51 protein-coding genes and 3 pseudogenes (1 of these 54 running past the window's edge) are annotated in these 57,671 nt (G+C 67.3%); 29 read left to right on the top strand and 25 right to left on the bottom strand.

The window, feature by feature from the left end:
- A protein-coding gene (locus tag GOALK_RS21740; protein WP_006361002.1) for an adenylate/guanylate cyclase domain-containing protein crosses the window boundary here: on the bottom strand, positions 1-587 show its 5' end (the start). The gene continues 1,042 nt to the left of window position 1, outside the view; only the first 587 of its 1,629 coding nucleotides appear in the window; its start codon is at positions 585-587; its stop codon lies off the left edge, out of view.
- Between the two features lie 148 nt (positions 588-735).
- On the opposite strand from GOALK_RS21740, the gene GOALK_RS21735 reads away from it, so the two are divergent.
- Positions 736-2,232 carry a carotenoid oxygenase family protein gene (locus GOALK_RS21735; protein WP_006361001.1) on the top strand — a complete coding sequence of 499 codons (1,497 nt, stop codon included), beginning with the start codon at positions 736-738 and terminating at the stop codon, positions 2,230-2,232.
- A 218-nt stretch (positions 2,233-2,450) separates the two neighbouring features.
- Here the strand turns inward: GOALK_RS21735 and GOALK_RS21730 are convergent, their stop codons facing one another.
- Positions 2,451-3,737: an adenylosuccinate synthase gene (locus GOALK_RS21730; RefSeq protein ID WP_006361000.1), complete on the bottom strand. Its 1,287-nt coding sequence runs from the start codon at positions 3,735-3,737 to the stop codon at positions 2,451-2,453.
- Positions 3,738-3,828: 91 nt separating this feature from the next.
- Between GOALK_RS21730 and GOALK_RS21725 the strand changes: the two genes are divergently transcribed.
- Positions 3,829-4,485, top strand: coding sequence for an aldehyde dehydrogenase family protein (locus GOALK_RS21725; protein ID WP_006360999.1), 657 nt, complete (start codon positions 3,829-3,831; stop codon positions 4,483-4,485).
- 12 nt (positions 4,486-4,497) lie between these two features.
- On the opposite strand, the gene GOALK_RS21720 is transcribed toward GOALK_RS21725, so the two are convergent.
- The 5 genes from GOALK_RS21720 to GOALK_RS21700 all read right to left on the bottom strand — a co-directional run bounded on the left by GOALK_RS21720 (position 4,498) and on the right by GOALK_RS21700 (position 9,437).
- Positions 4,498-5,901 carry an MFS transporter gene (locus GOALK_RS21720; RefSeq protein ID WP_035754565.1) on the bottom strand — a complete coding sequence of 468 codons (1,404 nt, stop codon included), beginning with the start codon at positions 5,899-5,901 and terminating at the stop codon, positions 4,498-4,500.
- Between the two features lie 108 nt (positions 5,902-6,009).
- Positions 6,010-6,837: a polysaccharide deacetylase family protein gene (locus GOALK_RS21715; RefSeq protein ID WP_006360997.1), complete on the bottom strand. Its 828-nt coding sequence runs from the start codon at positions 6,835-6,837 to the stop codon at positions 6,010-6,012.
- A gap of 48 nt (positions 6,838-6,885) precedes the next feature.
- Entirely contained in the window at positions 6,886-7,797 is a 912-nt protein-coding gene (locus tag GOALK_RS21710; RefSeq protein ID WP_040004414.1) for a cation diffusion facilitator family transporter, read from the bottom strand.
- A 52-nt stretch (positions 7,798-7,849) separates the two neighbouring features.
- Positions 7,850-8,971, bottom strand: a complete 1,122-nt coding sequence (locus tag GOALK_RS21705) for an FUSC family protein (RefSeq protein WP_006360995.1) — start codon at positions 8,969-8,971, stop codon at positions 7,850-7,852.
- A gap of 19 nt (positions 8,972-8,990) precedes the next feature.
- Entirely contained in the window at positions 8,991-9,437 is a 447-nt protein-coding gene (locus GOALK_RS21700; RefSeq protein WP_006360994.1) for a DUF3151 domain-containing protein, read from the bottom strand.
- A gap of 510 nt (positions 9,438-9,947) precedes the next feature.
- On the opposite strand from GOALK_RS21700, the gene GOALK_RS21695 reads away from it, so the two are divergent.
- Both GOALK_RS21695 and GOALK_RS21690 read left to right on the top strand, forming a co-directional pair.
- Positions 9,948-11,708: an Rv0361 family membrane protein gene (locus GOALK_RS21695; RefSeq protein WP_232283201.1), complete on the top strand. Its 1,761-nt coding sequence runs from the start codon at positions 9,948-9,950 to the stop codon at positions 11,706-11,708.
- The gene (locus GOALK_RS21690; RefSeq protein WP_006360992.1) at positions 11,705-12,025 is read left to right on the top strand and encodes a hypothetical protein; all 321 of its coding nucleotides are present in this window, start codon (positions 11,705-11,707) and stop codon (positions 12,023-12,025) included. Before GOALK_RS21695 ends, GOALK_RS21690 begins: the two co-directional genes overlap by 4 nt.
- A 130-nt stretch (positions 12,026-12,155) precedes the next feature.
- Here GOALK_RS21690 and fbaA read toward each other — a convergent pair whose 3' ends face one another.
- Positions 12,156-13,193, bottom strand: a complete 1,038-nt coding sequence (gene fbaA / locus GOALK_RS21685) for a class II fructose-bisphosphate aldolase (protein ID WP_006360991.1) — start codon at positions 13,191-13,193, stop codon at positions 12,156-12,158.
- A 186-nt stretch (positions 13,194-13,379) separates the two neighbouring features.
- Here fbaA and GOALK_RS21680 point away from each other — a divergent pair, with 186 nt between their 5' ends.
- Entirely contained in the window at positions 13,380-14,360 is a 981-nt protein-coding gene (locus GOALK_RS21680; RefSeq protein WP_006360990.1) for a DUF368 domain-containing protein, read from the top strand.
- 76 nt (positions 14,361-14,436) lie between these two features.
- Positions 14,437-15,168, top strand: a complete 732-nt coding sequence (locus GOALK_RS21675) for a VTT domain-containing protein (protein WP_006360989.1) — start codon at positions 14,437-14,439, stop codon at positions 15,166-15,168.
- Positions 15,169-15,172: 4 nt separating this feature from the next.
- On the opposite strand, the gene GOALK_RS21670 is transcribed toward GOALK_RS21675, so the two are convergent.
- From GOALK_RS21670 to GOALK_RS21655, 4 genes are all read right to left on the bottom strand, one after another.
- Positions 15,173-15,859, bottom strand: coding sequence for a TrmH family RNA methyltransferase (locus tag GOALK_RS21670; RefSeq protein ID WP_006360988.1), 687 nt, complete (start codon positions 15,857-15,859; stop codon positions 15,173-15,175).
- Entirely contained in the window at positions 15,852-16,433 is a 582-nt protein-coding gene (gene pyrE / locus GOALK_RS21665; RefSeq protein ID WP_006360987.1) for an orotate phosphoribosyltransferase, read from the bottom strand. The genes GOALK_RS21670 and pyrE overlap by 8 nt, the downstream gene beginning before the upstream one ends.
- Positions 16,434-16,531: 98 nt before the next feature.
- Entirely contained in the window at positions 16,532-17,452 is a 921-nt protein-coding gene (locus GOALK_RS21660) for a TtfA family protein (RefSeq protein WP_006360986.1), read from the bottom strand.
- A 37-nt stretch (positions 17,453-17,489) separates the two neighbouring features.
- Complete coding sequence (locus tag GOALK_RS21655; protein WP_040004413.1) at positions 17,490-18,503, bottom strand: D-2-hydroxyacid dehydrogenase; 1,014 nt, start codon at positions 18,501-18,503, stop codon at positions 17,490-17,492.
- 87 nt (positions 18,504-18,590) lie between these two features.
- Here GOALK_RS21655 and GOALK_RS21650 point away from each other — a divergent pair, with 87 nt between their 5' ends.
- The 6 genes from GOALK_RS21650 (at position 18,591) to GOALK_RS21625 (ending at position 28,277) form a co-directional block, all read left to right on the top strand.
- Entirely contained in the window at positions 18,591-19,898 is a 1,308-nt protein-coding gene (locus tag GOALK_RS21650; protein ID WP_006360984.1) for an aspartate aminotransferase family protein, read from the top strand.
- Positions 19,882-22,965: an FAD-binding and (Fe-S)-binding domain-containing protein gene (locus GOALK_RS21645; RefSeq protein WP_006360983.1), complete on the top strand. Its 3,084-nt coding sequence runs from the start codon at positions 19,882-19,884 to the stop codon at positions 22,963-22,965. The genes GOALK_RS21650 and GOALK_RS21645 overlap by 17 nt, the downstream gene beginning before the upstream one ends.
- A complete protein-coding gene (locus GOALK_RS21640; protein WP_006360982.1) occupies positions 22,962-24,467 on the top strand; it encodes an NAD-dependent succinate-semialdehyde dehydrogenase in 1,506 nt (501 codons plus the stop codon). The genes GOALK_RS21645 and GOALK_RS21640 overlap by 4 nt, the downstream gene beginning before the upstream one ends.
- Before the next feature lie 56 nt (positions 24,468-24,523).
- Positions 24,524-25,717: a M24 family metallopeptidase gene (locus GOALK_RS21635; RefSeq protein WP_006360981.1), complete on the top strand. Its 1,194-nt coding sequence runs from the start codon at positions 24,524-24,526 to the stop codon at positions 25,715-25,717.
- Between the two features lie 107 nt (positions 25,718-25,824).
- On the top strand, positions 25,825-27,066 hold the full coding sequence (locus GOALK_RS21630) for an aminotransferase-like domain-containing protein (protein WP_005198194.1): 1,242 nt from the start codon (positions 25,825-25,827) through the stop codon (positions 27,064-27,066).
- A complete protein-coding gene (locus GOALK_RS21625) occupies positions 27,063-28,277 on the top strand; it encodes a M20 family metallopeptidase (protein ID WP_006360979.1) in 1,215 nt (404 codons plus the stop codon). The genes GOALK_RS21630 and GOALK_RS21625 overlap by 4 nt, the downstream gene beginning before the upstream one ends.
- Before the next feature lie 135 nt (positions 28,278-28,412).
- Here the strand turns inward: GOALK_RS21625 and GOALK_RS21620 are convergent, their stop codons facing one another.
- Together GOALK_RS21620 and GOALK_RS21615 are read right to left on the bottom strand one after the other, a co-directional pair.
- On the bottom strand, positions 28,413-29,234 hold the full coding sequence (locus tag GOALK_RS21620) for an SDR family oxidoreductase (protein ID WP_006360978.1): 822 nt from the start codon (positions 29,232-29,234) through the stop codon (positions 28,413-28,415).
- 9 nt (positions 29,235-29,243) lie between these two features.
- Positions 29,244-29,519: a DoxX-related protein gene (locus tag GOALK_RS21615; RefSeq protein ID WP_040004424.1), complete on the bottom strand. Its 276-nt coding sequence runs from the start codon at positions 29,517-29,519 to the stop codon at positions 29,244-29,246.
- A 193-nt stretch (positions 29,520-29,712) separates the two neighbouring features.
- Here GOALK_RS21615 and GOALK_RS21610 point away from each other — a divergent pair, with 193 nt between their 5' ends.
- From GOALK_RS21610 to GOALK_RS21585, 6 genes are all read left to right on the top strand, one after another.
- Positions 29,713-30,666 carry an oxidoreductase gene (locus tag GOALK_RS21610; protein WP_006360976.1) on the top strand — a complete coding sequence of 318 codons (954 nt, stop codon included), beginning with the start codon at positions 29,713-29,715 and terminating at the stop codon, positions 30,664-30,666.
- A 142-nt stretch (positions 30,667-30,808) separates the two neighbouring features.
- A complete protein-coding gene (locus tag GOALK_RS21605; protein ID WP_006360975.1) occupies positions 30,809-32,416 on the top strand; it encodes a flavin-containing monooxygenase in 1,608 nt (535 codons plus the stop codon).
- 81 nt (positions 32,417-32,497) lie between these two features.
- Positions 32,498-33,481: a diiron oxygenase gene (locus tag GOALK_RS21600; RefSeq protein ID WP_006360974.1), complete on the top strand. Its 984-nt coding sequence runs from the start codon at positions 32,498-32,500 to the stop codon at positions 33,479-33,481.
- A gap of 82 nt (positions 33,482-33,563) precedes the next feature.
- Complete coding sequence (locus GOALK_RS21595; RefSeq protein WP_006360973.1) at positions 33,564-34,568, top strand: AurF N-oxygenase family protein; 1,005 nt, start codon at positions 33,564-33,566, stop codon at positions 34,566-34,568.
- A 95-nt stretch (positions 34,569-34,663) separates the two neighbouring features.
- The gene (locus GOALK_RS21590; protein ID WP_040004421.1) at positions 34,664-35,668 is read left to right on the top strand and encodes a ferredoxin--NADP reductase; all 1,005 of its coding nucleotides are present in this window, start codon (positions 34,664-34,666) and stop codon (positions 35,666-35,668) included.
- 77 nt (positions 35,669-35,745) lie between these two features.
- On the top strand, positions 35,746-36,585 hold the full coding sequence (locus GOALK_RS21585) for a TIGR03620 family F420-dependent LLM class oxidoreductase (RefSeq protein ID WP_006360971.1): 840 nt from the start codon (positions 35,746-35,748) through the stop codon (positions 36,583-36,585).
- 35 nt (positions 36,586-36,620) lie between these two features.
- On the opposite strand, the gene GOALK_RS21580 is transcribed toward GOALK_RS21585, so the two are convergent.
- Both GOALK_RS21580 and GOALK_RS24510 read right to left on the bottom strand, forming a co-directional pair.
- Complete coding sequence (locus GOALK_RS21580) at positions 36,621-37,079, bottom strand: hypothetical protein (RefSeq protein ID WP_232283203.1); 459 nt, start codon at positions 37,077-37,079, stop codon at positions 36,621-36,623.
- Between the two features lie 57 nt (positions 37,080-37,136).
- Positions 37,137-37,319 (bottom strand): annotated as a pseudogene (locus GOALK_RS24510) (helix-turn-helix domain-containing protein); the annotation flags it as partial.
- Between the two features lie 55 nt (positions 37,320-37,374).
- On the opposite strand from GOALK_RS24510, the gene GOALK_RS21575 reads away from it, so the two are divergent.
- From GOALK_RS21575 to GOALK_RS21565, 3 genes are read left to right on the top strand one after another with little or no spacing between them, the layout of a single operon-like run.
- On the top strand, positions 37,375-38,250 hold the full coding sequence (locus GOALK_RS21575; RefSeq protein ID WP_081474375.1) for an acetoacetate decarboxylase family protein: 876 nt from the start codon (positions 37,375-37,377) through the stop codon (positions 38,248-38,250).
- A gap of 37 nt (positions 38,251-38,287) precedes the next feature.
- A complete protein-coding gene (locus GOALK_RS21570; protein ID WP_006360967.1) occupies positions 38,288-39,946 on the top strand; it encodes an acetolactate synthase large subunit in 1,659 nt (552 codons plus the stop codon).
- A gap of 34 nt (positions 39,947-39,980) precedes the next feature.
- A complete protein-coding gene (locus GOALK_RS21565; protein ID WP_006360966.1) occupies positions 39,981-40,370 on the top strand; it encodes a nitroreductase family deazaflavin-dependent oxidoreductase in 390 nt (129 codons plus the stop codon).
- Positions 40,371-40,393: 23 nt separating this feature from the next.
- Here the strand turns inward: GOALK_RS21565 and GOALK_RS21560 are convergent, their stop codons facing one another.
- The 8 genes and pseudogenes from GOALK_RS21560 to GOALK_RS21530 all read right to left on the bottom strand — a co-directional run bounded on the left by GOALK_RS21560 (position 40,394) and on the right by GOALK_RS21530 (position 50,591).
- Positions 40,394-42,187, bottom strand: coding sequence for an SDR family oxidoreductase (locus tag GOALK_RS21560; protein WP_373278726.1), 1,794 nt, complete (start codon positions 42,185-42,187; stop codon positions 40,394-40,396).
- A gap of 13 nt (positions 42,188-42,200) precedes the next feature.
- On the bottom strand, positions 42,201-43,808 hold the full coding sequence (locus GOALK_RS24410) for an AMP-binding protein (protein WP_040004419.1): 1,608 nt from the start codon (positions 43,806-43,808) through the stop codon (positions 42,201-42,203).
- A 120-nt stretch (positions 43,809-43,928) separates the two neighbouring features.
- A pseudogene (locus GOALK_RS24405) lies at positions 43,929-44,855 on the bottom strand (alpha/beta fold hydrolase); the annotation flags it as partial.
- Positions 44,852-45,940 (bottom strand): ferredoxin--NADP reductase, encoded by a 1,089-nt coding sequence (locus GOALK_RS21550; RefSeq protein ID WP_040004418.1) that lies wholly within the window; start codon positions 45,938-45,940, stop codon positions 44,852-44,854. The pseudogene GOALK_RS24405 and the gene GOALK_RS21550, both read right to left, overlap by 4 nt.
- A 51-nt stretch (positions 45,941-45,991) precedes the next feature.
- Entirely contained in the window at positions 45,992-46,831 is an 840-nt protein-coding gene (locus GOALK_RS21545; RefSeq protein ID WP_006360962.1) for an SDR family NAD(P)-dependent oxidoreductase, read from the bottom strand.
- A gap of 184 nt (positions 46,832-47,015) precedes the next feature.
- Complete coding sequence (locus tag GOALK_RS21540; RefSeq protein WP_006360961.1) at positions 47,016-48,077, bottom strand: AurF N-oxygenase family protein; 1,062 nt, start codon at positions 48,075-48,077, stop codon at positions 47,016-47,018.
- Between the two features lie 102 nt (positions 48,078-48,179).
- Positions 48,180-49,136: a diiron oxygenase gene (locus tag GOALK_RS21535; protein WP_081474373.1), complete on the bottom strand. Its 957-nt coding sequence runs from the start codon at positions 49,134-49,136 to the stop codon at positions 48,180-48,182.
- A 210-nt stretch (positions 49,137-49,346) separates the two neighbouring features.
- Entirely contained in the window at positions 49,347-50,591 is a 1,245-nt protein-coding gene (locus tag GOALK_RS21530) for a saccharopine dehydrogenase family protein (protein ID WP_006360959.1), read from the bottom strand.
- A gap of 155 nt (positions 50,592-50,746) precedes the next feature.
- Between GOALK_RS21530 and GOALK_RS21525 the strand changes: the two genes are divergently transcribed.
- From GOALK_RS21525 to GOALK_RS21495, 7 genes and pseudogenes are all read left to right on the top strand, one after another.
- On the top strand, positions 50,747-51,100 hold the full coding sequence (locus GOALK_RS21525; RefSeq protein WP_006360958.1) for a DUF4873 domain-containing protein: 354 nt from the start codon (positions 50,747-50,749) through the stop codon (positions 51,098-51,100).
- Positions 51,101-51,880: 780 nt separating this feature from the next.
- Complete coding sequence (locus GOALK_RS24400) at positions 51,881-52,837, top strand: hypothetical protein (RefSeq protein ID WP_232283200.1); 957 nt, start codon at positions 51,881-51,883, stop codon at positions 52,835-52,837.
- 373 nt (positions 52,838-53,210) lie between these two features.
- Complete coding sequence (locus GOALK_RS23185; protein ID WP_006360955.1) at positions 53,211-53,549, top strand: alcohol dehydrogenase catalytic domain-containing protein; 339 nt, start codon at positions 53,211-53,213, stop codon at positions 53,547-53,549.
- A gap of 192 nt (positions 53,550-53,741) precedes the next feature.
- Positions 53,742-54,026: pseudogene (locus GOALK_RS24690) on the top strand (zinc-binding dehydrogenase); the annotation flags it as partial.
- Positions 54,027-54,082: 56 nt separating this feature from the next.
- Positions 54,083-54,430, top strand: coding sequence for a VOC family protein (locus GOALK_RS23990; RefSeq protein WP_006360953.1), 348 nt, complete (start codon positions 54,083-54,085; stop codon positions 54,428-54,430).
- 31 nt (positions 54,431-54,461) lie between these two features.
- Positions 54,462-55,112, top strand: coding sequence for an NAD(P)-dependent oxidoreductase (locus GOALK_RS21500; protein ID WP_006360952.1), 651 nt, complete (start codon positions 54,462-54,464; stop codon positions 55,110-55,112).
- Position 55,113: 1 nt separating this feature from the next.
- Positions 55,114-55,905 (top strand): MBL fold metallo-hydrolase, encoded by a 792-nt coding sequence (locus GOALK_RS21495; RefSeq protein WP_006360951.1) that lies wholly within the window; start codon positions 55,114-55,116, stop codon positions 55,903-55,905.
- Here GOALK_RS21495 and GOALK_RS21490 read toward each other — a convergent pair.
- Positions 55,856-56,635 (bottom strand): TetR/AcrR family transcriptional regulator C-terminal domain-containing protein, encoded by a 780-nt coding sequence (locus GOALK_RS21490; protein ID WP_232283199.1) that lies wholly within the window; start codon positions 56,633-56,635, stop codon positions 55,856-55,858. The genes GOALK_RS21495 and GOALK_RS21490 overlap by 50 nt on opposite strands.
- A gap of 696 nt (positions 56,636-57,331) precedes the next feature.
- Between GOALK_RS21490 and GOALK_RS21485 the strand changes: the two genes are divergently transcribed.
- Positions 57,332-57,671, top strand: a 340-nt coding sequence (locus GOALK_RS21485) for an IS481 family transposase (RefSeq protein WP_006360949.1), incomplete at its 3' end; no start/stop codon positions are given.

Below are 57,671 nucleotides of genomic sequence, written 5' to 3'. Positions count from 1 at the left end.
GACTTCACACCGGTGCGCTTACGGCGGTGGAATCCGGCCGAGATCAGTTCGGCCACAATGGGCCGCAGGGTGAAGTCGATGAAGAGGTAGGAGATCCCCACCACCACGACGCCGCTCATGCCGACGACGAAGAGCGTCTTGGGGATCAGCTGCGGGTCGACGACGCCGTACATGATCGTCAGCATCACCGTGGCGCCCGCCCAGAGCAGGCCCTGCACCAGCGACAGCCGCCACGGCAGGCGCATCGTCCGGCGTGCGTCGCGCTTGGTCGGGGCCTCGTCCCGGATGGCCCACCGGAGGTTCCGGACGCCCACCAGGGTGCCCCAACCGATCCCGATCACGAACGCGCCGAGGATGTACACGGGTACGGCGATGTAGTTCACCCACCACAGTTCGGCGGTGAAGACCGTCGGTTGCGGGATGCCCACGGCGGCCAGGGCGGTCGCGACGACCGCGCCGAAGATGTTCGCCACCACGATCGAGGACGTCAGCAGCGTCTGGATACGGACACGCTGCTTGACCCCGCTCTCCTCGACCGAGCCGAGCAGAATCGACCCGTAGTCGCGGCTCCCCCGCCTCGAACGCATGCCCAAGCTAATCACGACGACCGCGTCGATCGCCCGTCTCTGGCCCCGCCGATTCGGGACGAACCGGACGATCGACGGACGCGACCTGCGTCAACGCCCTAACCTGAACCGAGATCATCGTCATCCACGGCTCGCCGAAAGCAGCGCCATGACCGCATCCGATGTCCCGACCCGCCCTGCTCCGGTCGACATGTCCCGCAACCCGTTCCTCACCGGCGTCTTCGCCCCGCAGCGCGACGAGGTGGACGCCGTCGACCTACCGGTGAGCGGCGAGATCCCGGCCGACCTGCGGGGCAGCTACCTGCGCAACGGGCCCAACATGCGCTTCGACCCGATCGGTTCGTATGTCTATCCGATCGACGGGGACGCGATGGTGCATCGCATCAGCCTCGACGGCGGCCGCGCGTCGTATCGCAACCGCTTCGTCCGCACCCCGATGGTGCTCACGGAAGAGGCTGCCGGACATGCCATCTGGTCGGGCATCACCGACGGTTACACACCGTCGGCGGCGGAGGTCGGCGACGAGCTGGCGGGGACGACCCGCGAGCTGCCCGACATCAACATCGTGCGGCACGGCGGGCGGCTGCTGGCGATGGCCGAGGCCGACCGGCCCTATCAGCTCGCTCCCGAGGATCTCGCGACGCTGGCCCGCACCGACTGTGACGGTGCGATGTTCGTCGGCAGCACCGCGCACCCGAAGATCGATCCGTCGACCGGGGAGATGGTGCTGTTCAACTACGTACTCGAGGCGCCGTACCTGACCTGGGCCGTCGTCGGCCCGGACGGCCGGGCGATCCGCACACCGACCCCGGTCGACGGCGTCGACGCCCCGATCATGATCCACGACATGGCACTGACCAGCCGATACGTCGTGCTGTTCGTGTGCCCGCTGATCTTCGATATCGAGTCGGTGATGAGCGGCGGGTCGTTGTTGTCGTGGCAACCCCGGCGCGGGACCCGCATCGCGCTGATCCCGCGGGACGGCACGGCGGTGCGCTGGATCGACGCCGACCCGTTCTGGGTCTGGCACTTCGCCAACGCCTTCGACAATCCCGACGGTTCGGTCACCGTCGACTACGTGGAATGGACCTACCCCGGCGGGTTCTCCGACCAGCCCACACCAGCGGCGTCGTCCCTGACGCGAGCGGTGATCCGTCCCGACGCCGGGATCACCAAGACCGTCCTGAACAGCTCCGAACCGGACATGGAGTTCCCGCGCATCGACGACCGGATGCTGACGCGGGAACATCACCGCATCGCCAGCGTCGCGAAGGGCCCCAGAGACAGCGGTGATCTCGACAGCCTGTGGTTCCACGACCTCGCAGCCGGGACGGAGACGGTCTGGACCCCGGGTGCCGCGATCGGTGAACCGATCTACATCCCGGGCGCCGAACGCGACTACTGGGGTGCCATCGGCACCGACCCGACCGATATGACCTCGCACTTCTACCTGCTCAGCGCCGACGCGCCGCAGGACGGCCCGATCGCCACCGTGGACCTACCGATCCGCGTTCCCGCCGGACTGCACGGGGCGTGGCTGCCGGACCCTTCGCGACGCCCCTTCGCAAGCTCCGGGGCTCCTCAGGGATCGGATGGGTTGCTTCCTGATCCCGAAAGAACGCGAGCACCCGGCTCCGCTACCTGACCCCCGAACCTCAACTCGACCGGCAGACGTCGATCGAAGTCTGCAGGTCGGGTTGACGTCGACCGGTGGTTGGGTGAGCGACGGTGTCTCACCGGGCCTTCGAGGCAGGTCGCTTGCGCTCCTCGCACCTCAGGCAGCGGGCCTGGGTGCGTCGCGCTCTTTCCCATCAGGCAGAGGAGCTGGGTGCGTTGCGCTCTTTCGGATCAGGAAGCGACAGGTCAGACGATCGCGCGACGCACGATCGTCTGCTCGCGCCCCGGACCGACGCCGATACACGAGATGTGGGCGCCGGAGAGCTCTTCGAGCCGAAGGATGTAGTTCTGCGCGTTCGGCGGCAGTTCCTCGAAGGTCTTGCACTGGGAGATGTCCTCCCACCAGCCGGGCATCTCCTCATAGATGGGCTTGGCGTGGTGGAACCCGGTCTGGGTCATCGGCATGTCCTCGATGCGCTCGCCGTCCACCTCGTAGGCGACGCAGATCGGGATCGTGTCGATGCTGGACAGCACGTCGAGCTTGGTGAGGAAGTAGTCGGTGATGCCGTTGACGCGGGTGGCGTAGCGGGCGATCACGGCGTCGAACCAGCCGCAACGGCGCGCGCGGCCGGTGGTGACGCCGACCTCGCCGCCGGTCTTCGCCAGGTAGGCACCCCACTCGTCGAACAGCTCGGTCGGGAACGGGCCCGAGCCGACGCGCGTGGTGTAGGCCTTCAGGATGCCGAGGACCGTGGTGATCTTGTTGGGGCCGATGCCCGCGCCCACGGCGGCGCCGCCGGCGGTCGGGTTCGACGAGGTCACGTACGGGTAGGTGCCGTGGTCGACATCGAGCAGCGTGCCCTGCGAACCCTCGAGGAGCACGGTCTCGCCGCGCTCGAGGGCCTGGTTGAGAAGCAGGCGGGTGTCGGCGATGCGATGTTTGAAGCCTTCGGCCTGACCGAGGACCTCGTCGACGACCTGCGCCGGGTCGAGGGCCTTGCGGTTGTAGATCTTGACCAGGATCTGGTTCTTCAGCTCGAGGGCAGCCTCGACCTTCTGCGTGAGGATCTTCTCGTCGAGCACATCGGCGACGCGCACACCCACGCGGGCGATCTTGTCCTGGTAGCAGGGGCCGATGCCGCGACCCGTGGTGCCGATCTTCTTGTTGCCGAGGAAGCGCTCGGTGACCTTGTCGATGGCCACGTGGTACGGCATCAGGAGGTGGGCGTCGGCCGAGATCAGCAGACCGGTGGTGTCGACGTCGCGGTCCTCGAGTCCGCCGAGTTCGGTGAGCAGCACACCCGGGTCGACGACGACGCCGTTGCCGATCACGTTCTGCACGCCGGGGGTCAGGATGCCGGACGGGATGAGGTGCAGGGCGAAGGTCTCACCGGACGGGAGTACGACGGTGTGGCCGGCGTTGTTGCCGCCCTGATACCGCACAACCCAGTTGATCTGGCCGCCGAGCAGGTCGGTGGCCTTCCCTTTGCCCTCGTCGCCCCACTGGGCGCCGATAAGCACGATCGCGGCCATGATTCAGGTACTCCTTCGTGTGGCGCGCTTGAACTGATCAGAACAAACCTCACCAACACTACTGTGTTCACGCCCCCGATACCCTATCCGCGTGTCTTTCGCCCTGATCACCCAAGCCGGTCGCGCCGACGACAAGAAGGCGATCCGCGCCGCCGTGGCCGACGCCCTGTCCGATTCCGCCGTCACGCGCCTCATCGTCGAACCTCGTGTGGCCGAACGCTTCGCACCCACCCTCGCCGAGGAGGCCGACACCTTCCTGGATCAGGTGGTCGCCGCCCTCATGACCTCCGAGCGGCTCGACGTGGAAGTGGCGTACGTCTCGGCGGAGGCGACCGCGGCGACACGCCGATACTGCCTTCCGCATGGGCCGGCCGCGCGTGAGCTCGCCGAGAACGGCACCGCGAGTCCGGTTCCCCTCATCCGCGACGACGCCGCGACGGTCATCTTCGGCAGCGCGCGCCACCTCGGCGCCGAGGGCGCCAAGCTACACGGCGAGTCCTACGTCGACAGCGAACGGCTCTTCGATGGCGAAGTCCGTTCGGTGCTCATCGAACCCACGCTCGACGCCCCCGGCCTGCGCGCCCAGGTCGAGCGATTCCTGCTGCCGGGCAAGTGGTTCGCCGGCCGCGCGGTGCAGACCGGCGGCACCAACATCGTGGTCGAACGTGAGGGCGTGGTGAACGAACGCGTGCTGAAGCGGTCGACGTTCTACCGCCACGTCACCGATCTGCTACTCGTCCGCCCCTGAACGAAAACCCCGTCAGCCGACCGGGATCGGCGCCGGCGTCGGGGTGGTCTGGTTGCCGGCGGCCTCGATCTGGGCGTCCTTGCCGGTCGTCAGGTGCAGGTCTTCGCGACGGATGAGCGACGTCGCCACGACGCTGATGACCGCGGTGAGCGCGAGATAGCCGGCGGCCAGCCACGGCGACCCGGAGGCTGCACCGATCAGTGCGGTCAGGATCAGCGGGGTCAGGCCCGAGGCGTAGATGCCGGAGAACTGGTAGACCACCGACAAACCGGTGTAGCGGACCCGGGTCGGGTACAGACTCGCGAACAGCGTGCCCTGCGCGCCGTAGAAGAGGGCGTGGATCACGCCGAACACGATCACGAGCGCGACGGTGAACCAGACCAGGTTCTCGGTGCCGAACAGGGCGAACACCGGATAGACCGACAGCCCGTAGGCGGTCATGCCGGCGAGGTAGACCGGTTTGGCGCCGTACCGGTCGGTGAGCTTCCCGGAGACCGGGAGGAGCACCGCCATCACGAGCGAGGCGATGGTCACGGCCACCAGGACCGGGACCTTCTCCATGTCGAGTTCGCTGGTCGCGTAGGCGATCGCGAACACGCCCCACGTGTTGAACGCCGACCCCTCACCCCAGCGTGCGAGCAGCCCCAGCACGGTGTTGCGGGTGTTCGGCGGGAGCACGACCTCCCGGATCGGCGCCGTCGACTTCTGCGCGAGTTCGGCGACCTCGGCGAAGGCCGGCGTCTCGTCGACCTTGAGCCGCACCACGAATCCGATGACCACGAGCACGATGCTCACGAGGAAGGCGATGCGCCAGCCGTACGTCAGGAACGCGTCGTCGTCGAGCGCGACCTGGAGCAGGGCGAACACACCCGTGCCGAGTGCGAGACCGAGGGCGAGTCCGATCTGCGGGATGCTGCCGAACAGCCCCCGCTTGCGATCGGGACTGTGCTCGACCGCGAGCAGCACGGCCCCGGCCCACTCGCCGCCCAGCGCGAAGCCCTGCACGACGCGCAGCAGGAGAAGGAGGATCGGGGCGACGACCCCCACGGCCTCCGCGGTCGGCAGCACACCCATGAGCGCAGTCGCGATGCCCATCATGACCATCGTGATCGCGAGGGTCCTCTTGCGGCCGATCCGGTCGCCGATGTGCCCGAAGATCACGCCACCGATCGGCCGGACGACGAAGCCGACCGCGAAGGTCGCGAACGACAGCAGGGTCCCGACGAAGGAACTCTGGTCCGGGAAGAACAACTGGTTGAACACCAGGCTCGCGGCGGTCGCGTAGAGAAAGAAGTCGTACCACTCGACCGTGGTGCCGAGGAGACTCGCGGCCACGACCGTGCGGAGTCGCTTGCGGCGCTCGGCGTCGGTCTCGTGAGCCGTCGGGGACGCGGAGGTCTGCAGAGAAGAGGCCATGACCGGCCCCACGGTATCGGCGACCCACCGTGCCTCGTCGACTACGAATCAGCGTGAGCGAAAACCGCCGCCCACTTGCGCGCCGACGGCGTGTGCCGTTCCGCGGAATCAGGACGCGAAGTAGTCGTCGAGGGTCACCATGCGCAGCTTTCGCTGACGGATGATGTCGACGAGCTTCGGATAGACCTTGGTGACGGGATCGTGGTTGGCGTGGCCGATCACGACGGTCTGCGGCCGGAAGTACTTGCGCGCGCACTGCACGAGGTACTTCTCGGTGATGAGGCCGGAGTCCGACAGTGAGCCGTACCAGAGCGTCGGCATGGTGTAGCCGAGGTCGGCGGCCACCGCGTCGACCGACGCGTTGTGATAACCGAAGGGCGGCCGGTAGTACGGCGTGCCGTCGACGCCGTACTGGTTCTTCAGGAACCGCTTGGTCCGGCCGAGTTCGTCGGCGATGCCCTTCGCCGAGAGCTCGGTGAGCGCCGGATGCGTCCAGGTGTGATTGCCGAGCTGGATCTGCCCGGATTCGACGAGCGGCCGCAGTTCCGCGCGGTGGTCGGTCCAGCCGTCGAACGATCCGGTGACGAAGAAGGTGAAGCGAGCGCCGGTGTCCTGGGCGAACTTCACGTAGGCGCCGATGACGTCGGAGCTGGCACCGTCGTCGACCGTGAGGGCGATGTGCCTGCCCTTGCCCGGCAGACCGGTGATCGGTGCGGCGGGCAGCGGGCGGCGCGTGCCCACCGCCGGGGGCAGCAAACCTGCCGGTGACAGCGACGGCGCGATCGAAGTGGGCACTGACGGGGTGGTCGGTGTGGGCGGGGTCGAGGGCGTGATCTCGGCGGCCGGGACCGGCGAGGCGCACCCCGTCATAGTGCTCGCGGTCAGGGCCCCCACCGTGCCAGCCGCGAGTATCGCGAGGAAGTCGCGTCGTTCCATGCGGCGAATTTAAGGCATAACCGACATTTTCGGCTCATCGACGCGGGCTCACCACGTCATCTCGTCACGACATCGTCCCTGATCGTCGTTGTCCACCTGAACCGTGGCGTGCTCGAGCCCGTGGCGCGCCAGGATCGCCTGCGCGGCGGGCAGCACCTCGGAGTTGGGCCGGGTGCTGCCCAGGTGCACGGTGGCGACGTCCATGCCGGTGGTCAGCGTCCAGACGTGCAGGTCGTGGACATCGTCGACGGTGGGGATTCCGGCGAGATCGGAGCGCAGGGACTCGACGTCGATGTGCGCCGGCGCCTGTTGGTTGAGGATGCGCAGCGCGTCGATCGCGAGCCGGAGCGCACGCGGCACCACCCACAGGGCGATGAGGACCGCGACCACGATGTCGGCATAGCCCCAGCCGGTGGTCAGCGCGACGATGCCGGCGATCAGGACCCCGACGCTGCCGACGGCGTCGGCCAGGACCTCGAGGTAGGCGCCGCGGACGGCGATGGACTCTTTCGCGTCGGCACGGAGCAGGAGCATCACGACGAGGTTCACCGCCAGGCCCAGCAGCGCCACGATGATCAGCGTCAGCCCGGGGACCTGGGGATCGTTGCCGATTCGTTCGATGGCCTCGATCAGGACGAAGGCCGCGACCCCGATGAGCAGGACCGCATTGGCGACGGCCGTGAACACCTCGGCCCGATGCCAGCCGAAGCTACGGGCGTCGGTGGTGCGGCCGTGACGACCCAGCAGCAGCGCGATCAGGCCCATGATCAGTGCGACGACGTCGGTGAGCATGTGCCCCGCGTCGGCGATCAGCGCGAGCGAGTTGACCAGGATGCCGGTGACGAGCTCCACGACGAAGAATCCGCCGATGAGCGCGACCGCCAGCACCATCGGCCACAGCCGCCGCTCCCCCGCGACGCCTGTCCCGGGGGTGTGGGAATGCGAGTGTGAATGACCCATGATGGCGGTCAATATATGCAGAAGTCTGCATATGAGGCAACACCGGCGCGCGTCAGCTCCGCAGGGTCGCCAGCGCCGAGGAGCGCCGCAGCCCGGCGATCATCAGCAGGTCGACGAGGAGGGAGCGGATCTCCGCGAGCAACGCGGCCTCGGAGAGATCGCTGTTCGCGGCCAGCTCGATGCGCGCCTTGCGGACGATGGACCGGACGACGCGGGCCGCCTCCACCGGATCGGGATCGTCGCCGGGATCGGCCATCATCATCGCCCGCAGGACCTCGAAGGCGCCCCCGATGTCGTCGATGATGTCGATCAGCGCCGGTTGCACCGTCTCCCCGCGCTGGGTGATGGCGAGCGATCGCCGCGCGATGATCCGCAGGTTGCGGACCGCATTGTCGATGGGATCGGCCGTGGCGACCAGCCGGTCCAGGCGGGTTCGAGAACTCCAGTACAACGGGGAGATCCGGGTGACCTCTCTGCCCCCGGACATGTCGGCCCGCATCATGTTGATCGCCGACTGGGTACCGCGTGCGGATTCGAGCGCGGCGGCGATCGTCTCCGCATCTCCGCTACGCAAACCCGCGGCGACCGACCGCGCCGCATCACGAACCGTGACGAGTACCCCCGCGGCATCCTCGCGCGCCCGTGCCGCGGGATTCACGGGAAAGAGTGCGCCCACCAGGATTCCGACGAGCCCACCGATCAACGCGTCGATGGCCCGGTGGAATCCGGCGACGCCGCCGGGCGGCAGGAGTGTCGCGACCAGGACGGCCGACGACGCCGCCTGCATCGGGATCAGCGGGCCGTCGTCGAGCAGCACGGCGAGTGCCATCGCCAGCACGACCACCACGATGATCTGCCAGGCACCCTCTCCGACAGCACCGATGAAGAGATCGCCGACGAGGATGCCGATCGCGACACCGCCGACGAGTTCGACCGACCTGCGCCAGCGCCGCCCGAGGCCCAACCCGAGTGAGATCACCGCGGCGATCGGCGCGAAGAACGGGTCCGGGTGATCGAACACGTGCATCGCGATCCACCACGCGAGGCCCGCGGCGAGTGCGCACTGGACGATCGGAACCAGGGAGACCCGGAGTCGACGGAGGCGTCGTTTCAGCGCACCGGGCAGGGAGTCGTAGACCCTGCGCGGGAACGAGTCGCTCGCGGCTGCCGACATTCGACGAGTCGCGGGTCGGTCAGACCAGGCCGAGCTCGGTGGCCGCCCTGGGATCGCTGTCGTTGAGGAGGTCGAGGCAACGCAGGTGCTCGTCCTCTTCGCCGATCAGTTCCGCGGCCCGGGCAAGGGCACCGACGCATCGCAGGAATCCGCGGTTGGGTTCGTGGCTCCACGGAACGGGACCGAAGCCCTTCCATCCGTGACGACGCAGCTGGTCGAGCCCGCGGTGGTAGCCGGTCCGCGCGTAGGCGTAGGCGGCGATGACGGCACCGGTGTCGCCGGCCTCGCCGGCTGCGGTCGAGGCTGCGAGCGCCGCCTCGGCGAGATACGCCCAGGCGATGGAGGCGGTGGGATGGGCGGCCGCGACCTCGGCCGGGACGGCCCCGTTGAGCAGGTCCGACTCGGCGTCGTCGTCGCCGGTGAGCAGAACCGGCTGCGGGCCGAGGAGATCTCCGAAAGACGTCATGTACCCATTCAAGCATCGAGCCCGCTCCTGTGACCGCATCGACCGAACGCCGTAGTGCTGGACCTGCCGACGATTCGCTAGGGTGAATGGCGCAATCGGTCCTGTCGCCGAGCTACTCGGTGGCCGGACCGAAACCATGCGATGGGCAGAATGCGGGGTGATCAGTCGATGGCTCGATCCGACAAGCCGAGAGCTGCTGTCACCAAAGCACTTTCGACGCTGCGCCAGGCCCGGGACGAACGTCGCTCACGGCGGAGCGGCCGACCGGGCGCCGGCGCCGGGCCCGCTGCGTCCGCTCCTGGTGGCGCGGACGCGGGTCGGGAGCTCACCGGCCGATCCGACGCAGGCCCCGGCGACACACCGGGCACCGCCCCGTCGAGGCCACCCGCAACGAAATCCGGCCAGAATTCCCGATCTCGTCCGGACATCGCGGACATCACCCCGGATACTGTTCCGACCGGCGACGACGCCGAGAACCAGAGCACCAGCAGAGAGGGCCACGAGCCAGCCGTGGACGATCCCACCCAGAACGACACCGCCGAGAACAAAGCCGACGACGCGGCAGACACCGGCACCGACGCTTCTGATGCCCAGACCCCCGCGAAGAAGGCCTCGGCCAAGGCTCCGAAGCCGAAGGGCGGGCGCGGGATCGACGGTGCGACCCAGATCATCAGCCGGGACAACCTGCCGTCGCTGGAGGATCTCGAGGATCTGGACTCGATCGATCCCCTCGGCACCGACGCCGCGGACACTCCCGATGCCGACACATCCGACGCCGAAAAAACCCCGGCCGAGCCGGAGAGCAAGCCCGCCCGCCTGGGTCCGAGCGACTCCAAGACCACCGTGATCCGCCGCGAGGATCTCCCCGACCCGAGCGAACTCGAAGATCTCGACGACATCGACGCGACCTCTGCGGCGCCCGAGCCGGCTGAGGCAGATGCCGAGGCAGATGCCGAGGAAGCCACCGAGCCGGTGGCCGATGAGCCTTCGGCGCTGGACGAGGCCGCCGAGCCGGCGGATGCCGAGGAGCCGGGCACGGACTCGGACGCGGTCGAGTCGGACTCGGCTGACGCCGAGTCGGAAACCGCCGAAGCCGCCGAGCCCGACGTCACCGACGAGTCCGGGGCGGGCGCAGCTGCTGCCGCCGTCGCGGCGGGCGCCGTGGGTGCGTCAGCCGCCGGTGCTGCCGTGGCCGGCGACGACGACGAGACCACGGGCGAGGATGTCACCGACCGGGCCGGCGCGGAAGCCGAGTCCGAGGATTCCGTCGCCGACGGCGAGGCCGAATCCGCCCCTGCGGCAGGCGAGGCCGAGGACACCGACGCCGAAGCCGAACAGGCTGCCGAGCCCGCCGACGAGGCCGCCATCGCGACCGAGGAGCCCTCCGACGCCACTGACGGGGTCGAGGCAGAGGAACCCGAAGCGGAGCACGAGCCGACCGAACCCGAGGGTGCGGAGTCCGAGGGTGCGGAGTCCGGGGGCGCCGAAGTCGAAGAGGCCGGGGCCGGAGACGCAGGCGCCACCGCGACCGACGACGAGGCACCGGCCGCCGACGCCCCGACCGAGGCGATATCGCTGGCGAAGGGCGAGGACGACCCCGCGACGGCCACGCCGGAAAACGAGCCGGCCGACGACTCCGATGCCACCACGAAGGTGATTCCGGCAGCAGCCGCTGCCGGTGCAGCAGCCGCGGCCGGCGCGAAGGCTGCGACGCCGGATGAGCGCACCGACACCGTCCCCGAGCCCGCGGTCACCGCGCCGTCGACCGGCGAGTGGACGACCACGACACAACAGCCGCAGGTCATCCCCGGCAGCAGGCCGACCAGGACCACCAAGAAGCGCGGCATGGGCCCGCTGATCGCCGTCGCCGCGATCCTCGTGGTGATCGCGGCGGTCATCGGCGGCATCTTCGCCTACCAGAACATGACGGCGACCCCGCCGGCCGACGAGGCCGCCGAGGTGGCGCTCGACTACACGACCGCGCTGTACGAGGGCGACCTCGAGACCCTGCGTTCGGTCACGTGTGGCGAGCTCCATGCCTTCTACGAGGACTTCGACGACGCCGCCTACCAGAAGACCTACGACGCACAGAAGGCACGCAACGAGCTCGTCCAGACCCAGGCGATCAACGCCGTCCGAGTGGTCGAGGGCGGCGAGCTGGCCGTGGTGGAGGTCGTCGCGGTACACACGAGTGCCCCGGACGCCCCCGAGACGGTGACGCTGAACCTGCAGCGCGAGGGTGATGACTGGAAGGTGTGCAACCCCACGTGACCGGCGGTCAGGGGTGGGGTCCCCCGTCGACCACACCCCCGCCGCCGCAGCATGTCCCGGATGCGGTCCGGTATGACGGCCCGCCGGAACAGCGGGATCGGCCGTCGGATGTCCCCGCCTATTTCACCCCTCGGCGCCCCACACCTCCGCCCGTGTCGAGCGGTCCGTCGCGGCGTATCCGGCCCACGCATCCCCGGAGCACCGGTGCACGCGCCGGCTCGGGGTCCGGTTCACGCACCGATCCCGCGGTCCTCGTCTCCGCGCTCGTGATGATCGCGCTGGCGGTGGCGGTGATGGTCGGTTTGCTCACCTCCTGACGCGCTGCGGCCGTTCCACCTCCCCGGCGTGAGGTCACCGCCGGACGACCCCACGTCGAGTCCGACCAGGGCTCGAAAACAGTTCTGCCCGCACCCTCGCGGGGGTGCGGGCAGAACTTGTGTCAGACGATCAGGCGGTCAGCGACTTGCCGTTCGACTTGAGGTCGTTGCACGCCTCGACGACGCGCTCACTCATGCTGGCCTCGGCCTTCTTCGACCAGCTGCGCGGGTCGTAGACCTTCTTGTTGCCCACGTCGCCGTCGACCTTGAGGACGCCGTCGTAGTTGCCGAACATGTGGCCGGCGACCGGACGGGTGTAGGCGTACTGGGTGTCGGTGTCGACGTTCATCTTCACCACGCCGTAGCTGAGCGCCTCGTCGATCTCGCTCTTCAGCGAGCCCGAGCCGCCGTGGAAGACGAAGTCGAAGGGCTTGGCACCATCGGCCAGACCCAGCTTCTTGGCGGCGACCTCCTGGCCGGTGTTCAGCACGTCGGGACGCAGCTTGACGTTGCCCGGCTTGTAGACGCCGTGGACGTTGCCGAAGGTGGCGGCGAGCAGGTAGCGGTTGCCCGAGTCGCTGGCGCCCAGTGCCTCGATGGTCTTCTCGAAGTCCTCGGGGGTGGTGAACAGCTTGTCGTTGATCTCGTTCTCGACGCCGTCCTCTTCACCGCCGACCACGCCGATCTCGATCTCCAGGATGATGTTGGCCGCGCCCGCCTTGGCGAGGAGCTCCTTGGCGATCTCCAGGTTCTCGTCGAGCGGCACGGCACTGCCGTCCCACATGTGCGACTGGAACAGCGGGTTGCGGCCGGCGTCGACGCGCTCCTGCGAGATCTGCAGCAGCGGACGCACGTAGGTGTCCAGCTTGTCCTTGGGGCAGTGGTCGGTGTGCAGGCCGATGAGGACGTCGTACTTGGCGGCGACGACGTGTGCGAACTCGGCGAGTGCCACGGCACCGGTCACCATGTCCTTGACGCCCTGGCCCGAACCGAACTCGGCACCACCGGTCGAGAACTGGATGATGCCGTCACTGCCGGCGTCGGCGAAGCCCTTGATCGCGGCGTTGATGGTCGACGACGAGGTGCAGTTGATCGCGGGGAATGCGTAACCACCCTTCTTCGCCTTGTCGAACATCTCGGCGTACTGCTCCGGGGTTGCAATGGGCATCGACGAATCCTCCAGGGTGTTGATGTGCTCTGGTGTTCGGGTTCTCTCGCCCACGGTTGATGCGCCGTGGCGAGCAGCCGGACTTCCCGCGGCCGGACTTCCCTCAGTATGGCAGGTGCCACACCGGCCGGTGCGCCCACCATTCGGGCCCGGACCTGCACCGAGAGACATCGATAGGATCTCGGTGTGGCAGCCTCACGTTCTCCGGTCCGGTCCGACGACTCCCCGCCCGCTGACAACCCGTCCCCCCGACCGTCGGCGGTCACCGTGGCCTCAGATGTGGGCCGCGGTGCCCTCATCGGCGTGGCCGAGACCATCCCGGGAGTCTCCGGCGGCACCGTTGCCCTGATCACCGGCATATACGACCGGCTCATCGCGACGGCGAAGGCGGCGACGACGTTCCCGGCACGTCGCCTGCGGGGCGTCCGATCCGACGATGCCAACCGGGTCGACTGGTGGCTAATGGTCCCGGTTCTGGCGGGAATGGCGATCGCGGTGTTCTCGATCGCCGGCGTGATGGAGGGATTCGTCACCGAGCAGCCGGTGTACTCCCGGGCTCTGTTCATCGGCATGATCGCGGTGTCGGTGGCCATCCCGTTCCAGGAGATCCCGCGCGGTACGTTCACGACCACCTCGTCGAAACTGTCCGCCGTCCTGACGTTCGTGATGATGGCCGTACTCGTGTTCGTGCTGACGTCGCTGCCGCGGTCCGAGGTGTCCGATCCGCCGCTCGTGGCGGTCTTCTTCGCAGCGTCGGTCGCGGTCTGCGCACTCGTCCTGCCGGGCGTCTCGGGTTCGTTCTTCTTGCTCGTGATCGGTCTCTACGCACCGACGCTGGCCGCCGTCGACGACCGCGACCTCATGTATCTGGGGGTTTTCGCCGCCGGCGCCGTCGTGGGCCTCGCCTCGTTCGTCCAGGCTCTCGAGTGGCTGCTGCGCACACACCACAGCCTGGCGATGGTCGGCGCCGCCGGCCTGCTGCTGGGTTCGCTACGAGCCCTGTGGCCATGGCAGGACCCGGCGGACGGTGCGCCGATGCCCATCGGCGACGACTGGCCGGGGGCGTTGGGCATGTTCGTCCTGGGTGCCGCGATCGTCGGCGCGGTGGCGCTCGTCCAACGCAGACTCGGCTCGTCGAACGGCCGGCCCGCCGGGGCTGCGGGCTGATCGCTCCCGGGCGGCGCACCGACGCCGTTCCCGCGCGATTCCACCCTCCTCGCCCGCGCAGGTACTCTGGGTTCCCGTGATCGACTCAGCACTTGCCACCACGACCACCAACCTGGCACTTCTGCCGGGATTCCTGGATCCGGTCAACCTCCTCAACTCGTTCGGCACCTGGATGCTGGCGGGTCTGCTCTTGGTGGTGTTCATCGAGTCGGGCCTGCTGTTCCCGCTGCTCCCGGGCGATTCCCTGCTGTTCACCGCGGGCCTGATCGTCGCCGCGAAGTCGGCCGACATCGAGCCGTTCGCGCCGCTGTGGGTGCTGCTGGTGACCATCCCGATCGCCGCATTCCTCGGTGACCAGGTCGGGTACTGGATCGGCAAGAAACTCGGGTACACGCTGTTCACACCGAACGCGAAGGTCCTCAAACAGGTCTACATCGACGAGGCCCACGAGTTCTTCGAGAAGCACGGCCCGGTCACGATCATCCTGGCCCGCTTCGTCCCGATCGTCCGTACCTACGCGCCGCTCGTCGCGGGCGCCGCCCGGATGCGGTACCCCGTCTTCCTGACCTACAACATCGTCGGCGCGGTGGCCTGGGGCGCGGGCGTGACCCTGCTCGGCTACTTCCTCGGACAGATCGCGTTCATCCGCGACAACGTCGACTACATCTTCCTGCTCATCGTCTTCGTGTCGGTGCTCCCGATCATCTCGGAGATCGGCAAGCGCATCCTGCGGGCTCGCAAGCGTCCCGTCGAGGAGGAGCCGCTGGCCCCCTCGAAGGATCCGGCCCCCACTCCCCCGGCCGAGTAGTCGTCTACCAGGCCTGATCCAGATCGGCGTGCTGCCGGATCCACGCGTGCATGGCGATCCCGGCAGCCACTCCGGCGTTGATGCTGCGGGTCGACCCGAACTGCGCGATCGACACCGTCATGTCGGCCTGACGTTGCGCGTCGTCGCTCACGCCCGGACCTTCCTGACCGAACAGCAGCACGCATTCGCGCGGAAGTTCCACGGTCTCCAGCGGACGCGATCCCGGAGTGTTGTCCACCGCGACGACGGACAGACCTTCTCCGCGCGCCCAGTCGAGCAGATCGCCGACCGTGTCGTGGTGCATCAGGTGCTGGTAGCGGTCGGTGACCATCGCGCCGCGACGGTTCCAGCGGCGTCGTCCGACGATGTGGACCGCCGCGACGGCGAACGCGTTCGCGGTACGCACGACGGTGCCGATGTTGGCGTCGTGGGCGAAGTTCTCGATGGCGACGTGCAGCGGGTGCCGGCGCGTGTCGATGTCGGCGACGATCTCCTCGCGCTTCCAGTACCGGTACGCGTCGACGACGTTTCGGGTGTCGCCGGTCGCGAGCAGTTCGGGGTCGAGGTGGTCGTCGTCCGGGGTCGGCTCACCGGGGTGTTCGACCGACCAGGGGCCCACACCGACCGGCGGTCCCGTCACCCACTCGGTGGGACCGGCGACCCCGGCGTCTGGATCGGGTGCGTCAGGCAAGGCCGAGATCGCTCAGCCCGAGCAGTGAGCGGTAGGGCACGCCCAGCCCGGTGATGACCGCGTCCGCGCCGGTCGCACGGTCGACGACGGTGGCGACACCGACGACGTTGCCGCCGATCTCACGCACGGCCTCCACTGCGGTCGACGGCGAGGCGCCCGTCGTGCTGGTGTCCTCGACGACGAGCACGCTGCGGCCGACGATGTCCGGGCCCTCGATTCGACGCTGCATGCCGTGGGCTTTTGCGGCCTTGCGCACCACGAAGGCGTCGATGTCGCGACCGTCGGCGTGCATGATCGACGTCGCGACCGGGTCGGCGCCGAGCGTCAGACCACCCACGGCGACGTACTCCCAGTCGGCGGTCAGCTCGCGCATGAGCGTGCCGATCAGGCGGGAGGCCTCGTGATGCAGGGTCGCGCGGCGCAGGTCGACGTAGTAGTCGGCCTCCTTACCGGAGGAGAGTGTCACCTTGCCGTGCACGACGGCGAGTTCGCGGACCAGTTCGGCGAGTCGCGCCCGCGCCGCTGGGTCGACCGGGGGCGGCGTGCCGTCGGAAACCGGGCTTGACGAGGACATGCGACCACTCACTCTCGAACTCTCCGGCTGTCGGCCGGTGCACTGGATGACGATTACCCTACGGTGTCCGCGACACCGTTCGGATCAGCCCTGTCGGGTCAGCTGCGGTGGCGATTCGACCGCTCGCCGGTGTCCTCGGGCCGACGCGGCGAGTCCTCGGGTTTGCGCGTCGCGGACCCGCGGACCGGCATCGGGGCCATGCCCCGGCCCGTCGTCGACGAGGTACCGGTCGCCGGCGGCGGCTTACGGACCGGCGGGGCACTCGGCTTGGCGGCCGGGGAAGCCTCTGTGGCGGGAGCCGCCGCGGCCTGCCGGCGACGCTTGTCGCGCATCGACTCGGTCTTCTCGTCGGCGAGCTCGGCGCGCGTGGGTCCGTGCGGATCGCGTGGGTCGGGCGAGTCCTCGGGTTCACGCACCGGCGGGAGAACGCGCAGCAGGTCGGCGAAGCGTCGAACCACTTCGAGGCCGGTGTTGAGCGTCGCGGGATCATTGGTCAGCGGAAGCGAACCGAGCGCCCAGTTGCCCTCGTTCCACAGCACCTCGACGAACGCCGGGGCCTTGTTGGCCAGGGCGACCATGCGCCGGTCGCACACGCGCCGGGCGACGTCGAGGTTGTTGGAGAACATGACCCGCGGCCCCATCGCACCGAGGAGCTCGACGTCCTCCTCGGCGGGCGCGAGCACATCCTCGTGACGCAGGTCGACGACGACGGGCGAGGGCGAGGATCGGCGGACGGCGATCACGGTCGCGGTCTCGGCGAGATCGAAGACAACGGTCTCCACGCCGCCGTAGCGGCCGTAGGCGACGTCGCGGACCTCGACGTGATCGGGGACGTTCATCGTCGCCCGACGGAACACCTTGCGCAGCTTGGTGTCCGTCTCGCGGAACTTGAACTCGTGCTCATCCCCCCAGATCGCACGCTGGTGCCGCGCGACGCTCGACCGCTGCCGGTCGAGCCACAACAGGACGCCCGCACCCGCGAGTGCCACGGCGGCGATCAGGAAATAGACGGTGGTCATCGCGCTACAGCCTACTATCGGCCGCGCCGCGACGACGTCATCCGCCTCCGGTTAGGTAGCCGCGTTCCTTGTCGACGACGTTGACCAGCGTCTCGGCGACGACGGCACCGTCCGCGGTGTCGTCCAGACCGACGTATCGGCGCAGGTTCTCGAGGATCTGTTCCGACAGCGCCTCGCGCCAGCCGAGCGCGTCGCCGCTCATGTGCGCCGAGATCGCGACGCCGGGCAGATCCCACAGCTCGTTGTCGGCGGGCAGCGGTTCGGTCGCGAACACGTCGAGCGAGGCCGCACCGAGGCGCCCCGACCGCAGCGCGTCGATCAGCGCCGGCTCGTCGACGAGTTCGCCGCGGCCGACGTTGATCAGATGCGCGCCCGGTTTCATCGCGGCGAGCACCTCCGCGTCGATCATCCCGGCGGTCTGTGGGGTCAGCGGCGCGATGGTGACGACGTTGTCGAAGTCGCCGACATGCTCGGCGAGTTCGGCGGTGGCGACGACCCGGCCGAAGTCGGGGTCGGACTCCCGCGCGGTTCGCCCGCCGCCGACGACGTGCATCCCCACGGCACGGAGTAGCCGCGCGGTGGCTCGGCCGATTCCGCCGGTCCCGATGACGAGGGCCGAGGTACGCGACGTGCCGACGGTTTCCCGATGCTTCCACACGTGATCGCGCTGCAGGGCCATCGACTCGTGTAACCGCTTGTCCCGGGCGAGGATCGAGGCGAGGACGAACTCGGCGATGGGCCGGTCGAACACGCCGTGCGCGTTGGTCACCACCACATCGGAGGTCTTCAGCTCGTCGAACTGCAGCGAGTCGACACCTGCCGCGCAGACGTGCACCCACCTCAGCGACGCGGTCGTCTCACCCCAGTTGTCGGCGAGCGCCCGAGAGAAGAAGTCCCACAACACCAACGCGTCCGCACCCGGCAGCGCATCCGCGAGATCGTCTGCGACGCAATGGCGTATCTCGGCGAGTTCGGCGAGCTGATCGAGGTTCGATGGCGGCGCGACACCTGGGGCACCGAGGAGCGCGAGGACCGGACGTCGGGTGCTCATGCGGCCACCGTAGCCCGAGAACAACCCCTGAGCACCGCCGACTGTCACATTGTTGACAATCGTACGATCTAGCGTCACGGTGTACCCATGACTGCCGGCGTTGACTCCCCCACCCGCATCCACCAGACGGCCTCACTCAGTCCTGCGCTCAAGCAGGCGACGCCGGTCGTCGTCGACCATGCGCTGGGGTCCTGGATCCACGGCACCGACGGCCGCGACTACCTCGACTTCACCACCGGCATCGGCGTCACCAGCACCGGCCACTGCCACCCGCACGTGGTCGAGGCCGCGCAGGCCCAGTGCGCCAAGGTGATCCACGCCCAGTACACGACCGTCATGCACCCGCCGCTGCTCGAGCTGACCGAACGACTCGGTGCGGTCCTGCCGGCCGGCCTGGACTCCGTCTTCTACGCCAACTCGGGTTCGGAGGCCGTCGAGGCCGCGATCCGCCTTGCCCGCATGGCGACCGCGAAGCCGAACATCATCGTCTTCCAGGGCGGATTCCACGGCCGCACCGTCGCGGCCGCAAGCCTCACCACCGCGGGCACCCGCTTCTCGGCCGGCTTCTCCCCGCTGATGGGCGGCGTGCACATGGCACCGTTCCCCTACGCCTTCCGCTACGGCTGGGACACCGACACCGCGGTCGACTTCGCGCTGCGGGAGCTCGACTACCTCCTGCAGTCGCGCGTCGCACCCAACGACACCGCCGCGTTCCTCATCGAGCCCGTCCTCGGCGACGGCGGCTACCTGCCGACGCCGCCCCGATTCCTCCAGGGCCTGCGCGAGCGCGCCGACCGCCACGGCATCCTGCTCATCCTCGACGAGGTGCAGGCCGGGTTCGGTCGCACCGGCAGATTCTGGGGCCACCAGCACGCCGAGGGCCTGACCCCGGACATCATCGTCACCGCAAAGGGTCTGGCGTCGGGCTTCCCGATCTCGGCGATCGCCGCGTCGACCGAGCTGATGAGCAAGGCGTGGCCGGGATCGCAGGGCGGAACCTACGGTGGCAACGCCGTGGCCGCCGCAGCCGCGGTCGCGACTCTCGAGGTCATCGAGGCCGAGGGACTCGTGGAGAACGCCCGCGTGCGCGGAGAGCAACTGCTCGCGGGGCTTCGCGAGGTGTGCGCGCCGTTCCCGGGCGTCGGCGACGTCCGGGGCCTCGGCCTGATGGCCGGCATCGAGTTCGTCTCCACCGATGCCGCCGGCAACCGGGTGCCCGACGCCCCGGCCGCCGTCGCGGTGCAGCAGGCCACCACGGAACAGGGCCTGTTGACGCTGACCTGCGGGCCGTCGGCCAACGTCGTCCGCCTCATCCCGGCGCTGGTGGTGACCGCCGACGAGATCGACCTCGGTGTCGCGCGGTTCGGCGCGGCGCTGCATGCCGCACTGGGTTAGGCCGGTGGACATCGCAGACGAGCTCGCCGACCTCGGCATCGATGCCGACGCCTCGCCCCGCCGTCTGGCCGAATACTCCTACGACGCCTCGAATTACCGCATCCCGCCGCGGGCCGTGACCTTCCCGCGGTCTGCGCGCGAGGTCGCGACGATCGTCGCGCGATGTCACGCCATCGGCGTCCCGGTGATCGTGCGCGGCGGCGGGACCTCGATGGCGGGCAACGCCATCGGCGACGGAGTGGTCATCGACCTGTCCCGTCACCTGGATCAGGTGCTGTCGGTCGATGCCGAGAACTCGAGCGCCGTAGCGGGTTCGGGCATCGTGCTCACCACTCTGGCGGCGCGGGCTCGTGCAGCGACGGAAGGACGGCTGACCTTTGCCCCGGACCCGTCGTCGGCGTCACGGGCAACCCTCGGCGGGGCAATCGGCAACGACGCCTGCGGAAATCACTCCGTTCGATACGGACGCACCAGCGACCACGTGATCGAACTGCACCTCGTCACCGCCGACGGGATGCTGCTCACCGCGACGCGCGACGGGTTGTACGCCACCGATCCCCACGACCGGAAGGCCGTGGCGCGGGCCGCCGAGATCACCGACGAGTTGCGGAAACTCGCGTCGAGCAACCTCGCGATCCTGCGCACCGAACTGGAGACCATCCCCCGCCAGGTCTCGGGGTATCACCTCGCACGTTTGTTGCCGGAGAACGGATTCGACGTCGCCCGTGCACTCGTCGGGAGCGAGGGGACCTGCGCGATCGTGGTGTCTGCGAAGGTGCGCCTCGTCCCGGTCGCCACCTCGCAACTCCTGCTCTGCGTCGGCTACCACTCCCCCGCCGACGCCGCCCGCGATGTGCCCGCGATCCTCCCGTTCGCACCGTCGGCCATCGAGGGCATCGACCGCAAGATCGTCGCCACGATGGCAGCGCGCCGCGGCCGGGACACGGTCGCCGGCCTCCCCGAGGGTTCGGCTTGGCTGTTCATCGACATCGACTCCGAAAGCGCCCAGACACAGGGCGAATCCGACGTTCCGGCGACCGCCAAGCGACTCCTCGACCACCTGCGTGGCCAGGGCCGGATGATCGATGCCACCGTCGTCGACGACCCGGCACGGCGCACGGCGTTGTGGCGCGTCCGCGAGGACGGCGCCGGCCTGTCGTCGCGCCTGGCCGACCCTGACGACGAAAGCGTCGGGGGCGACTACGAATCCTGGCCCGGCTGGGAGGATGCGGCGGTCGCCCCCGAGCGTCTGGCCGACTACCTCGACGACTTCGCCGAACTCCTCGACCGGCACCGCCTCACCGGTGTCATGTACGGCCACTTCGGTGCCGGCTGCATGCATGTGCGCATCACGTTCGACCTGCGCACCCCCGACGGACGCGCCGTGATGGAACACTTCTGCACCGATGCCGCGGATCTCGTTGTGCGTCACGGAGGTTCGTTGTCGGGCGAGCACGGTGACGGTCGGGCCCGCTCGGCCTTGCTGCCGATCATGTACTCACCGGCGATGATGGCCGCCTTCGCGCGCTTCAAGTCGATCTGGGACCCGACCGGCAACCTCAACCCGGGCAGCATCGTCGACCCGCTGTCCATCACCGCCGACCTCGCCCTCGCCGACGTCCCCCGGCGCACCTGGCCGACCACCTTCGACCTCGGCCACGGCCACGACTCCCGAGATACGACCCCGAGATCCGCCCTCAGCAGCGGCGCCGGCGACGATACGTCGGCGGCGGCTCCCTCGGGGGCGGAGGCCAGGGGCGGTTCTCACGAGCTCCCGCTCCTCGATCCGTTCGTCCACGCCGTCCAGGGCTGCATCGGCGTCGGCCGGTGCCGCGCCGACACCGGCGGCGTCATGTGCCCCAGCTACCGGGCGACCCGCGACGAGAAGGACTCGACGCGGGGTCGGGCCCGCGTCCTCCAGGACATGGTGCGCACGGCCCCATCGGTCGACGAGGGCTGGCGTTCACCCGAGGTCGCCGACGCTCTCGAATTGTGCTTGTCCTGCAAGGCATGTTCGACGGACTGCCCGACCGGCGTCGACATGGCCACCTACAAGTCGGAGTTCCTCGACCACCACTACCGCCGCCGTCTGCGCCCGCTGTCGCATTACTCCCTGGGCTGGATGCCGGCCTGGCTGACGGTGGCCGGAACGGTTGCGCCGCTGATCAATCGCGCGCTGTCGTCGAAGATCAGCGGTCTGGCCGCACGCGCCGGCGGCCTCGACCCCCGTCGCACGATGCCGGCTTTCGCGACCCGGCGCGCCCGCAAGGCGCATCTCGCCGATCTCGCCCCGGTGTCCCCGAGCTCGCAGGTCATCCTGTTCGTCGACTCGTTCACCCACGCCTTCCGCCCGCGGGTGGCCGCCGCCGCCGCGGAGGTACTGGGCGCTACGGGCGAGCAGGTAGGTTGTTCGGCGGACAACTGCTGCGCCCTCACCTGGATCTCCACCGGGCAGTTGGGCAAGGCGCGCAGTACCCTTCGGCGCACCGCCGCGAATCTCGACGACGGCACCGACCGACCCATCGTGGTGCCCGAGCCGAGTTGCGCTGCGTCACTGGCCAAGGATCTGCCCGAACTGATACCGACCGACAGCGCGCGCCGCGTCGCCGCCCGGGTACGCAGCTTCGCCGCCCACCTCCCGACCCTCCTCGACGCAGGATGGCAACCGCCGTCCCTTCCGGACGAGGTGACCCTCCAGACCCACTGCCACGAGTACGCGGTCTTCGGCGCACGCACCGGCACCGCCGCTCTCGAAGCGCTCGGCGTCACCGTGCACTCCGCCGACGGATGCTGCGGTGTGGCGGGCAACTTCGGCTTCGAGAAGGGCCACTACGAGGTCAGCATGGCCGTCGCCGAGAACGGCCTCGCACCCGCGCTACGCGACGACCCGCATCGCCCCGTCGTCACCGACGGATTCAGTTGCGCGATGGCGGTCGAACACCTCGCCGCTGTCGACGACGGACTGACCGACGCACGCGAGATCCGCGGGGTCCACCTCGCCGAGCTTCTCACCTCCACGACCCGACCCCGACCGACCTCCGACCAACCGAGGAGAGCCCGATCATGACGGCCATCGCCACCACCCAGGTCCCCGACGCCATCTCGTCGATCCACACCGATCTGTTCATCGGCGGTGAATGGGTTCCGGCCGCCGCCGGCGACCGGTTCGACGTGCTCAATCCCGCGACCGGCGAGGTGCTCGCCCAGGTGGCCGACGCCGACGCGACCGACGCCCGACGCGCACTCGAGACCGCGGCCGCGCATCAGGCGGAATGGGCGGCCACGTCGCCGCGGAACCGGAGCGAAATCCTCTACCGCGCCTACGAACTCATCATGAGCCGGGTCGACGAGATCGCCTCGGTGATGACGGCCGAGATGGGCAAGCCGCTCGCCGAGGCCAAGGGTGAGGTTGCCTATGGCGCCGAGTTCTTCCGGTGGTTCGCCGAGGAGGCCGTGCGCATCGGCGGCGACCACACCACCACCGGAGACGGCGGGACCCGCATCGTGGTGAGCAGGCAGCCCGTCGGTCCCTGCATCCTGATCACGCCGTGGAACTTCCCGCTGGCCATGGGAACCCGCAAGATCGGGCCGGCCGTCGCGGCCGGCTGCACGATGGTTCTCAAGCCCGCCGAGCTCACCCCGCTGACCACCCTTCTCCTCGCCGACATCCTCGTCGAGGCCGGTCTGCCCGCCGGCGTGCTGAACGTCGTGACCACCACCGATCCGTCGACGGTGGTCACCGAGTGGATGGACAGCGGGCTCGCCCGCAAGGTCAGCTTCACCGGCTCGACCGAGGTCGGCAAGACCCTGCTGCGGCAGGCCGCCGGAACCGTCATGCGCACCTCCATGGAGCTCGGCGGCAATGCCCCGTTCATCGTGTGCGCCGACGCCGACATCTCCCGCGCGGTCGACGGACTCATGCTGGCCAAGATGCGCAACACCGGTCAGGCGTGCACCGCGGCGAACCGGATCTTCGTGCACCGCAGCGTGATCGACGAGTTCACCGAACTGTTCACGGCGAAGATGGCCGCACTGAAGGTCGGCGACGGCGCCGCCGACGGAACACAGGTCGGACCCCTCGTCGAACCCAAGGCCGTCGCGAAGGTTGCCTCGCTCGTCGACGACGCGGTGTCGAAGGGCGCCGCCGTGGCCTGCGGCGGGGAGGCGCCGGAGGGTCCAGGCTTCTTCTACCCGCCTACGGTGCTGACCGGTGTCGGGCTCGAGGCCGACCTGGTGCGCAACGAGATCTTCGGTCCGGTCGCGGCGATCATCCCGTTCGGCGACGCCGACAACCCCCTCGATCCGGCTGCCGACGACGAGGTGATCTCCCTCGCCAACGACACCCCATGGGGTCTGGTCGCCTACTTCTTCAGCCAGGACGTCGACCGTTGCGCTCGCCTGTCGACAGCGCTGGAAGCCGGTATGGTCGGGGTCAACACGGGCATCGTGTCGAATCCGGCCGCGCCGTTCGGCGGTGTCAAGGAGTCCGGCCTCGGCCGCGAGGGTGGCCGCGTGGGCATCGAGGAATTCCTCGACATGAAGTACACGGCGACGCCGATCCGCCGCTGAGTACGCGAACAGAACATCCCCCGACCACCGACGTGTGACCAAGGAGTAGCAAGCCCATGTACCTCGGTGCTCAGCTGTTCACCGACAGCGAGTACGAACAGCGCCTGACGAAGGTCCGTGAACTCATGGACCGTCAGGGGTTGTCGGCGATCATCGTCACCGACCCGGCCAACATCTTCTATCTGATCGGGTACAACGCGTGGTCGTTCTACACCCCGCAGATGCTGTTCGTCCCGATCGAGGGCGAGATGGTCTTCTACGCCCGGGAGATGGACGCCCGTGGTGCGCACCGCACCACATGGCTGCCGGACGACCAGATCGTCGGCTACCCGGAGAGCTACGTACACCGACCCCACGTGCATCCTTTCGACTGGGTCGCGTGGTCACTCCGTCAGCGGCACGCGATCGCGCCGGCCTCCCGTGGCGGATCGGTCGGCCTGGAGATGGACTCGCACTTCTTCTCCCCCAAGGCCTATCGCGCATTGCACAATGCGATCCCGGAGTGGAAGCTGGTCGACAACTTCGAGCTCGTGAATTGGGTGCGGTCGGTCAAGTCCGAGGCCGAGGTCCAGCTGATGCGTCAGGCCGGGATGGTGTGTTCGGAGGCCATGCGCGCGGCGATCGACACGATCGACGTCGGTGTGCGGCAGTGTGATGCGGCGGCGGCGATCTCACAGGCACAGATCACCGGGACACCCGACTACGGCGGCGACTACCCGGCGATCGTGCCGATGATGCCCACCGGCGCGGCGGCCGACACCCCTCATCTCACCTGGCATCAGGGAACTTTCGTCGAGGACGAGGCGGTGGTCATCGAGCTGACCGGCGCCCACAACCGGTACCACTGCCCGCTCGCACGGACGGTCTCGCTGGGCACTCCGCACAAGGATCTCGACTACGTCGCGAAGGCGACCGCCGAGGGCCTGAACAACGTCCTCGAGGCGATCAAGCCGGGTGTGGCGACACGCGAACTCGCCTCCACCTGGAACTGGACCCTGGCCAAGTACGGCCTCGAAAAGCCGTCGCGCCTGGGGTATTCGATCGGCATCGGGTACCCGCCGGACTGGGGTGAGCGCACCATCAGCATCCGCTCCGAGGACGAGACCATCCTGGAGACCAACATGACCTTCCACATCGTCTGCGGAATGTGGATGGAGAACTACGGTTTCGAGCTCTCCGAATCGGTGCGGGTGAGCCCCACCGGCGTCGAGTGTTTCACGTCGTTCCCGCGGGAATTGATCCAGAAATAGACAACGCCACCTGAAGCCCAAGGAATACACGACAACCCAACTGCTGCCTGAGGTGCGAGGAGCGAAAGCGACGAGCCACGAAGGCCTGGTGAGACGAGGTGCACGACATGACCACAACGACCGAACCCGTGAACGACGTACGGCATTCCGGCCCCACGCTGCCTCTGGCCGGGCGGTCGAAGGACCTGGTCGGGTCGATGATCGACTCGTCGACCTCCCTGCTTGCCGCACAGTCCCACGACATCGTGCGCTTCGCGATGGGTTCACCGGCCGACGAGGCCGTTCCGGCCGACGAGTTCCGTCAGATCGCCGGCGAGATCCTCGACCACACGTCGTTCACCTATGGCGCCACCGAAGGTGAACCGCGGCTGCTGCAGCTGCTCGTCGACTACCTCGCCACGACGCCCGATCCGTCGACCCACGACCGTCTGGTGATCACCACCGGCGGCATGCAGGGCCTCGACCTCGCCTGCAAGCTGTTCGTCGACCCCGGTGACCTGGTCATCGTCGAGTCCCCCACGTACACCAATGGCAGCGCCACCGCGCTGTCCTATGGGGCACAACTGCTGGAGGTGCCCGTCGACGACGACGGCATGCAGGTCGACCAGCTCGCCGATCTGGTGGCGCACACCCACAAGACCCCCAAGGCGATCTACACGATCCCCACGTTCCAGAACCCGTCCGGGGTCACGATGTCGGAGGAACGACGCCGCGAGCTGTTGCGCCTGGCCCACACCTGGGGTTCGGTCATCATCGATGACGACCCGTACGGGCTGCTCCGCTTCGCGGGTACCGACATCCCCACCTTCCAGACGCTGAGCCCGGGCGATCCGCTGATCTTCTCGGTGCGGACCTTCTCGAAGATCCTGGCTCCCGGCTGGCGAGTCGGCTGGGTCGACGCCGACCCGTCGTTGCGGCAGCTGCTCATCAACGGCAAGCAGGCCATGGACACCTGCACCAACGTGCCCAACCAGCACATCGTGGCGGAGTACATCGCGCGTGGTGGCCTCGAGGACCATCTCGCCGGCATCCGCTCGCTGTATCGCGAGCGCAAGGACGCCATGCTCGACTCCATCGCCCGCCACCTCGGCGACCGCGTGGTCACCACGAACCCGGAAGGCGGCTTCTTCCTGTGGGTGACGCTGCGGGAGGAGTTCGCCGAGATCGACACCCGGGAGCTGTTCGAGATCGCCCTGGCCGATGGCGTCGCCTTCATCCCGGGCCCGGCACTGTCGCCGGGCGGCCGATTCCGCAATTCGATGCGCCTGTGCTTCGCGTCGAGCACGCCGGACCGGATCGACGAAGGTATTCGACGCCTCACGTCCAGTCTTGAGAAGATGGCACGGTGAGCGGTGAACACGTAACTGAGCTGAGTCCGGCCGAGCAGTCCCTCGTCGACCTGATCGACGAGGCCGCGATCACCGCGCTCACCACCGCGCTGGTGGAGGCGCCGAGCGAGAATCCGGGCGGCACCGAGGGCGCCGCCGTCGAGATCCTGGAGAAGGCGTGCCGCGCGCTCGGCTTCGACGTCGACACCCACGAGGTGGCGCCACAGCGCCCCAACCTGATCGCCACCCTCCCCGGCGGAGACGGGCCGGGGCTGATGTTCCTCGGTCACTCCGACGTCGTGCCCGCGGGCCCCAACTGGACCGCCGATCCATACACGGTGCGGACGCGTGACGGCCGCCTCTACGGGCGTGGCACCACCGACATGAAGGGCGGGATCGCGGCCGTCGTGGCGACCATGAGCGTGCTGTCGCGGGCCTGTGACTTCGGCGTCGCGCTCTCCGGCCCGGTGCGCCTGGTGTGCACGGTCGACGAGGAGGAGCACGGCATCGGCGTGCGCGACTTCGTCGGCCGTCCCGCCGATCACGACTTCCTCGGCTGCATCGTCGCCGAACCCACCGACATGCAGATCGTCCGCGGTTGCCGCGGTGCGTCGTACATCGAGATCGACGTGACCGGCCGCGCCGCCCATTCCGGCCGTCCCGCCGACGGGCGCAGTGCCATCAATGCCGCCGCGGCGATCGTCGAGATCATCCGCGCCGACCACGAACACCTTCACGAGACGCTCGACGACCTGCTCGGCTGCGGCACCTGGAACGTCGGCACCATCCAAGGTGGACAAGGCATCTCGGTCGTCGCGCCGACGTGTTCCCTCGGCATCGACCGTCGCCTGATGCCTTTCGAGAATCCGCACGCCATCGCCGAGGACCTCCGGAAGACCATCCACGACAACAAGATCGACACCGACGGCATCACCGTCGACGTGCGCGTCACCATGGAGATGCCCGGTTTCGCGACCGCCGCGGACCACCCGCTCGTCACCGCTGCGGTCGGCTCGGTCACCGACGCCGGCACCGCGACCTCGGTGGGCGGCTGGAGCGCCGCGTGCGACGGCGGTTTCGTCACCCGCGACCTCGGTATCCCGTCGATCGTCCTGGGCCCGGGCAACATCAACACCGACGCACATCAGCCCGACGAGTCGGTCGCCATCGCAGATCTGGTCACTGCGGCGAAGGCGTACACGCTCGCCGGGCTGAGGTTGCTCGGCAGCTAGCGCTCTCAGCTTCCGCTCGTCGCGGCCGGCGAGAAGCGGCTGTGCGCCCATGTCGACAAGTCCCGCGCCACCAGACCGCCGGTGAGATCTGTGGCGCCGAAGACCACGATGCGTGGACTCACTCGTCCCACTCGGTCATGGGATCCGTGCCGGTATGCCGGTTCCTGCCGCGAGCACCCGGTCCAACAGCCATGTCGGCGTCACGGAGGTGGCCACGAGCTGCAACCGTGCGCCGCGGCCGACCGGATAGCGCGCTCGCGGCCGCCGGGCGGCGAGCACGGTCGCGACTTTCTCGGCGATCGTCTCCGACGAGACCGTGGAGCGCTGCACGAACCTGATTGTTCGCCGCATACCGCCGATATGCGGGGAATACAGGTCTTGTGTCGATCGGGCCAGCGATTTCGCGGCGCGGGCCAATGTGGACGGCGCGTCGCGCCAGATATCGGTGTCCACCGGTCCGGGTTCGACGACCGACACGGAGATCCCCCAGGGTCTGAGTTCGATGCGCTGCGCATCGGCGAGCGCTTCCACGGCGTACTTCGACGCGTTGTAGGCACCCGTCATCGGTGTCGAGATCCGTCCGCTCAACGAGCCGATGTGGACGATCCGTCCGGTCGCTGCGCGCAGAAGCGGCAGGACCGCGGCCGTCACCGCGACGAGACCGAGGACGTTGACGTCGAACTGCGACCGCAAGTCCTGCGGCGACAACCCCTCAACCGGCCCCGACACCACGATTCCGGCGTTGTTGACCAGAGCGTCGAGCGACTCGGGCAACGCGCCGGGAAGATCCGCCAGATGCTGCGGATCGGTGACGTCGAGAATCACCGGACTGGTACCGGGTGGTGCCGACCCCTCGTCCCGCACCCCGGCGAAAACGGTCCACCCCTCGGATACCAGTCGCTGCGCAATGGCACGACCGATTCCCCGGCCCGCGCCGGTGATCAACACAGAAGGCATGACTCGCCCTCAGCCCCGGGCCTGCACGCCACGCCACGCGAGGAAGGCGACGTACCCCAGCAGCCCGACCAGCCCCACCGGCCGCAGGCGCCGACTCGCGATCGCGACGCCGAGGAGAGCCTCGGTCGTACCGTTGCGAAGCGTCCAGCGCCGCGTGTCGGTCGGAAACGCCCTGCTGGTGAGATCGTCGAATGCCGCCGGCCGCAGCCAGTGGGCGATACCCACACCCGCCAGCACCAGTCCGAATACCCTGGCCGCCTTGCTTTCTCGATCGGTTGATGCCACGCCGCCCACTCCCTCGTCAGTGTCCATACCTGCCTTAGCGCCCGTGCGGATCCGCGCCGACGGGTTCTCCGATATCCGAAAGTACCTCAGCTACCTACGGTAGCCAATACCGACGGTACCGGGTAACCTGTGGCCACCGCCGCACCGATCGTGAACCCGGGGCGAACCGACCTGGCCCAACCGTAGGAGTGACATGGCCGAGGCACCCTTGGCGAATCCGTCTTTCGGCATCGACGACATCCCCGGCCAAACCGGCCGGACCTTCCTGATCACCGGGGCCAACAACGGTCTCGGGCTGCGGGCCGCCGTTGCTCTCGCACGAGCCGGCGGACGCATCATCCTCGCGTGCCGGACGGCGTCGACGGGGCGCGCTGCGCTGCAACGAGTCCGCGAGGCCGGACCCGATGCCGATCATCGTCTCGTGCCGCTGGATCTGGGCGATCTGTCATCGGTCCGCACCGCCGGGGAACGAGTCGTCGACCTGACCGACCGGTTGGACGTCGCGATCAACAACGCGGGGATCATGGCGGTTCCGTTCGGCACCACCGCACAGGGATTCGAACTGCATTTCGGCGTCAATCATCTCGGCCATTTCATGCTCACGGACACCGTCATGCCCGCCCTGCTCCGGGCCGAGGCCCCCCGGGTGGTCACGTTGTCCAGCATCGCTCACCGGCAGGGTTCGATCGATGTCGCCGACCTCGGCTTCGAGCATCGCCCCTACCGGCGGATGACCGCCTATGCGCAGTCCAAGCTCGCCAACATCCTGTTCGGGGCCGAACTCGCCCGTCGCAGCGATGCGTCCGAGAGCCCCCTACGGTCTGTCATCGCCCATCCGGGGGTTTCGGCCACGAACCTCTTCGACCCCATGGTCCCGAGGATTCCGGGCGCCCGGGCGGCCACCCGTCTCGCGCTGCGCGCGGTCGGCAACAGCGAAGCCCGGGGTTCGCTGAGTCAGATCTATGCGGCCACCATGCCGGATGTGCAGAACAACGACTACCTGGGGCCAACCGGCCTCAACGGAATCCGCGGCCCCGTCCGTCGTTCACCACGGTCGCACACGGCCGAGGACACCGCACTCGCGCAACGACTGTGGGAGGTTTCGGCCCGACTCACCGGTGCCGACTTCCATTCCCTGACCCCCTGATCGCCCGATCCCCTGACGACGGACCGTCGCACGCGCTCGGACGGCGATCCCGGCACACCCACCCTCCGGCAACTTGCTGTGACCCACACAACAGCGATACTGTCGGTATCGCATACCGACGGTCCAGGCGAGAGAGGTACCCATGTCCACGAACCCAACACGAGGCAACTCCGCGCCGCGGCGACAAGCCCGCGGACCGAAGCGCGCGGCCCAGATTCACGAAGTCGACGTTCTGATCGTCGGTGCGGGCATCTCCGGGATCGGCCTCGCGTGCCGCCTGACACAGCGGCAGCCGCGGTTGCGCTACCGGATCGTCGAGCGACGCGAACGGATCGGCGGCACCTGGGACCTGTTCCGCTACCCGGGGATTCGTTCCGACTCGGATATGTTCACCTTCGGTTACGACTTCAAGCCCTGGACGGACAGCAGGGTGCTCGCCGACGGCGAAGCCATCCGCGGTTACCTGCAGGAGACTGCCGAGGACTATCAGCTCAGCGATCGCATCGATTTCGGCGTTCACGTCACGTCCGCCGACTGGAGCAGCGTCACGCAGCGGTGGACGGTCGTCGCCGAGGACGGCAACGGCGGTCCGATCACCTACGTGGCGAAGTTCTACGTCGGGTGCACCGGCTACTACAACTACGATCAGGGCTATCGCCCCGAGTTTCCCGACGAGGACACGTTCGACGGGGACATCATCCATCCCCAGCACTGGCCCGAGGACCTGGACTACAGCGGCAAGCGTGTCGCGGTGATAGGAAGCGGCGCGACCGCGGTGACCCTCGTGCCCAATATGGCGCGCACCGCCGGCCACGTGACGATGATCCAGCGTTCACCCACCTACATCGTGCCGCTCGCCGCCGAGAACCAACTCATGATCCGACTGCAGAAACATCTCTCGCCCCATGCCGTGTACCGGATCATCCGATGGGTCACGATGGTCCTCGGACGGGTCTCGTTCTCGCTGATGCGCACCTTTCCCAAGACGGTGAAATCGGCCCTTCTCAAACTGGTCGCCAAGCGCCTGAACGACGATATCGACATCAAGCACTTCACGCCGGACTACGATCCGTGGGATCAGCGCATGTGCGTCGTCCCCGACGGCGACCTGTTCGATGCCCTCAACGAGGGCAGCGCCTCGATCGTCACCGACACCATCGAGCGATTCACCAGTTCGGGAATCCAGCTCGGTTCGGGTGCCCATGTCGACGCCGATATCATCGTCACCGCAACCGGACTCGATGTCCTCTTCAACGGGGGTATCGATCTGACGGTCGACGCAGAGCCGGTACAGGTGTCCGCACGCCTGACCTACAAAGCGGTGCTCATCGAGGGAATCCCCAACGCGGCATTGATATTCGGCTACACGAATGCTTCGTGGACGCTCAAGGTGGACATCGCCGCGGACTACGTGTGCCGGCTGCTGTCGTATATGGACGAGCACGGATACGGCGCGGTCGTCGCTCATGCCGACGGCAATGAACAATCCGACGGCACGATCTTCGGCAATCTGACGTCGGGATACGTCCGGCGAGCCGCCGATCGGTTGCCCCGCCAGGGTCGTCGCGGGGTGTGGAAGGTCAAGCACGACTACCTTGCGGACTACCGGATGCTACGACGGGCGCCGATCGCGGACCCCCACCTGGAGTTCGCCCCACGACTGGTGGCCTCGACCGCGCCGTCGACCGACCCGACTCCCCCGGCCTCGTCGACGGTCACCGCCACCGCCGACCGTACGACGGTGTTGTGACGCGCACACCATGCGTCCGGGGTCGCATCACGCGGCCTCACCCTCAGGACCGACCGCACACATCGCAGGAGTACACGCACAATGTCTGAGGACCCCATCGACGCCGAGTTCTTTCGTCCAGCGGCCCGGGAGTCGGCCCGCATCGCGCGCCGACGGTCCATCACCGACCGGCAAGCAACAGCCCAGCGATTCCTTTTCGAGGCCGCCGACGAAGTCTACGACGGCGAACTCGATATCAACTGGGACGCACCGCCCGATCCGGATCGCAGCTGGCTACCACCACAGGTCGTCACACTGCACGGCACGAGCGACTGGGAGAGGTTGACCACGCAGGAGCGGATCGACTTGTCCCGGCACGAGCTGGTCAACCTCCTCACGCTCTCGACCTATGCCCAGAACGCGCTGGCCATGCTCACCTTCCGCCAGATCGCGGAGGATCGCGATCTGGTGGACGACCGGTCACGGTGGCTGCTGAAATGCGTCAACACCCAGACGCGCAACGTGACGATGTTCGGTCGACTCATCGACACCACGGGAGTCAAACCCCGGACGCGACCGCGGTTGACGCGGCGTCTGGAACGGCTCACCCTCCTCGTTCCGGCCGGGGCCGTGACATCGACGCTGGTCCTGCTGCTCGAGTCGGCCACGCAGGACATGATCGCGCTGGCCGCGAGCGATCGCGACGTCGTACCGCACGTCGGCCAGATCATGACCATCACCGCGCTCTCGAGCCGTCGGCACCTCGAATACGCACGCTCCGAGTTCGAAGCGGCGGTCGCCCATCGCGGCATCCTGCTACGCACCGTGTGTTCGATCCTCGCCGCACTCCTCATCGTCTGCGTGGGTCGCCTGTTCGTCGACCGGCAGAGCTACCAGGCGATCGGCCTGCCGGCGGCCCCGGCGCGACAGGCAGCACGCCGATCCCCCTCATACCGATTGCGCATGGCCAGCGCCTTCGGCACCGCAGTGGACATCGGCGCGGAGGCCGGGCTGTTCGCCGATCCCGCGAGCCGGGCACTTCTCCGGGCCGGACGCGCGCCGGTCCCGCGTCGGCGGGCAGGGTGAACACCCGGTCAATTCTTGACAACGGCAAAGTGATCGAGGACACTCGTACCGTCGGTATCACATACCATTGGTAGGAGTCAGCATGACGACCACGACGACCCCGGGGAGCGATCCGCGCGTATACAAGGCGGCCGTGAGCACCACCGACACCATCAACGTCGGTGATCGGCAGAAGACCGCTCAGCGGCTGCTTCGCTCGACGGCGGACCGATCCTATGACGGCGAACTCGACATCGACTGGGATGCGCCCATCGTGCCGGGAAAGCCCTGGTTACCCGAACACCGGGTGTCGCTGTACGGCACCGAGCTGTGGGACAGGATGACCGACGAGGAGCGGCTGACGCTCAACATGCATGAAGCGGTCGCCATCCTCAGCTACGGCATTTTCGCCGAGGTGGGGCTGAGCACGAACCTGCTGCGCGGGGTGTTCGCCAACCCGGACCTCATCGACGATCACATGCGATACGCCCTCGCCGAGGTGGCCGAGGAGACTCGGCACTCCACCATGTTCGGCAGGATCATCAATCTCACCGGCGTCGAACCCTACAAGCGTCCGAAAGCCCTCATCAAGATGCTGCGGATGCTCGGCTTCGTCCCACTGGGCCCGTCCATGTACGCGGGCACGTTGCTCATCGAGGAGGTCCTCGACCGACTCCAGCGGGAAGGGATGATGGATCCGGACATCCAGCCCCATTTCCGTCAGATGATGAAGATCCACATCCTCGAGGAGGCCCGCCACATCACCTACGCCCGGGAGGAACTGGTCCGCTCGATCGAGGCCCGCGGACGCCTGGCCAACGCCTACCACCGCGGTGTCTTCGCACTCATGGTGAACGCCCTGCTGCCCGCCCTGATCCATCCCGGCGTCTACCGTTCGGTGGGAATCCACCCGCTCCGCGGCATGATCGCCGCTCGCCGGTCCGCGCGCTACCGGGAGAACGCGGTCTTCATGTGTGGTCCGTTGCTGACATTTCTCTACGATGCCGGCATGGTCCGCGGGGCCATCACCACACGCCTCTACAAGCTCTCGAAGACACTTCCCGACGAACTGCTCGAGAAGGTGGCGGCCGACCGCGCCGCGGCATAGTCACAGTGACCACAGAATCGGTCACCACGGCCGGTACCCGGGCCGATGAAGCCGGCGTCGCCACGACACCGGTCAGCCATGCCCATGAACTCACCGTGGTCGAGGTGGTGGACGAGACCGACGACGCGGTCTCGATCGCCTTGGCGGTCCCCGATCACCTCGTGAGCAGGTTTCGCTACCACCCCGGCCAGTTCCTCACGATCAAGATCCCGACCGACCGTCCCGGCGGGGCCGCCCGGTGCTACTCATTGTCGAGTTCACCTCATTTCGAGAACGACCTCATCGTCACGGTGAAGCGAACGCCCGGCGGGTACGCCTCGAATTGGTTATGCGACAACGCCCGACCAGGGTTGTCGTTGACCGTGATGACACCTTCGGGGAACTTCACGCCGAAGAGTCTGGACGGCGACCTGCTACTGGTCGGCGCCGGAAGCGGCATCACGCCGCTCATCAGCATCGCGAAGTCGGCGCTAGTGGGAGGAACCGCGACGGTGTACCTCCTGTACGCGAACCGGGACCGCCGATCGACGATCTTCGGCACGGAACTGCACGACATGGTCACCGAGTTCCCCACCCGATTCACCGTGGAGCACTGGTTCGAATCCGACCAAGGCCTGCCGACGGCCGAGGGGCTGATGAGGTCCCTGGAACTCTTCTCGGCCTATGACGCCTACCTGTGCGGGCCCGCACCCTTCATGGAAGCGGCGCGCAGCGCGCTGCACGGGATCGGCCTACCCGACGCCCATGTGCACGTCGAACGGTATCGATCGCTGTCCGGCGACCCATTCGCGGACGTGATCATCCCATCCGACACCTCAGCGGAGACGGTCTCGGCCACCGTCGAACTCGCCGGCCGCAGAATCGAACTCGACTGGCCGCGCGACACCAAACTCCTGGACGTCCTGCTGTCCAAGGGCTACGACGCGCCGTTCTCCTGCCGGGAGGGGGAGTGCAGCGCGTGCGCCTGCACCGTGCGATCCGGCGAGGTGAGCATGCTCAAGAACGACACCCTGGTGGACGCCGACCTCTCCCTCGGCCTGACCCTGGCGTGTCAGTCCGTGCCCGTCTCGGAGTCGGTCGAGATCGCATTCGACCAGTAGTCGCTCGCACCGCCGCCGCGTGGCGCATCACGTGCGCACAACACTCGCAGATCACCCGACGACAAAGGAGTCGCGTCATGAGCAGCAATCCACCGGGTCCACTGGCCGCACTCCTGCCACACGGCGCGACCAGTCCGGCGGATGCCCGCGAGGTCGAGGACCTCGGCTACCGCACGCTGTGGGTCTCCCAATCGCCTCCCGCGGATCTCGTTCATGTGGAATCGCTTTTGGCAGCGACGAATTCGCTGGTGGTCGGCACCGACATCGTCAATGTGTTCACCGCCCCCGCCGCCACGGTCGCCGAGTCCTTCCACCGGATCGAAGCCGCGCATCCGGGACGCCTGATCCTCGGCATCGGCGTCGGGCACAGCGAGCATCTGAGTCAGTACCGACGTCCCGTCGCGATGTTGGCGAGCTACCTCGACGAACTGACCGGTGCCGGGGTTCCGAAGGAGCGGATGGCACTCGCCGCGCTCGGTCCCCGGGTTCTCGGGCTCGCGCGTGATCGCACCGGCGGTGCACTGCCCTACTTCGTGACACCCGAGCACACCGAACGAGCCCGGGAGATACTGGGCGATCACGCATTCCTGTCGGTCGGCCAGTCCGTTGTCCTCGACGCGGATCCGGTACGCGCACGAGAACTCGCCGCGCCGACCGCGAATGTCTATCTCGGCCTGCGCAACTACACCGCCAACCTGCGCAGGCTCGGATTCGCCGAACAGGATCTGGCCGTGCCCGCCGCCGACCACCTGATCGACTCGATCATTGCCCACGGCGGTGTCGAGGAGGTGACATCCCGGCTACGGGAGCATCTGTCCAACGGTGCCGACCAGGTCGCGGTCGCGGTCCTCGCACGGGATGCATCGCCGCTGCCCGCCCTGCGTGCACTCGCCCGCGAGTTCACGACAACCGTATGAATGGTGATGAACAGCAATGGAATCGGTTCACCCCATCACCGCACGAGGCCGGCGGCGGCCAGCGCGTGTTCATACCTGTCGACCAGCTCGTCCGCACGTCCGCCATCGACGGCCAGCCCGGCGATCAACCCTCGGATGCCGAGGGCCAGCGCCGCTCCCGGATCACTGAGTCCATGCGGATCGGTCATGGTCAGCACGCCCGCCCAGGACGCCACCAGGAAATGCGCGGCAGCCGAGGTGTCGCACGGATAGATCTCGCCGCACTCGATCGCTTCATCGAGACTGTCGACGATGCGCCGCAGCTGCTGACGTCGCCGTCGTTCGATCGCCGCCGCCGCCTCGGTGTCCACCGGGAAGACCCCGGCCGGGCTCAGATACGAGAGCGCGATCGCCTCGAACAGCGCTCGGTGAGTGCGGGAGAAGCGAAGTGTCGCACCGGCTACGGCGATCAATCGTTGCAGCGGGGAAGCATCCAGCGACCACGCTGTGCTCACATATTCTTCGTGCACCTCGAGAGCCCGATTGGCGAGACCCTGCGCGACACCGGCTTTGCTCCTGAAGTGGTTGTACACCGATGACGGGGCCACGCCCGCCGCACGCGCTATCGCCTCGATCGTCACCTCTCGGTAGCCGATATGCGCGAATTCCTGACTCGCCGCCTCGAGTATCCGATCCGAGGTCTCACGAGCGCGTCTGCGGTGCCCGTCCGTCGAACGCGGTCCGGCCGCGAGCACCTTCTTCTTGGCAGAAATTATGTAGTCCTCTCCAAACTTGTAGTAAGCTCCATTTATGACAGTCCATACTGTATTGGGTCAGGATTCAGGGTCGCAGGGGAAGACCGATCTGAGCGACGGAACCACTGTCGAGATGCCACTGCTCACCCGGCGGGCACGCAGTTTCGCGGCGGTATTCGGGATCAGCTCGGCGCGGGCGTCCGCCCTGATGCCGACCTCCCGGCTCCGACCGGTGATCATCCGGCCCGGACGAGCGCTGGCCATCATCCAGATCATGGAGTACCTCGAGAAATCGATCGAACCCTATCGTGAGTTCACCGTCTCGATCCCGGTGCGGCGCGACAGCAGGGTCGCGCTGCCCTTCTACGATCTCGCCGGCTGGGCACGATCGCGCAGCGGCATCTACATCACCCATATCGGAGTGGACAACCACCAGGCGCAGATCGTCGGACGCGAGGTGCTCGGATTCCCGAAAGTGTTGTCGGACGTGCAGTTCCACTCGACACCGACCTCCCACTCAGCGGAGGTGACGGTCGGCGGCGCGTCGGTGTTGACGCTGTCGGTTCGTCGGGCGGCCGAGCGACGACTCGCCTCCCGCCAGCTCGACTTCTATTGCCACTCACTGAGTCCGATAGACAACAAGGTCCTGTACATCCCGTACCAGTCGGAGTCGAGCGCCGGGTTCGCCCTGGGCACACGCTCGGCACGACTGCATCTGGGCGATCATCCGATCGCTCGCGAGATCCGGGATCTCGACATCGCCAACGGCGCCCTGATCGGCGTCGACATACCGCAGTATGCCCTGGTATCGAACCGCCCGGACGGCGCGATCGATGCCGGCGCCTGGCGCGATCCACGGCACGAGTACCGGACGGCACGGGCGACGGTCACGCGTCCGTCGGCATCCGCCGACGGTGGTGAGTCGGCGTGACGCGCTCCGCGGTACGCGGGTGTCGCCGGCGGGATCGGTGACCGCCACCGGCGCCCGGGTGATCCTCGACGAGCTCGCCCGGGGTGGCGTCACCGCGTGTTTCACCAATCCCGGCACATCCGAGATGCATTTCGTCACCGCGCTGGACGAGGTGCCACGGATCCGGCCGGTACTCACACTCTTCGAGGGGGTCGCCACCGGGGCCGCCGACGGGTTTGCCCGCATCTCCGGGCGGCCGGCCGCCACGTTGCTCCATCTCGGCTGCGGGCTGGGCAATGGCCTGGCCAATCTCCACAACGCCCGACGGGCACGCGTTCCGATGGTCAACGTCGTCGGAGACCACGCCACCGACCACGTCCGGTTCGACGCGCCCCTCCAGTCGGATATCGCCGCCACGGCGGCGACCGTATCGGGGTGGGTACGCCACGCCGGAGCGGACTCTGTGGCCGAGGACGCTTCGGCGGCCGTGCGAGCCGCGATGTATGCGGGTGGCCAGGTGGCGACCCTCATCGTGCCCGCAGACGTCGCGTGGTCCCCGGCACGGCACACACCGGGATCGACGGAAGCCGCGTATACCGCACCGGCAGAACATGTTCAAGACGTCGAAGAGATGGTCACCGCGCTCCGGGAGGCGGGCCGGCAGGTCGGACTCATCGTCGGCGGCACGGCCCTGGGCGGCGAAGCGCTCTCGACCGTCGCACGGATCGCCGCGACTTCGGGGGCCAGGATCTTCGCCGAGGTGTTCCCCACCCGGATCGAACGGGGTGCGGGGCGGCCTTACCTCGAACGATTGGCCTATGTGCCCGAGCTCGCGCGGACCCAACTCGCCGGCCTCGATCGTCTGATCCTGCTCGACACCCGCCGACCGGTGGCATTCTTCGGATACCCGGGAAAGTCCGGTGATCTGGTCCCGCCGGGCTGCACCATCCACGAGGTCGGGCGGAGCCAGACCCGAGCAGTCATCGACGAGATCAGTAGCCGGCTGCGCCTCGCCGACCGCGACATCCCCTCGGTCGGTCATCCGGCACTACCCAGGCCGCCGCGCGGAGCCCTCACCGCACACTCGGTCTGCGCAGCCGTGGCGACCACGCTCCCGCCCGGCGCCATCATCTCCGACGAGTCCAACACCTCGGGTCTGGCACTACCCGCGATGACGGCTTCGGCCGCCCCGCACGATGTCCTGACTCTCACCGGCGGTGCCATCGGCCAGGGATTGCCGGTCGCCGTCGGAGCCGCGGTCGCAGCCCCCGACCGGCCGGTGCTCGCGCTGCAGTCGGACGGGTCGGCGATGTACACGATTCAGTCCCTGTGGACGATGGCACGCGAAGCGCTCGACGTCACGGTGGTGTTGCTCAACAACTCCGCGTACTCGATCCTCGATGTCGAGTTGCAGCGCGTGCGCGCCGGGAAGCCGGGAGACGTGGCGCGGTCGCAGCTGCGTCTGGATCAGCCAGCCCTGGACTTCGTCGACCTGTCCCGCGGTATGGGAGTGCCGGCCACCAGACCCGAGAACGCCCGAGACCTGGTCCTGGACCTCACGAGGGCATTCGCGGAGCCCGGGCCTCATCTGATCGATGCCCGCATTCCGGCGACCTACACGGGGATGACGCTGAAGGCACTTCCCTACGCCCTGGGTGCGCTGGATGCGCTCCCGGCAGGGATGGCGCGGCGCTTGGCTCGACGCCTGACCCCTTGAACACCAACGTTCACGACGATCCGAGGAGAGCACGATGCGATTTCCGCAGTGGTATGCGCGATGGAACAGATTCGCCACCAACAAACTCGTCCGGCTGTGGGCCGGGTGGATGCCGTCGATGGGCATTCTCGAACACCGCGGCCGCACGAGCGGGACGCCGTACCGAACTCCGCTGCTAGTGTTCCCGATTCCGGACGGCGTCGCCATCCTCGTGGGATATGGGCCGGGCACGCAATGGCGAAAGAACCTGGTGGCCGCCGGCTCCGCCACTCTGCAGCGCAACGGCCGCCGCTATACGGTGACGTCCCCCAGGTCCTCGACGAAGAAGGCCGCCGCCGGGTCGGTGCGATGGCCGTACCGGCCGCTGTATGCGGTTGTCCCCTTCGACGAAGCGATTCTCCTGACGACGGCGCCCGCCACCTGATGGTGGCCGGCGCGGCCGGCCCGCTACCGGTCCAATAGGCTCATCCGGGCCGCGGCGAGCCTGGTCAGCTTCGGCGCAAATCTCGAAAAATGGTACTGGACAACGGCTTCCGGAGTAACCGGAACGATCGTCTCGCCGGCCAGGACGGCCCGCAGAATGCGTTCGGCAACCTTGTCCGGTGTGTACCCCCGACGCCGATACAGCGCGTCGAAATGCTGCTGGAGCCGGTGCTCCTCCTCGTCCGAAACACCCGAGAACCTGGTCGTGGCAGTGATGTTGGTGTGCACGACACCCGGACAGACCGTCGTGACCCCGACTCCGCTGCGCGCCAGCTCGGCGCGCAGGCAGTCGGAGAACATGAACACCGCCGACTTGCTCGTGGAGTACGCGCTGAACTCACGCTGCGGTGAATACGCGGCCATGCTGGCCAGATTGACGATCTGCCCACCGAGACCGCGTTCGGACATCGCGCCCGCGAATGCCCTGCACATCCCGATCACGCCCTGCAGGTTGACCTGCAGAACCCGATCGAAGTCCGCCGCCGGGGTCTGCAAGAACGCCCCGGCATGCCCGATGCCGGCATTGTTGACCAGAACGTCGGGAACGCCGTGCTCGGCGATCACCTCGCGCGCATGCTCGTCGACGGATGCGGGATCGGACACGTCGAGTCGGTAGGCGTACGCCACCCCGCCCGCTCTGCCGATCAGCTCGGCGGTTTCGGCCGACGCCGCGGGATCGATGTCGGAGACCACCACTTCGGCACCGGCACCGGCGAACGCGTGCGCGGTCGCCCGGCCGATCCCGCTGCCGGCCCCGGTGACCACGACGAGTTGGTCGGCAAAGGGTCGTCGATCGGTCCCCACCCGCCAGCGCCGCAACGACCGCGGCTCCGTACCGGTCCGCACCGATTCGATCAATTCCTCGGCCGCCTGCGCGACGAGCTCGGGGTGGGAGAACGGCAACCAGTGTCCGCCATGGACCAATCGCAGCCAGAGATCGCCGGTCCAGCGTGGCACGTCGGCGTAACTCCGATACCGGATGGCGGGGTCGCGTTTGCCGATGAGGACCTGTACCGGAACCCGCGTCGGAAGCGGTCGGGCGGTGAGCGGGTTGGTATGCCGCGAGGTCAACGTCGATCGGTAGATCCGTGCACCGTCGACCACATCATGCTCGAAGGTCTCGCCGAGGTGTATCCGCTCGGGCGCGATGCCCTCGGCGGCGGCCTGTTGTCTGCGCCAGCGCCCGGCGCTGACGCCGTACCGAAGCAGGAGGGTCGACAGAACCGGTACCGAGAGGACGATCGAGTACGCGAAGGATGCGAGCGCCGCGACGACATGCCCCACATTCGCGGGAGACGGCCGGAGCAGACGACGCCGCGCCCATGCGGCGAAATGCCCCATACTCGGTCCCGAGATCGACGTGAACGAGGCGACCCGCGCCTGCTCCGGCGGGCGGGTGATCAGTTCCCACGTGGACACGCTCCCCCAGTCGTGGGCGATGATGTGCACCGGCTTGTCGGCGACGTGCGCGATGACCGCCGCGTAGTCGTCGGCGATCCGGCGAGTGGAGATGGCCTGCCGGCCGGACGGCGAACTCGATCGTCCGTGGCCACGATTGTCCACTCGGATCAGTCGATACCTGTCCCGTAGCAGCGGCGCGACACTGTCCCACAACCGATGGCTGTCGGGCCACCCATGCAGGAGGAGAACCGTCTCCCCGTCGGGGTTGCCCTCCTCGTACACGGCGATCCGCACGCCGTCGGGGGTGGTGACGTGATGCCGGACGGCGGCATCGTCGCGTTCGATGGTCGCGCCAATCGGCCGCATAGCGCTACCTCCGCAGGTCTTTGCGGAGAATCTTGCCCGCAGCCGATTTCGGGATGGCCTCGATGAACTCCACCGCACGCACCTTCTTATGCGGCGCCACCTTCGCCGCCACGAACTCGATGACGTCCTCCTCGGTCAGCTCGGCATCGGGCTGCCGGACGACGAACGCCTTCGGGATCTCCTCACCCGTCTCCTCCTCGACCACACCGATGACCGCGGTATCGGCGATCTTCGGATTGGTCAGCAACAACGCCTCGAGCTCGGCAGGCGGCACCTGATAACCCTTGTACTTGATGAGCTCTTTGAGCCGATCCACGATATAGACACAACCGGTGGGATCGATCTGCGCGAGATCACCCGTGTGCAGGAAGCCATCGGCGTCGATGGTCTCGGCGGTGGCCTGCTCGTTGTTGAGATAGCCGAGCATCACATTGGGCCCCTTCACCCACAACTCACCCGGCGCCGACAAACCCTCGACCGGCAGTTCGACCTCGTCGCCGGTCGCGGGATCGACCAGTTTGTTCTCGGTATTCGGGACGGCCCAACCCACCGAGGCGAGCGGGGCGTCGGTGCCGATGCTGTTGCGGCCGCCGTCGAACGGGATCAGATGACTGACCGGGCTCAGCTCACTCATGCCGTATCCCTGCAGGACCGTTGCGCCGATCCGCCGCCCCACCGCCTCGCCGAGCTCTTGATCCAGCGGTGCCGCACCGGACAGAATCGTGTGCAGGGACCCGAGATCGAAGTCGTCGACGATGGGATGCTTGGCGAGCGCGACGGCGACCGGCGGAGCGATGAACGCATAGGTGACCTTGTAGGTCTGGATGTTCCGCAGGAACTCGACGAGGTCGAATTTCGGCATCACCACGAGGCTTGCGCGGGCCTGGAGCGCCGCGTTCAGCAGAACGGTCATCCCGTAGATGTGGAAGAACGGCAGCACCGCCACGATCACATCGTCGCCGTTCATACCCTGCAGCGGCCGGATCTGGGCGACGTTGGCGACCAGGTTGCGATGACTGAGCTTGACACCCTTCGGATTTCCCGTCGTACCCGACGAATATGGCAGCACCGCAACATGAGTCGCGGTGTCAAAGGAGACCTCCGGCGGCGCCACGGCGACACCCAGGACATCCGCGGCGTTCGGATGGTCGGACCCGTCCTGTCCCGCACCGTCGAGCACGACCAGGTTGTCAGGGGAGATACCCACCACCGATGCGGCCTCGACGGCTTGCGGATACAGCGCCGAGATCGTCACCAGGGCCTTGGCTCCCGAGTCGCGGAGTTGCTTGGCGATCTCGCCCGCGGTGAACAGGGCGTTGATCGTCGTGGCCGTCGATCCGGCCCGCAGCACGCCGTGGAATACCGCGGCGAATGCCGGAATATTCGGCGAGAGGATGCCCACGACGGTGCCGGCACCGAGTCCCCGCACCGCCAGCCAGCCGGCGACGGAGTCGATCTGACCGATCAGTTGCTCGTAGGTCGTGGTCACCCCGGAATGCGGATCGATCAGCGCAACCCGCGCCCGGTCCTCTGCCCCGATGCTTGCGAACAGGAAGTCGTAGATGCTCTGATCCGGGATGTCGACATCGTCGAACGGGCTTGTCAGGGACACGGTGCGTTCTCCTTCGGGGGATTGCCTAACGGGTGCTGACGATGGGGTGGAAAGCGGAGCGCCCTGCGGCGATGCCGGTGCGGCATGCACCAGGGTGCGTAGGCGGCCCACCACCGCCCGCGTCCGTTCGTAGGGGAGCATGTGACCCGCTCCGTCCAAGACGGTCAGGGTCGCGGACGGAAGCGCCGCGGCGAGTGCGAATGCGTGTCGCACCGGGGTCTGGCGGTCGCTCGTGCCACCGAGGACCACGGTAGGCTTACGCGCGAACACCGACAGTGCCGTCAGTCGTTCGTGCGCCGCCAGATCGATGCCGAACCCGCGCCGTGCCCCGGCACCGGCCGCCTGGCTCTGCAGCAGCGCACGCTCGAGGTCGTGGCGGCGAGCTCCCCGGCCGAACATCGCCAGCCGGACGCCCAGGAGTGCTGCGCGTTCCTGCCGTGGGTTCGTCGCGGCGGCCTCCATCCGAGTCAGGGTCGACTCCCACCACCGGTGGAAGGCACCGTAATTGCGCAGCCGCCGGAAGAACGGTCCGGCGCTGGTCGCGACGAAACCGACTCCCCTGACCCGGGTCTCGACGATCTCGGGATATTTGGCACCCAGCTCCATCAGCGTCATCGCGCCCATCGAATGACCGGCGAGCACAAGGTCACCCGTGGGTACCTCCGATCCGATGAGCTCATACAGATCCGTGGCCAGCTGCTCGATGGTGGTCGTACCCGGGCGGGCGAGATCCGACTCGCCGTGGTTGCGATGGTCGTAGGTCAGCACTCGAAGCTCTGGTTCCGTCCGCCGCAGATGGTCGACCACGTCATCCCATGTGCGGTGGTCCAGTGTCCACCCATGCGCGAGCACCAGCGTCACCTTCGCCTCCGCCGGGCCCGAATCCCACACGGCGAGTGCGGTTCCGTCCGAGGTCGTGAATCGTCGCCGTGCCGTCGTCGATGGACCCGAGTCGGGCTTGTCGACCTGGAATTGCGTTGACGACACCGTTCCTCCTGTGGTGGCTTCATGCGGGTGGGTGACCCGTCGGGACCTGGTGTAGCTCATTGATCGAATGCGATGTCGACGTCATCACTGATGGGCACGGCCTGACACGCCAATGTCAGACCGGCACGCAGATCAGCATCGACGAGGGTGTCGTTGCGAAGCATCTTCACCTCGCCGCTGCGGACCGTACATGCGCACGCACTACACGCACCTTCCCGGCAGGAGTATGGCGCGTCGTACCCCTTGCTGAGCAGGAGATCGAGCAGCTTGGTGTGACGTGGCCATTCGAGTCGCACCCGCTCACCGTTCAGCTCGACCGTCGCGGATGCATGTCCGTCGGCCTCCACGTCGCCGACCACGATGTCGGCGAACGGATCGCCGGTGAGCGACCGGTAGGTCTCGATGTGCACCTTGGCATCGCTCATCCCGATATCCGCCAGCGCCCGACGAACGACGTCCATGAACGGGGTGGGACCACAGATGTAGGTGTCGTAGTGCGAGTATGCGGCCAAGATCTCCGACAACTCCCGCGTATTGGGCAGTCCGCGCTCGGATTCCAGCCAATGCGTCACCGTGAACCGATCCGGGAACTCCGCCATGATCTCCGCGAGTTCCGCACCGAAGATGACCGAATCCTCGTCCTTGTTCGCGTAGAAGAGAAATACCGTCCCGGCACCACTGATCAGCGCGGATTTGGCGATGGACAGCATCGGCGTGATGCCACTGCCTGCCGCGATCAACAGCAGATCGACATCGAGCGTCTTGGGCGTGAAGACCCCCGACGGCGTCAGCACGGTCAGTATAGACCCTTCGGACACGTTGTCGCACAACCAGTTCGATGCGTATCCATCCGGCGTGCGCTTGACCGTGACCACCAGGTCGTCGTCGAGGTGTGGCGAACTGGACAACGAGTAGCAGCGCGCGACCGAGCCCGTCTGGTCGCTGGGTATCCGGAGCGTCAAGAACTGACCCGGGTGATAGCGGAACTTCGATGCGAGCGTCTCCGGGACCTCGAAGACCAGGGAGACCGCGTCACCCGTCTCGACGATGACCTCGACGACCGTCAGGTTGTGGACATGCGAGTTACGCGCGACCCGTGCGGGTCTCGGGTCCTCGGCGTCGGACTGCTTGGCTGTGGGGACCAGATCAAGATCGTCGGTCACGGTATCGACACCTCCGAATGTGTTCCGCGGGCGTCAGCCGAGCCGGTCCGCGGCACCGGCGCGCCGAGCCAGTCGCGCCGCGATGTCCTCGTAGCGGGGCCCGATCACCCGTGGTATCAGGTCGAATAGCCGTGCGTCCGGACCGATCAGCACCCGAGGCGCATTACGGCGCACACCTTTGAGGATGGCCGTGGCGGCCGAGTCCGGCTTGGTGAAGGCGATCTTTTCGAACTGCCGCCCGGCTTCGGCGATCTCGTCGGGTGAGCGGCCCGCACCTCGGCCGTTGACGACAATGTTGGTCTTGATTCCGCCCGGATGAACACACGTGACGCCGACGTTGTGGCCGGCGATGATCATCTCCTGCCGCAAGGATTCAGTGAAGCCACGAACCGCGAACTTCGCTGCATTATAGGCGCTTTGGGAGGGAATACCCATCAGGCCGAACACCGAGGAGACATTGACCAGATGCCCGTCCCCGGATGCGATCAGGTCGGGCAGGAACGCCTTGGTGCCATGGGCCACACCCCAGAAGTCGATGCCGAAGAGCCAGTCGAAATCCTCCCAGGTCATCTCCTCCACCGTCGCACCCAACGACACACCGGCGTTGTTGACGACGAGATTGACCGGCCCGAATTCACTCCGGACGGCGCCTGCGTAATCGAGCACAGCGCGTCGGTCGGCGACATCGAGCTCATGCGACACCACGGCTACACCCGCCTTGTCGCACCGCCCCGCGGTCTCGGCCAGTCCTGCTGAATCGATGTCGGACAAGGCGAGATTGGTACCGTGATCGGCAAGCCGTAAGGCCAGTGCCCGGCCGATCCCAGACCCTGCCCCCGTGATCACGGCAGTCTTGTTGGTGAAGTCGCGCATCGCTGTATCCGGTCCTTACATTCATGGTCGACCCGCGGCGGCGCCGAGGGTGGTCTGGGTGCGGTCGAAGGCGCGATCGGCGGGGATGCCGACGCGTCGGTGGGCTGCGCAAAGGGGGACACCTGTCGTGCCAACACCCCCCCGACGCGGGCAGCGTAGTTCTGCGGCTAACGCCGGAGCGTGGTCACGCGGCGCGCGCAGCCACCCGATTGATCTCGTCGAGCATGTCGCCGGGCAGCGCCCTGGACATCTTGAAGAGTCGGGTTGTGAAGCGGCCCTTGATCATTCCCACGTCATAAAGGAACCGCAGGAGTGGCTCCGAGACAAAGATCGCATTCTCGCGATAGTGGTCGCTGGTGAAGGCCGCCAGGAACCCCCGGAGCGGATGGATGCCGACGGACCGATAGACACCGGGATTAACGATCATCGGCTGCAACATCAAGTGCTGGAACGCGAACAGCCCACGATGAAACGCGTTGGACACCCGGCCACGGTCCTGAATCGCGCGGACCAGTTCCTCGCGCGCGTAGGTGATGTGCCGCGCCTCTTCGAGCACGTGGATCTTCATCAGTTGCCGCATATGCGGCTGCAGGTCCGCGTCGTTCATCATCTCGCGCTGCAACCGGTCGAGAACTTCCTCGATCAACAGCGTCCCGGCGAGGACCGCCGGCCCCCGCGGGATGAATCCCGCCATGCGGGTCATCAGGTTGACACCAACCGCTTTGGGCATCTTGTACGGCGCGACCCCCGCCTTGTTGATCGCTCGCCCGAACATCGTGGAGTGACGCGTCTCTTCGGCGACCTCCGCCAGCGCGTATCGACTGTGGTCGTCCACCAGCTCGTTGCTCTCGATAACTGTGCGCAAGAGCATGGTGCTCAGCATGACCTCGGCGAAGATTCCGTAACTGAGGATCGCGACCATCTCGTGTTTGCCGAGGGTGTTGCGTTGCTCCTCCGACAACTTGTTCCACAGCCGACTTCCGTACAAGGTCTGCCGGTGATCGGCAATCCACTTCTTGTCGGGTGCGATCTCCGCGTCCCAGTCGATATCGAGTTCCCCGTCGTACGCCCGGTCGGCGGTCGAGCGCAGGAGTCGTTGGGCGGTCTTCTGTCGGTCTCCGACGTTTCTGGCGGTTGTCGAAGATGCGCCGGCCAGATTCACCACGTTGGGGCGATCGGCGATCGTTCCACGACCGGCAGTCGGGGCGGCTTCAATGGTCACGATATCTCCGTTCGTGAAGGACACTGTCTGGCAAACTCGATACGCTCGGTATGTGATACCGGCGGTCCGAGATCAAGTGTGTCGCCCGTCTCACCGGAAGTCAAGAGTGTTTTTCGGTCCGCATTGTCAGGCGACGCGGCCCAGCCTCAAGGCAATCCGGTCGACGCGGCCGAACAGTCCGGCGTCGTCCGCCGCATCGGCCGCAGCACCCGCGAAAAGCCTTGTGCGAGCCCTGTACTGACGGCCCAGGAATGCTGCCAGCGTGGCTCGTGTGCGCGATATGCCGACCTGCTCGTATATCGAGCGGCTGATGAGGAGAGGTCCGATGGCGATGAGCAGAACCAGCGATAGGATCGCCTGCACCCGATTGGAGAACCCCCCGCCCGTAGCGACTGCCTCGTCGAGTTCGGAGCGACCGAACTCGGCGTGCCGGCCTCCGGCCACCGCGTGGATCTTCATCAACTGCAACACATGCGGCTGGACGTCCTCCGCATGCGCGATCGCTTGAGCGATCGCGCTGACGAACTCCGTGGCCAGGAGGATCAGGACACGGCTCAGAGGTCCGACAGGTGTCAGCAACACGTAACGGGCGAGGCGGTCGGCGCGCCGCTGGTCCAGGTCCGGTTCAACACCCGTCCGATTGATCAAGCGACTGAACATCGTGACGTTGCGCGATCGTTCGTTGATGGTCGCCAAGAGATATCTGGTCCGATCGTCGGCGTAGCCCTGTTCCCGCGCGATCGTCCTGAAGGTCAGCATCGACACGGCCGATTCCAGGTACATCGCGATCTTGAGAATCTGCACCAACTCCCGCCGCGCCAGATCGTCACGCTGGGCTCCACTCAGGGAGTTCCACACGCGTGTTCCGTACAGCGATGTGAGCTCCGCCGGCATCCACGGCACGTCGGGAAGCGGGTCCCTGTCCCATGCGATGTCGAGTTCGCCATCGTAGTTGTCGTCCACCACCTCGAAGAGCAACCGCTGCGCCGCCAGCTGCCGCTCCGCCATGGACCTGCGACGACGCACTTCTCCACCGGATCGTGTCCGCGGAACGGGGAACTCCCGTTCGATGTCATATGCCATGCCAAATCCTCCCGGTGCGGCCTCGCGCACAACAGAGTCGTGGGCTCATGCGAGCCCGTCGCAGGCCGGTCCGCGCCACGGTTCGTACGGAACCAAACCTAGTACTGACGGTATCGCATACCGTCGGTAGGATTTTTGCTCTTCCGCGGGTGGATGTCAACGCCCGTCGGCCGAGCCGGATCTCGCCGGCCCGTCCGCTCCGACCGCCATTCAGTCGAGTCGTGCGACGTCGAACTCCACACCGGCGGCGGACAACCGCGCACAGAGACGATCCCCCAATGCGACCGCGGGGGTGAGGACCCCGGCCCTGTCCGGGAGTTCGGCGGTGTCGAGGGCGAGGGCGAGCCCGGTCTCCCCGAGCATCACCGATGTCGCCGCATAGCCCGGGTCGCCCCGCATCGCGAACCGGGCGCGGTACCGTGCGCCGCTGCTGGTCGTCGTGAACGTGTCGGTGGCGAAGTGGCCACGCGCCCGTGCCCGTGCATCGGGTCCCGAACCCGGTTGAGGCCCCAGCCGGTCGAGCCAACGCCGCGGTATGTATCGGACCGCCGGCGTCAGCGCCGCGTTCACGGCACCGCCGCCCGCTATCGCCGACGCTCTGAGCAATCCACCGACGCCGGTGCCGGTGGACATCAGTTCCGAATAGCGGAAGTCACGTCCGTACCGCCAGTCGAACAGTGCGTTGCTGCGCCGGACGACCCGGGTGTTGTGCGGGCCCATGAAGAAGCTGGCCGCCCAGCCGTCCAGTTCCGGGGAGACATCGCCCGCGGGCCGGACCTCGTGTTCGGACCTGTTGGCGACCGAAGGCTCGCCCAACCGATCCGGGGTCATGGTGTACGGGTCCCGAGACAGACGCCGAGCCTCACGATCACGCGCCACCAGCAGGGCCTGGGCCTTACCCGAGGCCACCGTCCCGCCGCTCATACCACCCCGAAAGGCCCGCAGGACAAGCACGGTGTCGCCGAGTTCACCCTCGGCGTCGCGGGTCGCCCGCCGATACAGCTGGTAGACACTCAGATCCGAGGGGATCGAATCAAACCCGCAACTGTTCACGATCCGTGCGCCGCTCTCGCGCGCGAGTTTGTCACAGCCGTCGATACACCATCGGGTGAACATCGGCTCGCCGGTGAGGTCCGCGTAGTGGGTGCCGGCCTTCGCACACGCCTCGACCAACGGCAAACCGTAAGTGAGATACGGTCCGACCGTCGACACGATGACCGAGGCGCGGGCGGCAAGCACATCGAGGGAGCCGGCATCGGTGGCGTCCGCACGGGCGATCTCCCACCCCGCGACCCTCGCACCGAGGCTCTCCCGAATGCCCGCCAGCGACCGCTCGTCACGCCCGGCGAGCGCAACCCGAAGCTCCGGCGGTGCCGACCGGGCTACGTAGTCGGCGGTCAGACGGCCGACGAAGCCGGTCGCGCCGTATAGGACGAGGTCGAACTCACGCGCCATCACAGGCCCTCCCGAAGGTTGTCGTCTCCATGTACTACCGGATACCGAAAGTATCGCATACCATCGGTACCAGTTAGCTTCAATTGACGGTCGAGGTGCCGGTTCAGTGCGTCGGCACTCGCACATCGGTTTCCCGGACGGAAAGGCCACAGACCATGAGCAGTGTCTTCACGCACAGCCCGCATGAGAACTCCGACTACATCGGCGACGCGACGATCATCGTGCGGGGCACGGAGATCCCCGCACACATCGAACTCAAGGGCTACCGCGAACCCATCGATGGAATCTTCCGATGGATCGGCAGGGTGTCGGCCAACGACCAGCTGACCGAGATTCTCGGCGATGCCCAACGCACCAAGGTCACCGTGCGGACCAGCCACAGCGCACGACCCGCCTTCATCGGCGATCCGGACCCGTGGAATCGGTATCGCATCATCGGAAAAAGCACACCCCCTTACCATGTGCCGATCGAACTATCCGAGATCGAGGGGGACGACGGCGCGGAGTAGCGATCGCCGAATCCGGGCACCGCGGCGTGCAGCCCGAAACCTGGCGATCGGCCTTGCCGGAACGGCGTTCTACGACAAGCGTGGCTGGATCAGAACCGCCGGATCGGGACGAGGGGGGCGGGGTGGCCTGACGTCCGCACAGCGCGCATGCCACCGCGGCCAGCCATTCGCGACGCGCTACCGTCCCGCGTGGAACGGATCGGTGATCCGGCCCAATACGGGAAACTCCACACGCACCCCGTCGCGCGCACCGCGAGCGGTGCGGAGTCAGCGGTCGATCGAGCCCGCGCGTGAAGTTGTCCCAGTGAATCGGGATCACCCTGCGCGCGCCGGTGTCGGCGACATAGGTGCGCCAGTACGTGTCGCGGAAGCTCGGCGATTGTTTGCCGAGGGTTCCGATGCCCAGATACACCGTGTCGGCGCGACGGCCGTCTAGTGCGCCGGCGCGCATGTTCGCACTGGCGTGGATCATCAGCCCCGCGCCACCGTATTCCACGTGCAGCGTGTAGCAGTCCCCGGTCCGGTAGTCGATTGCCCGGGCACCCGGTGTGAGCGGTGCGTCGATCGTCCCGGGTGCGAGATCGCCGGGACTGTGTACCGCCGGCAGCGCGCTCAGCGTGAACCGGCCGAGCCGGACCGGCTCCCCGACGGTGACGAGATCGAAATTCGAGTCGTCGAAGCCGTTTCCGCGTGCTATGTTGCGCGTCGATTCCGAACCCAGTACCGGGCACCGGTCATCGCCGCGACGTCGGGAGCGTCGAGTGCGTGATCGTAGTGGGAGTGCACGACGAATACCGCGTCGACGGCACCGATCCCGAATCTGTTGAGTGCGGCCCGGATCTTCTTGCGATCCGGTCGAATACGGCCGGCACGAACCCGAGGAAGGCCCGGGCGGGTGAAGAATCCGTCTGTGAGGATGGTCGTGGCGCCGTCGGTGAGCAGCATCGTCGACACCCCGAGGAAACGCACTCGGAGCTCGCCATCGGCGAGCGGTGCAGGCAAAGCGTAATCAGCTCGGATACGACCGGCGTGGGTAACACCGCACCCGGTGAAACCCCGTCCGATCTGGACCATCGGCCCGACGACGAGCCGACGACGCAGACGCACGGCCCCGACGAACTCGATTCGGAGACCACGGACGATACCGCGTCGGCTGCGACGCGGGACGAACCCACGAAGAAGTCGAATGATGGTCCGCACCGGGGTCGCCGCAACCGCACCCTCTCGGTGTCGATGTCCGCACTCGGCTGGGCAATCACAGTGGTTGCGGTCACCGCCGTGGCCATCGCCTTTGCCGCCCTGTATTTCTCGGCCCGCGCTGACATCTCCGCGGAACAGCGGCGAGCAGCCGACACCAGCCACGCCGAACGCATCGCCGCCGACTACGCAACCGGTGCCGCGACAATCCAGTACTCGGATATGGGCGGATGGCTGAACCGGCTCAAGGCGAACACGACACCCCAGCTCGCCAACAAATTCGACGCCACCGCACCGAAGCTGGACGAGATCCTCGCCCCGTTGAAATGGTCGTCCACGGCGTCGCCGATTGCCGCCAAGGTGATCTCCGAATCGAACGGGATCTACAAGGTGAACGTCTTCCTCACCGTCAATTCCACCAATTCGCAAAGCCCCGACGGCGGGCAGACAACCGTCACCTACAGCATCACGCTGGACCGGAACAACGATTGGAAGATCACCGACGTCGGCGGAATCGACGGCGCGCTACCCGGCCCCTGAGTTCGGACAGGCTGCCGGTATCGCGGTCCCCGACGCGTGGATCAGCGACCCTCCCGCCGCCGGTGGCGGGACGAGCTAGGTGACCCCCGATGGCTGAGGTGCGAGGAGCGCAAGCGACGAGCCTCGAAGCCCTCGTCGAGCCAACAACACCGAGGGACTATCAAACCCCCCTCGGTTGCACCCCAGCGGTCGCGCCGGTACCGCATTGCTAAAACCTACATTGTAGGCTTGGTATTTGTGGCGTGGACAACACCATGGCGGCGGCCTGTCCGTTCATGTGTCCTGCCACTCATCGGTTCGATCATGCCCATTGCGATGCACCACACCCTTGACGACCACCTTCCGACCACCTATGCCGACAGAGGAGACGACCATGCGCGCACTGATCGGTGGCACCGGACCGGACTGGACACTCGAGGAGATCGACCCGCCTGAGCAACTCGGCGCGCTCCGGGTTCAAGTGATGGCGGCCGGCCCCAATCGCGCCGACCTCTACGCGCTGGAGGGAAGCTACACCGCCAACTCGCAGGCGGAGGGTCGCTATACGGCCGGTATGGAGGTGGCAGGCGTGGTCGAGACCGGCAGTCTGCTCGCCGGGAATCTACCCGCCGGGACCAGGTTCATGGGGATCGCCGTCGGCGCCTTCGCCGATCGCGCGATCTGCGACCCGCGCCTGGTGGTTCCGATTCCCGAACCACTCAGTTTCACCTAGGCAGCCACCCTGCCCATCGGGCTCATCACCGAGCATGATGCGCTTGTCACGCAGGCCGGCTTCACGGCGGGCAACACGGTCCTCGTCGTCGGCGGCACCAGCTCCATCGGCCTGATCGGAATCCAGTTGGCCAAGGCACTCGGCGCCGGACAGGTGCTGGCCACCACCACGTCGGAGAGCATATGATCTGCGCTGCTCGACGCGGGCGCCGACGTCGCGATCAACACGGGAGCCCATAATCTGACGGACGCCGTCCTCGAGGCGACCGGTGGTGCCGGCGCCGACATCACCCTCGACCACGTCGGCGGGGAGCTGTTCGCGCAGCTCTCGGGCGCGACCGCCATCGGCGGCACGATCGTGAGCATCGGTGCCCTATCGGGCACCAAGACCGACCTCGACCTGGACTCGATCGTCTTCCGCCGTCAGCATCTGATCGGCACCACGTTCAGCATTCGGACCCGCTCGGAGCTGGCGGCGGTCGCTACCGCGCTGCCCGACGAGATCGAGCTCATCACACCGGTGAACGACGCGCCATGTACCGGGACTTCCTCGACGCCGGACACGCGCGCGTCCAGCACATCGCATACTGGAACGATTCCTTCCAAGAACTCCACGACCGGGCGGTCGCCGCTGGCTTCACCGTGGGCCAAGAGGGCCAGATCGGCGGCGCGGATGGACGATTCGCGTATCTTGAGACCGAGCACCATCCGGCATCGGTGGTGGAGATCTCCGATGTCGGAGGAACCAAGAAGTTCGTGTTCGACCTGATCAAGCTGGCGACAGCCAACTGGGACGGCAGTAGCCCCATCCAGGAGATCGACGCCAGTCTCATCCGAGGCGACCCGACGGCCCTGGCCGAGATCATGGAAGTCCTGGCGTGATCTCCGGGACAGTACACAACCACAAGGAGTCATGATGAAGATCGCATTGGTGGGCGCTACCGGCAATGTCGGGTCCGCGACCCTCCGCGAGGCGGTAGCGGCCGGACACGAGGTGGTGGCATTCGCACGACGCCCCGACGCGGTGGAGAAGATCGACGGCGTTCGCGTCGTCGAGGGTGCACTCGACGACGTCGCGGGGCTCACCTCGGCGATAACCGGCTCCGATGTGCTCGTCGCGGCCGTCACCGGCCCGGTCCGTGACAAGACATTCGCCCAACGTACCGTGCCCAACCTGATTGCTGCGGTGCGCGATTCGGGTGTCGGACGGCTGGTCCTGGTGTCCGCCTTCGGAGCCGGCGACACGGCACTCAAGGCGTCGCCATTCGCCCGTGCACTCTATCGCACGGCGCTCAAGGGGTTCTTCGACGACAAGGCGGCAGCCGAGGAACTGCTCCCGGCATCAGGAATCAACTGGACGGCGGTCTACCCGGTGAACCTCAAAGCGGGACAACCCGTATCGGAATGGGCGGCCGAGCCGATCGAGAAGGTCAAGAAGGTCCCCGGTCTGCCCACCCTGCCCTATTCGAACGTCGCCAAGACACTCGTGCAGCTGGCAACAGATCAAGGCGCCAGTGGCCGCCGGATACTCGTCACGACGAAGTCGGGCTGGAAAGCCGTCTGAGGTGAAGGTTCACCACCTCAACTGCGGCACGATGCGGCCCTGGGCGACGCCGGACGGGCTCGTCTGCCATGTGCTGCTCATCGAGACCGCCAACGGCCTGGCTCTGGTGGACTCCGGATTCGGTCTCGCGGACGGACCGCAGCGGAAGACGCGGATGGGCTCGGCCCGGCACTATGTGCGTCCCGTGTTTGACCCAGACGAAACAGCCATCCGGCAATTGACGTCCCTGGGGTATGAGCCCACGGACGTCCGTGACATCGTGCTGACGCACTTCGACGCCGACCACATCGGCGGACTATCCGACTTCCCCTGGGCGAGAGTGCATCTCACCGCAGCCGAGATCCATGCCGTGCAGGCACGCGAGACATTCGTCGAGCGGCGGCGGTACCATCCCGGCGCGATCGACGAAGTCGATGTGGTCGCTCACTCCCCCGTCGCCGGGGAGAAGTGGCACGGATTAGACGCCGTCATCGAGCTCTCCGAGATCTCGGCAGGGGTGCTACTCGTCGCGCTACCCGGACATTCGCGGGGGCACGCCGCCGTGGCCGTGCAGGCCGGCGATCGCTGGGTCATCCATGTCGGCGACAGCTTCTACCACCACGGACAGATCGACGGGACCGGGCACGCCCCGTTGGCGCTGACCGCGATGGAGCGCGTCATCGCCCGTGACTGGCGCAAGGTGGTGTCGAATCACCGCCGCCTCAGCGAACTCTGGGCGGCCGGCGATCCCCAGTTGACGATCGTCAATGCCCACGATCCCCACTTGCTGGCGCTCGCCCGCCAAGCGTCGTGACGTCGATTTCGGCACCCGCGCGGGGCACCGGTGTCCATCCCGGGGCCCCATCGGGTGGCAGTCGATCGATGGCATCGAGCAGGAGCCGCAGACCGAATTCGAACTCTTGCTCGTGGTCACATACGGATAGCTGAGCCGCGGCCGCGGTCACCGCAGGCAATCCCGAGGCCTCGAGATCGGCACGGCGCACGGCGCTCCCCTCGTGATCGGCGCTGCTGAATGTGGGGCCCGCGTCCACCTCGCGCATCAGGGTGCCGACGAGAAAGGCCAGCGCCATACGCAGGATGTGCACTGCTTGCGCGGCCGAGTAACCGCGCGCGAGCATCGGTGTCAACGCGGCTTCGATCGGCGCCAGCGCGGTCAGCGAGTCGAGTTGTCGGGTGAGGACGATCGGAGCGGCGCGCGGATGCTCCAGCATCGCAGTGCGGAACTCGCGGGCAAGGCGGTCCAGCGCACTTTTGGGCCCGTCGAGCGCTTGACCGGAACCCAGTTTGGCGAGGAGCAACTCGGCGATGCCGTCGAGTATCGCCTCCTTCCCGTTCACGTGGTTGTACAGACTCATTGGGTCGACGGACAGGCGCCTGGCCACCTTACGCATGCTGATCGAATCGAGTCCGTCCTCGTCGATGACATCGAGAGCAGCTCGCAACACACGTTCGCGAGTGAGGGTTTCACTGCCCCGCCGTGGCCTGCCACGGCGCTTGGCAGGGGGCGGTATCGTCGGGCTCACGCAGACAGTGTGCCCGACGGACAAATGAACTACAATGTAGGTTTTAATGGGGACGCCTGGGGCCATACGTCAGCGCACGGCTTCGGGGGCGACGAGCAGCTCGTGATCGAAGCCGCAGAGGACATCACTCGTAACGTCAAACTGCGCGATGACCTGCTCGACGCCCTGCGGGATCGCTTCGGATCCGCTTGCGGGCCTCGCGTAGTCCCGCAGACTCGGTCGAGGTCATCCCTGGGCTGCGGCCCTCATCGATGACCCTCGTCGCATCCACTTGTGCAATGTCATCGGAATGCACACCGAAGTCCTTGGCGACCTGCTCGATCGTGACGCCATTGCCACGATCACGGGCCACCCGGACCACATCGTCACGGAACTCCTGGGGCTACGGCTTGGGCACCGCTACATCCTTCCCGACCACCCGCAGGGGCAAGCCAGATCAAGATGTCACCTACCCGTGCAGCAGTCCCTACCGGCCGCAAACCAGGCAGAACTGAACGATCCCACCACTACAATTTCAAACTCGGCGACTCCGAACTCGGAGGCAACTCATCAGCCGACCTCACATCGAATCTGACGGGTTTGAGCAGCTAGGTGTAACTCTTGGGGAGGTTGTGAACGGCGTGGTGCCGGTCAACAGGTGAGGGCCTCCGGTATCGATGTGGTTACCACACACACGCCGATCACCAAGAGGCCCTCATGACCCACCGTAATGCCTTTCTCACCGAACGTGGCCGTCTGTCCCTGGCTCAGTGCGTCGTCGACCAGGGTTGGCCTCTACGACGGGCCGCCGAACAGTTCAACTGCTCACCGGCCACGGCCAAGAAGTGGGCCGACCGCTACCGGCAGACCGGTGAGGCCGGCATGGCAGATCGGTCCAGCCGCCCCCACCGGTCACCCCATCAGCTCCCGGTGCGCCGGGAACGTCGAATCATCAAGTTGCGGTTCCTGCGTCGCTGGGGCGCTGCACGAATCGCTGCGCACCTGCGGCTGGCGAAATCGACCGTTGAGGCGGTGTTGCGCCGGTATCGGATGCCGC

Source organism: Gordonia alkanivorans NBRC 16433 (genome assembly GCF_000225505.1).
Taxonomy (GTDB): domain Bacteria; phylum Actinomycetota; class Actinomycetes; order Mycobacteriales; family Mycobacteriaceae; genus Gordonia; species Gordonia alkanivorans.
This window is presented reverse-complemented; position numbering and strand designations above follow the sequence as displayed.

Excerpts from the sequence above, each read along its gene's own strand:
- GOALK_RS21735 (WP_006361001.1), top strand. The coding sequence starts at position 736 with ATGACCGCATCCGATGTCCCGACCCGCCCTGCTCCGGTCGACATGTCC.
- GOALK_RS21730 (WP_006361000.1), bottom strand. The coding sequence starts at position 3,737 with ATGGCCGCGATCGTGCTTATCGGCGCCCAGTGGGGCGACGAGGGCAAA.
- GOALK_RS21720 (WP_035754565.1), bottom strand. The coding sequence starts at position 5,901 with ATGGCCTCTTCTCTGCAGACCTCCGCGTCCCCGACGGCTCACGAGACC.
- GOALK_RS21715 (WP_006360997.1), bottom strand. The coding sequence starts at position 6,837 with ATGGAACGACGCGACTTCCTCGCGATACTCGCGGCTGGCACGGTGGGG.
- GOALK_RS21710 (WP_040004414.1), bottom strand. The coding sequence starts at position 7,797 with ATGGGTCATTCACACTCGCATTCCCACACCCCCGGGACAGGCGTCGCG.
- GOALK_RS21705 (WP_006360995.1), bottom strand. The coding sequence starts at position 8,971 with ATGTCGGCAGCCGCGAGCGACTCGTTCCCGCGCAGGGTCTACGACTCC.
- GOALK_RS21700 (WP_006360994.1), bottom strand. The coding sequence starts at position 9,437 with ATGACGTCTTTCGGAGATCTCCTCGGCCCGCAGCCGGTTCTGCTCACC.
- fbaA (WP_006360991.1), bottom strand. The coding sequence starts at position 13,193 with ATGCCCATTGCAACCCCGGAGCAGTACGCCGAGATGTTCGACAAGGCG.
- pyrE (WP_006360987.1), bottom strand. The coding sequence starts at position 16,433 with ATGTCCTCGTCAAGCCCGGTTTCCGACGGCACGCCGCCCCCGGTCGAC.
- GOALK_RS21660 (WP_006360986.1), bottom strand. The coding sequence starts at position 17,452 with ATGACCACCGTCTATTTCCTGATCGCCGCCGTGGCACTCGCGGGTGCG.
- GOALK_RS21655 (WP_040004413.1), bottom strand. The coding sequence starts at position 18,503 with ATGAGCACCCGACGTCCGGTCCTCGCGCTCCTCGGTGCCCCAGGTGTC.
- GOALK_RS21650 (WP_006360984.1), top strand. The coding sequence starts at position 18,591 with ATGACTGCCGGCGTTGACTCCCCCACCCGCATCCACCAGACGGCCTCA.
- GOALK_RS21645 (WP_006360983.1), top strand. The coding sequence starts at position 19,882 with ATGCCGCACTGGGTTAGGCCGGTGGACATCGCAGACGAGCTCGCCGAC.
- GOALK_RS21640 (WP_006360982.1), top strand. The coding sequence starts at position 22,962 with ATGACGGCCATCGCCACCACCCAGGTCCCCGACGCCATCTCGTCGATC.
- GOALK_RS21635 (WP_006360981.1), top strand. The coding sequence starts at position 24,524 with ATGTACCTCGGTGCTCAGCTGTTCACCGACAGCGAGTACGAACAGCGC.
- GOALK_RS21630 (WP_005198194.1), top strand. The coding sequence starts at position 25,825 with ATGACCACAACGACCGAACCCGTGAACGACGTACGGCATTCCGGCCCC.
- GOALK_RS21620 (WP_006360978.1), bottom strand. The coding sequence starts at position 29,234 with ATGCCTTCTGTGTTGATCACCGGCGCGGGCCGGGGAATCGGTCGTGCC.
- GOALK_RS21610 (WP_006360976.1), top strand. The coding sequence starts at position 29,713 with ATGGCCGAGGCACCCTTGGCGAATCCGTCTTTCGGCATCGACGACATC.
- GOALK_RS21605 (WP_006360975.1), top strand. The coding sequence starts at position 30,809 with ATGTCCACGAACCCAACACGAGGCAACTCCGCGCCGCGGCGACAAGCC.
- GOALK_RS21600 (WP_006360974.1), top strand. The coding sequence starts at position 32,498 with ATGTCTGAGGACCCCATCGACGCCGAGTTCTTTCGTCCAGCGGCCCGG.
- GOALK_RS21595 (WP_006360973.1), top strand. The coding sequence starts at position 33,564 with ATGACGACCACGACGACCCCGGGGAGCGATCCGCGCGTATACAAGGCG.
- GOALK_RS21585 (WP_006360971.1), top strand. The coding sequence starts at position 35,746 with ATGAGCAGCAATCCACCGGGTCCACTGGCCGCACTCCTGCCACACGGC.
- GOALK_RS21575 (WP_081474375.1), top strand. The coding sequence starts at position 37,375 with ATGACAGTCCATACTGTATTGGGTCAGGATTCAGGGTCGCAGGGGAAG.
- GOALK_RS21565 (WP_006360966.1), top strand. The coding sequence starts at position 39,981 with ATGCGATTTCCGCAGTGGTATGCGCGATGGAACAGATTCGCCACCAAC.
- GOALK_RS21545 (WP_006360962.1), bottom strand. The coding sequence starts at position 46,831 with ATGCGCGACTTCACCAACAAGACTGCCGTGATCACGGGGGCAGGGTCT.
- GOALK_RS21535 (WP_081474373.1), bottom strand. The coding sequence starts at position 49,136 with ATGGCATATGACATCGAACGGGAGTTCCCCGTTCCGCGGACACGATCC.
- GOALK_RS21530 (WP_006360959.1), bottom strand. The coding sequence starts at position 50,591 with ATGGCGCGTGAGTTCGACCTCGTCCTATACGGCGCGACCGGCTTCGTC.
- GOALK_RS21525 (WP_006360958.1), top strand. The coding sequence starts at position 50,747 with ATGAGCAGTGTCTTCACGCACAGCCCGCATGAGAACTCCGACTACATC.
- GOALK_RS23185 (WP_006360955.1), top strand. The coding sequence starts at position 53,211 with ATGCGCGCACTGATCGGTGGCACCGGACCGGACTGGACACTCGAGGAG.
- GOALK_RS23990 (WP_006360953.1), top strand. The coding sequence starts at position 54,083 with ATGTACCGGGACTTCCTCGACGCCGGACACGCGCGCGTCCAGCACATC.
- GOALK_RS21500 (WP_006360952.1), top strand. The coding sequence starts at position 54,462 with ATGATGAAGATCGCATTGGTGGGCGCTACCGGCAATGTCGGGTCCGCG.